51 protein-coding genes and 2 pseudogenes (1 of these 53 running past the window's edge) are annotated in these 57671 nt (G+C 45.4%); 29 read left to right on the plus strand and 24 right to left on the minus strand.

The features are described from left to right. The 7 genes and pseudogenes from F453_RS0106205 to F453_RS0106235 form a co-directional block, all read right to left on the minus strand. Positions 1-197, minus strand: a pseudogene (locus F453_RS0106205) (transposase); the annotation flags it as partial. Positions 198-471: 274 nt separating this feature from the next. Further along, the gene (locus tag F453_RS0106210; protein ID WP_159105095.1) at positions 472-1680 is read right to left on the minus strand and encodes a glycoside hydrolase family 88 protein; all 1209 of its coding nucleotides are present in this window, start codon (positions 1678-1680) and stop codon (positions 472-474) included. 38 nt (positions 1681-1718) lie between these two features. Beyond that, positions 1719-3563 (minus strand): heparinase II/III domain-containing protein, encoded by a 1845-nt coding sequence (locus F453_RS0106215; RefSeq protein WP_026292485.1) that lies wholly within the window; start codon positions 3561-3563, stop codon positions 1719-1721. Between the two features lie 42 nt (positions 3564-3605). Continuing rightward, positions 3606-4943: a hypothetical protein gene (locus F453_RS0106220; RefSeq protein WP_018967250.1), complete on the minus strand. Its 1338-nt coding sequence runs from the start codon at positions 4941-4943 to the stop codon at positions 3606-3608. Between the two features lie 48 nt (positions 4944-4991). After that, positions 4992-7928 carry a TonB-dependent receptor gene (locus F453_RS0106225; RefSeq protein WP_025790050.1) on the minus strand — a complete coding sequence of 979 codons (2937 nt, stop codon included), beginning with the start codon at positions 7926-7928 and terminating at the stop codon, positions 4992-4994. Between the two features lie 40 nt (positions 7929-7968). After that, complete coding sequence (locus F453_RS0106230) at positions 7969-8745, minus strand: acid phosphatase (protein WP_025790049.1); 777 nt, start codon at positions 8743-8745, stop codon at positions 7969-7971. Between the two features lie 253 nt (positions 8746-8998). Continuing rightward, a complete protein-coding gene (locus F453_RS0106235) occupies positions 8999-12064 on the minus strand; it encodes a coiled-coil domain-containing protein (protein ID WP_244869411.1) in 3066 nt (1021 codons plus the stop codon). Between the two features lie 960 nt (positions 12065-13024). On the opposite strand from F453_RS0106235, the gene metA reads away from it, so the two are divergent. Genes metA through F453_RS0106255 form a run of 3 tightly spaced genes read left to right on the plus strand, consistent with a single transcriptional unit; the run spans position 13025 to position 16817 of the window. After that, on the plus strand, positions 13025-13942 hold the full coding sequence (metA, locus tag F453_RS0106245; RefSeq protein WP_018967255.1) for a homoserine O-acetyltransferase MetA: 918 nt from the start codon (positions 13025-13027) through the stop codon (positions 13940-13942). A 12-nt stretch (positions 13943-13954) separates the two neighbouring features. Continuing rightward, positions 13955-15817 (plus strand): peptidase U32 family protein, encoded by a 1863-nt coding sequence (locus tag F453_RS0106250; protein ID WP_026292486.1) that lies wholly within the window; start codon positions 13955-13957, stop codon positions 15815-15817. Next, a complete protein-coding gene (locus F453_RS0106255) occupies positions 15807-16817 on the plus strand; it encodes a hypothetical protein (protein ID WP_018967257.1) in 1011 nt (336 codons plus the stop codon). The genes F453_RS0106250 and F453_RS0106255 overlap by 11 nt, the downstream gene beginning before the upstream one ends. Before the next feature lie 98 nt (positions 16818-16915). Here the strand turns inward: F453_RS0106255 and F453_RS0106260 are convergent, their stop codons facing one another. Continuing rightward, on the minus strand, positions 16916-18235 hold the full coding sequence (locus F453_RS0106260) for an MATE family efflux transporter (RefSeq protein ID WP_026292487.1): 1320 nt from the start codon (positions 18233-18235) through the stop codon (positions 16916-16918). Between the two features lie 446 nt (positions 18236-18681). On the opposite strand from F453_RS0106260, the gene F453_RS0106265 reads away from it, so the two are divergent. Together F453_RS0106265 and F453_RS0106270 are read left to right on the plus strand one after the other, a co-directional pair. Next, positions 18682-19284 (plus strand): hypothetical protein, encoded by a 603-nt coding sequence (locus tag F453_RS0106265; RefSeq protein ID WP_018967259.1) that lies wholly within the window; start codon positions 18682-18684, stop codon positions 19282-19284. After that, a complete protein-coding gene (locus tag F453_RS0106270) occupies positions 19284-19568 on the plus strand; it encodes a winged helix-turn-helix domain-containing protein (protein ID WP_025790047.1) in 285 nt (94 codons plus the stop codon). The genes F453_RS0106265 and F453_RS0106270 overlap by 1 nt, the downstream gene beginning before the upstream one ends. Before the next feature lie 158 nt (positions 19569-19726). Here F453_RS0106270 and F453_RS0106275 read toward each other — a convergent pair whose 3' ends face one another. Beyond that, the gene (locus F453_RS0106275) at positions 19727-20551 is read right to left on the minus strand and encodes an ADP-ribosylglycohydrolase family protein (protein WP_018967260.1); all 825 of its coding nucleotides are present in this window, start codon (positions 20549-20551) and stop codon (positions 19727-19729) included. A 257-nt stretch (positions 20552-20808) separates the two neighbouring features. Further along, positions 20809-21501, minus strand: coding sequence for an NUDIX hydrolase (locus F453_RS0106280; RefSeq protein ID WP_018967261.1), 693 nt, complete (start codon positions 21499-21501; stop codon positions 20809-20811). Between the two features lie 885 nt (positions 21502-22386). On the opposite strand from F453_RS0106280, the gene F453_RS0106285 reads away from it, so the two are divergent. Genes F453_RS0106285 through F453_RS0106310 form a run of 6 tightly spaced genes read left to right on the plus strand, consistent with a single transcriptional unit; the run spans position 22387 to position 26157 of the window. Beyond that, a complete protein-coding gene (locus tag F453_RS0106285) occupies positions 22387-23001 on the plus strand; it encodes a UpxY family transcription antiterminator (RefSeq protein WP_009235917.1) in 615 nt (204 codons plus the stop codon). Between the two features lie 13 nt (positions 23002-23014). Continuing rightward, positions 23015-23683, plus strand: a complete 669-nt coding sequence (locus F453_RS0106290; protein ID WP_009235916.1) for an MgtC/SapB family protein — start codon at positions 23015-23017, stop codon at positions 23681-23683. A gap of 12 nt (positions 23684-23695) precedes the next feature. After that, positions 23696-24223, plus strand: coding sequence for a nitroreductase family protein (locus F453_RS0106295; protein WP_009235915.1), 528 nt, complete (start codon positions 23696-23698; stop codon positions 24221-24223). Between the two features lie 6 nt (positions 24224-24229). Next, positions 24230-25018: a Rossmann-like and DUF2520 domain-containing protein gene (locus F453_RS0106300; protein WP_009235914.1), complete on the plus strand. Its 789-nt coding sequence runs from the start codon at positions 24230-24232 to the stop codon at positions 25016-25018. Positions 25019-25022: 4 nt separating this feature from the next. Beyond that, positions 25023-25541: a KdsC family phosphatase gene (locus F453_RS0106305; RefSeq protein ID WP_018967264.1), complete on the plus strand. Its 519-nt coding sequence runs from the start codon at positions 25023-25025 to the stop codon at positions 25539-25541. A 22-nt stretch (positions 25542-25563) separates the two neighbouring features. After that, positions 25564-26157 carry a Maf-like protein gene (locus F453_RS0106310; RefSeq protein WP_018967265.1) on the plus strand — a complete coding sequence of 198 codons (594 nt, stop codon included), beginning with the start codon at positions 25564-25566 and terminating at the stop codon, positions 26155-26157. A 126-nt stretch (positions 26158-26283) separates the two neighbouring features. Here the strand turns inward: F453_RS0106310 and F453_RS0106315 are convergent, their stop codons facing one another. Then, complete coding sequence (locus F453_RS0106315; RefSeq protein ID WP_018967266.1) at positions 26284-27036, minus strand: TIGR02757 family protein; 753 nt, start codon at positions 27034-27036, stop codon at positions 26284-26286. A gap of 267 nt (positions 27037-27303) precedes the next feature. On the opposite strand from F453_RS0106315, the gene F453_RS16155 reads away from it, so the two are divergent. Beyond that, a complete protein-coding gene (locus F453_RS16155) occupies positions 27304-27531 on the plus strand; it encodes a hypothetical protein (protein WP_081619131.1) in 228 nt (75 codons plus the stop codon). 335 nt (positions 27532-27866) lie between these two features. Here F453_RS16155 and galK read toward each other — a convergent pair whose 3' ends face one another. The 7 genes and pseudogenes from galK to F453_RS0106350 all read right to left on the minus strand — a co-directional run bounded on the left by galK (position 27867) and on the right by F453_RS0106350 (position 36749). Then, complete coding sequence (gene galK, locus F453_RS0106320) at positions 27867-29027, minus strand: galactokinase (RefSeq protein WP_018967267.1); 1161 nt, start codon at positions 29025-29027, stop codon at positions 27867-27869. A gap of 73 nt (positions 29028-29100) precedes the next feature. Beyond that, a pseudogene (locus F453_RS14565) lies at positions 29101-30413 on the minus strand (MFS transporter). A 231-nt stretch (positions 30414-30644) separates the two neighbouring features. Next, on the minus strand, positions 30645-31736 hold the full coding sequence (locus tag F453_RS0106330; RefSeq protein WP_018967269.1) for an aldose epimerase family protein: 1092 nt from the start codon (positions 31734-31736) through the stop codon (positions 30645-30647). 212 nt (positions 31737-31948) lie between these two features. Beyond that, positions 31949-33256, minus strand: a complete 1308-nt coding sequence (locus F453_RS0106335) for a bifunctional folylpolyglutamate synthase/dihydrofolate synthase (RefSeq protein ID WP_018967270.1) — start codon at positions 33254-33256, stop codon at positions 31949-31951. Continuing rightward, positions 33256-34428, minus strand: a complete 1173-nt coding sequence (gene dnaJ, locus F453_RS0106340; RefSeq protein ID WP_018967271.1) for a molecular chaperone DnaJ — start codon at positions 34426-34428, stop codon at positions 33256-33258. The genes F453_RS0106335 and dnaJ overlap by 1 nt, the downstream gene beginning before the upstream one ends. A 25-nt stretch (positions 34429-34453) precedes the next feature. Then, positions 34454-35056, minus strand: coding sequence for a nucleotide exchange factor GrpE (locus tag F453_RS0106345; protein ID WP_018967272.1), 603 nt, complete (start codon positions 35054-35056; stop codon positions 34454-34456). Between the two features lie 76 nt (positions 35057-35132). Beyond that, entirely contained in the window at positions 35133-36749 is a 1617-nt protein-coding gene (locus F453_RS0106350) for an ABC-F family ATP-binding cassette domain-containing protein (RefSeq protein WP_018967273.1), read from the minus strand. Positions 36750-37209: 460 nt separating this feature from the next. Here F453_RS0106350 and F453_RS0106355 point away from each other — a divergent pair, with 460 nt between their 5' ends. Then, positions 37210-38058, plus strand: coding sequence for a M48 family metallopeptidase (locus tag F453_RS0106355; RefSeq protein ID WP_018967274.1), 849 nt, complete (start codon positions 37210-37212; stop codon positions 38056-38058). A gap of 325 nt (positions 38059-38383) precedes the next feature. Here F453_RS0106355 and F453_RS0106360 read toward each other — a convergent pair whose 3' ends face one another. Both F453_RS0106360 and pheS read right to left on the minus strand, forming a co-directional pair. After that, the gene (locus tag F453_RS0106360) at positions 38384-38638 is read right to left on the minus strand and encodes a GlsB/YeaQ/YmgE family stress response membrane protein (RefSeq protein ID WP_018967275.1); all 255 of its coding nucleotides are present in this window, start codon (positions 38636-38638) and stop codon (positions 38384-38386) included. A gap of 1448 nt (positions 38639-40086) precedes the next feature. After that, entirely contained in the window at positions 40087-41124 is a 1038-nt protein-coding gene (gene pheS / locus F453_RS0106365) for a phenylalanine--tRNA ligase subunit alpha (RefSeq protein WP_018967276.1), read from the minus strand. A 200-nt stretch (positions 41125-41324) separates the two neighbouring features. On the opposite strand from pheS, the gene F453_RS0106370 reads away from it, so the two are divergent. Genes F453_RS0106370 through F453_RS0106380 form a run of 3 tightly spaced genes read left to right on the plus strand, consistent with a single transcriptional unit; the run spans position 41325 to position 43969 of the window. After that, positions 41325-42179, plus strand: coding sequence for a DUF4348 domain-containing protein (locus F453_RS0106370; RefSeq protein WP_018967277.1), 855 nt, complete (start codon positions 41325-41327; stop codon positions 42177-42179). 15 nt (positions 42180-42194) lie between these two features. Continuing rightward, on the plus strand, positions 42195-43211 hold the full coding sequence (murB, locus tag F453_RS0106375) for a UDP-N-acetylmuramate dehydrogenase (protein WP_018967278.1): 1017 nt from the start codon (positions 42195-42197) through the stop codon (positions 43209-43211). Then, positions 43208-43969 (plus strand): MBL fold metallo-hydrolase, encoded by a 762-nt coding sequence (locus tag F453_RS0106380; RefSeq protein WP_018967279.1) that lies wholly within the window; start codon positions 43208-43210, stop codon positions 43967-43969. The genes murB and F453_RS0106380 overlap by 4 nt, the downstream gene beginning before the upstream one ends. Positions 43970-44176: 207 nt before the next feature. Here the strand turns inward: F453_RS0106380 and F453_RS0106385 are convergent, their stop codons facing one another. The 3 genes from F453_RS0106385 to F453_RS0106395 are packed head-to-tail and all read right to left on the minus strand — an operon-like array spanning position 44177 to position 45039. Then, the gene (locus F453_RS0106385) at positions 44177-44458 is read right to left on the minus strand and encodes a hypothetical protein (RefSeq protein WP_018967280.1); all 282 of its coding nucleotides are present in this window, start codon (positions 44456-44458) and stop codon (positions 44177-44179) included. 3 nt (positions 44459-44461) lie between these two features. Next, positions 44462-44809: a hypothetical protein gene (locus F453_RS0106390; RefSeq protein WP_025790045.1), complete on the minus strand. Its 348-nt coding sequence runs from the start codon at positions 44807-44809 to the stop codon at positions 44462-44464. Positions 44810-44817: 8 nt separating this feature from the next. Then, on the minus strand, positions 44818-45039 hold the full coding sequence (locus tag F453_RS0106395) for a YtxH domain-containing protein (protein ID WP_009235892.1): 222 nt from the start codon (positions 45037-45039) through the stop codon (positions 44818-44820). 272 nt (positions 45040-45311) lie between these two features. Between F453_RS0106395 and F453_RS0106400 the strand changes: the two genes are divergently transcribed. From F453_RS0106400 to rny, 13 genes are all read left to right on the plus strand, one after another. Further along, complete coding sequence (locus F453_RS0106400; protein ID WP_009235891.1) at positions 45312-45803, plus strand: SPOR domain-containing protein; 492 nt, start codon at positions 45312-45314, stop codon at positions 45801-45803. Positions 45804-45810: 7 nt separating this feature from the next. Beyond that, on the plus strand, positions 45811-46227 hold the full coding sequence (ruvX, locus tag F453_RS0106405; protein WP_026292490.1) for a Holliday junction resolvase RuvX: 417 nt from the start codon (positions 45811-45813) through the stop codon (positions 46225-46227). Beyond that, a complete protein-coding gene (def, locus tag F453_RS0106410) occupies positions 46224-46787 on the plus strand; it encodes a peptide deformylase (protein WP_009235889.1) in 564 nt (187 codons plus the stop codon). The genes ruvX and def overlap by 4 nt, the downstream gene beginning before the upstream one ends. A 67-nt stretch (positions 46788-46854) precedes the next feature. After that, positions 46855-48837, plus strand: a complete 1983-nt coding sequence (locus tag F453_RS0106415) for a tetratricopeptide repeat protein (RefSeq protein WP_018967282.1) — start codon at positions 46855-46857, stop codon at positions 48835-48837. A gap of 342 nt (positions 48838-49179) precedes the next feature. Further along, on the plus strand, positions 49180-49569 hold the full coding sequence (locus F453_RS0106420; RefSeq protein ID WP_018967283.1) for a DUF1573 domain-containing protein: 390 nt from the start codon (positions 49180-49182) through the stop codon (positions 49567-49569). 148 nt (positions 49570-49717) lie between these two features. Further along, a complete protein-coding gene (locus tag F453_RS0106425) occupies positions 49718-50755 on the plus strand; it encodes a DHH family phosphoesterase (protein ID WP_018967284.1) in 1038 nt (345 codons plus the stop codon). Positions 50756-51005: 250 nt separating this feature from the next. Further along, positions 51006-51653, plus strand: a complete 648-nt coding sequence (gene bamK, locus F453_RS0106430) for a BamK family beta-barrel-assembly machinery protein (protein WP_018967285.1) — start codon at positions 51006-51008, stop codon at positions 51651-51653. 15 nt (positions 51654-51668) lie between these two features. Next, positions 51669-53054 (plus strand): phosphoglucosamine mutase, encoded by a 1386-nt coding sequence (glmM, locus tag F453_RS0106435; protein WP_018967286.1) that lies wholly within the window; start codon positions 51669-51671, stop codon positions 53052-53054. 546 nt (positions 53055-53600) lie between these two features. Next, positions 53601-53807, plus strand: a complete 207-nt coding sequence (locus F453_RS16160) for a hypothetical protein (RefSeq protein ID WP_081619133.1) — start codon at positions 53601-53603, stop codon at positions 53805-53807. Between the two features lie 464 nt (positions 53808-54271). Next, entirely contained in the window at positions 54272-54895 is a 624-nt protein-coding gene (locus F453_RS0106440) for a DUF8491 family protein (protein WP_018967287.1), read from the plus strand. A 192-nt stretch (positions 54896-55087) separates the two neighbouring features. Then, complete coding sequence (locus F453_RS0106445; protein ID WP_009235881.1) at positions 55088-55396, plus strand: coiled-coil domain-containing protein; 309 nt, start codon at positions 55088-55090, stop codon at positions 55394-55396. Next, on the plus strand, positions 55389-55706 hold the full coding sequence (locus tag F453_RS0106450; protein WP_009235880.1) for a cell division protein ZapA: 318 nt from the start codon (positions 55389-55391) through the stop codon (positions 55704-55706). The genes F453_RS0106445 and F453_RS0106450 overlap by 8 nt, the downstream gene beginning before the upstream one ends. Before the next feature lie 115 nt (positions 55707-55821). Continuing rightward, positions 55822-57357 (plus strand): ribonuclease Y, encoded by a 1536-nt coding sequence (rny, locus tag F453_RS0106455; RefSeq protein ID WP_018967288.1) that lies wholly within the window; start codon positions 55822-55824, stop codon positions 57355-57357. A 224-nt stretch (positions 57358-57581) separates the two neighbouring features. Here rny and F453_RS0106460 read toward each other — a convergent pair whose 3' ends face one another. Beyond that, positions 57582-57671 carry the final stretch of an aldo/keto reductase gene (locus F453_RS0106460; protein WP_018967289.1) on the minus strand. It continues 750 nt past the right edge of the window, so 90 of the gene's 840 nt are visible here — the last part of the coding sequence; its start codon lies beyond the right edge, outside the window — the gene reads right to left on this strand; the stop codon is at positions 57582-57584.

A 57671-nucleotide genomic window follows, 5' to 3' on the forward strand; every position in this document is an offset into this window, starting at 1 on the left:
TCCACTGTGGTGGGAATATTCTCTTTCTTCATCAGCTCCTGTATTGAGGACAAGTCGGGATTGCCATACTCCCGACAAAAATTGAGGAATGTGGTATAGGGCACACCGCAACTTAACGCAAAGCTGCGGGCATCCATACCGCTCGTGATGTACTTACTTAATAACAGAATTTTCTCCGTTTCATTGTACTTTACCATGTTTTTTTACTTTTTTTTGTTTGAGGTAAAGTGTCAACTTATTTAGTACACTACAACAAGCGACTTGTAGGGTCCGTACAAAAGCCTTTGTACTGCTCCGTAATTTATCTATGTTGTGGAATTATATCGCTTATGGGTAGACGATGGTTGCATATACTCATCCCTTAGAACTAGTATGAAGGCTCTTTTGAGGGAAATGATGTACCTATTTTATAAAGCAATCGAGATGCTATCTTTCGACAGCATCTCGATAAAATGTGCTTTTAATGGTTAGCTATTTATTTGTAGGTGTGGTTAAGACCAATTTTTTGTATCGAACTAAAGCCTCTACATAATAGTAATCGGCATAGGTGAGTGGAACGTCGATCTCTGTTCCTTTGGGATAATTGCCAACAGAATGTTTGAGAATAAATCCTCCATTCGTTCCTTTTTCTGCGAGATATTCAGGAGATGTAAGTGTCCGCAGTTGCGCTTCTGCTATATCCTGGCACTGCTTGGAGAACTCAGGTGTGTCCTTGGTGATACTGCTCAGTTCAAGGAAAGCTGATGCCATGATGGCTGCGGCAGAAGCATCGCGCTTGGCATTGGGTATGTCGGGCGCATTGAAATCCCAATAAGGAACTTTGTCGTTAGGCATATTGGGGTGCGACATGATGAAGCGGGCAATGCCTTTGGCATGGTTCAGGTAGGCGGAATCTCCCGTTTCTCGGAACATCATTGTGTAACCATAAAGTCCCCAAGCCTGTCCTCGTGCCCAAGCAGACTCATGCGCATAGCCTTGATGAGTGTTCTTCTTCTCCACAGCACCCGTTTCGGGGTTATAGCCTATCACGTGATAAGAGCTAAAATCAGGTCGGAAATGGTTCTTCATTGTGAGCTTGGCATGACTGGAAGCTATCTTAGCGAATTTGGTACTATCGGAATGGCGAGCCGCCCACTCTAAAAGTTCCAAGTTCATCATGTTGTCAATGATAACAGGATACTGCCACTTGTCTGTTTTAGTGTCCCATGAACGAATAAGTCCGACTACTGGTTTAAAGCGAGTGGAGAGAGATTGCGCCCCATTAAGCAAGATTGGGACATAACTTGAAGATTGGGTCAAGCGATAGCCATTGCCAAAACTGCACATCAAAATGAAGCCCACGTCGTGGTTATCGGTTGTGTATTGTTGGTCGGCAACACGCTGAGTATAACTCTCCGCATAGCTTTTCAGTTTAGGGCTACCTGTAGCCTCATAAGCATACCATAAAGTTCCGGGGAAGAATCCACTACACCACCAGTGTGAATTGGATTTGATAAGGCCCGTTTTTTCAGTATAGCTTCTTGGCAGACTATCTTTTTCGGATTCCATAGCTTTGGCAAGAAATTCTGCTTGTTCGGCAGAGCGCTTGACGCCCCTATCGATGACAGCATTCATAGATTCGTATTGCTTGCAGCTGGAAAGGAATACTGCCAAGCCTGCCATAAATAATATTCTCTTCATAGTTATATCTTGTGGATTATTACTCATTATAGTGGATACTACTCGGGTATTAACTTAACTCGGAACTTGTAGTGGCTGTTGGCCGGTAACGTAGATTCGAAACCAACAAGCACAGTACCAGGGTTAGGAGCATCGTAAGAAGTAGTGGGTGATGTGCTCCAAGTTTTCAGGCGAACCTTAACAGGCGCACTTACTTCCATAACCAAGCGCTTGCCGTTACGGCTTAGTACAATTTTATTTTTCCCTTTCAATTTGGCATCTGAGGGAGTTAACATCGTCCAACGCATTGTGGTGGACTTTTTACCTGTGTGTATCTCGTCGCTCACCAGCACATATTTCCCATCTACAATTTCAACTTGGCGTTTGGCCGACTTAACCTGGCCTGGATAGACAGGAGTTAGATCGGCTGATACAGAAGGCTGTTTGGCCAAGGATGATGAGCCGTTTAAGCATACATAACCCTTCACATCCTGCATAGAGTTGTTAAATGTAAGCGTGTTGTGGGCCAGATTAGTGTAACGAAAAACCTTCCAACGATCAGAGTTTTGTGTCTTATTCCATATATCAAGCCCCAATGATTCCAATGAATGGTAATCTTGTCGGCCGAAGTCCATTGCCCATCGTTCTCCGTTGGCAACCATTACAAACGAACCCGCATCTAAATGGGCGTGGCTAGAAGATGCAGACCCACCTTTAAAGGCAAGGTAAATGGCCTTCGTGTCATCCCAAGAAGTGCGCATAAGGGCAACGGGTGTGATGGCAGTAGGGGAAACCCACGTTTTCTGCTGTGGTTCAGGTAAGTGGCGCATGTCTACACCAGCCCCCCATAGCATGGCGAGTGTGAAGAAACGATAATCCATCAGCTTCTTCTTATTGCCTCTCTTAAAGAGGCTACGCTCATTCCACAGCAGCGAGAGGTCGTTATTCCGCTTAGCAAGCCAAAACATGGCGGGACTCATTCTGCCTGTATCCTTGTTGTCACCATAGTTAAACGACTCGTGATCGGGCGCTACCATGTGAAGGATGAAACCTGCTGACTCTAAGAATCCCTTCTGCTTGGATAAGTTGAAATCAGTGCCGAAGCATTTCTCCAGAGCATCAATGAGCATGACATTATAGGTAGTTCCAAACCCCCAATATGAATATCCCTCGGGATAGGCTCCATCAGGGCCATAGTTCTTCATCGGCTTGCGTATAGAAGTAATGGAACGTTGAATGACGCTATCTGCTAAGGTTGAAGCATCTTCGTAAATGGCAAGTGCCCCATAAGCCATAGCAGAGTTGCAGACTTGATTCCAGTTGTTTTCTTTCTGAAGCCATCCGTTGTACTGGGCATCAAAAGAAGGGTTTAGGCCTTTGTTGATAATGGCCTTCCGAATGGTGTCCTTAGTGTCGTTGCTCATTACGTCGAACAGCCAATCATAGCCAACGGCAACCGCCGTTGTCATCTCCGCCACATCCAAGAAGTGGCTTGGGTTCCAATCGGAAAAGGCTGAGACAGAAAGTAACTCTTGCTCTGCCCGCTGGGCATAGCGACTATCACCCGTCATACGATAGGCATAGCCCAGCAGCAGAACACGTCGCAATGTCTCTCTAGAGACATCCAACAAACGCCGCCCCGTTACGATACGCTGAGGCGCAGGCAGTGACAAGGTACTGTTGGCGGCTTTCATAAGCAAGCTGTCAACTTGTCGCCAAAAGCCGTTCCCCTTTACTGAAGCCTTGATGGAAGCTTCATCCGCCTTAGTCAGCAGCAAGCGGGGATGTGGGGCTGTCATGTGGACATTCTTTAAGTCTTGTGCTTGTATTTCAGACAGTGAACTGAAAAACAAGACAAGCAAAAGAGCCAGCGGGCGAAAATACATATATAACAAGTTTGTCATAAACTTATTGACCAATTAGTGAGTACTTATCATACTATTCTTCTATTGATTCCACATGGGTGCTCCCAAAGGGCCATTTGTGGTAGAAGCGGTAGCTGAGGTGGAAGAGACGGGATATCTAAATGTGAATGTCTCGTCGTTGGTAAAGCCATCCTTGCCGTTTTCATCTACATAGAAAGGTAAGTCGGCCCAAGGAGACATTCCTTTGTTCAGTACTTCAAAGAATTTCTCTATATAAGCCATTGGAAGTGTAGGAGCACCATCAAATTTCAATACCTCTGAGATGTTATTCTCGTAAACCAGGCGTCCATCAGCAATCATCGCCTGAGCAACTGAGTTGAGTGGAACACGCTCGATATTGCCTGGATACTTGACATAGAGTGTCTTTATTTCCTGATCGGTATAGATATTGTTGTTACGAATATAGATTCGAATATCCTTTGGGTCATAGCTATCACTTTTTTCCAACTCTTTCAAATCCCAAAAGGCAGATGGGGAACTTGCATCGTAGCCAGCCTTCCAACCCACATTGGCAAAAATGTTGTTTTCTATGTAAGCTGTCATAGCATAGTCGATACGGAAATGATAACCTACATTATAAAACGTATTATTTTTAACTTCAACATATTTGGCCACGGCTTGATCGAAGCGAATGATTTGACCTGTAAGGTTGTATACGGTGCTGTTGGTGATGGAGATGGTGTCTGGCGCATTCCCTCGAGAGTCGAACAAACGGCCGTTGGCAGGGTCGGATGTTAGAGCTAAGTTGCGGAAAGTGGAGTTGTCTATGTATACTTTGCTACCGCTATTATCTGTACGTATGCAGAAGTTACGACAGTTTTCGACAAAACATCCTTCGAAACGTAGTCTCAGGTTTTTCTTGTCCAAACGAAAGAGACGTTGCATGATGCTATTTGAAGCAGCATCCTTTCCATTAAAATAGATGTTTTCAAAAGTAGCATTACCTTCGAAACGCAACATGTCGGAATTGAGAGCCCCTTGTTCATCAGAAATAGGCTGGATCGTTGGGAGTGATTCCGATCCGTATGTGGCTCTAATGGTAACATTACTTGAGATGACATTCTTACCCTCCAAATAATAGATACCACCACGTTCCAGCTCATAGATGCCGTCTCCGTTTTCCTTTATGGCTTTGGTAAGAGAATTCACTTTCGTTACTCCATCGTCTGGTTCAACCCGAACAACTTTCTGTCCTGTTGGAGGAATGATCGTGTTTTCCTCCTCAAAGACATCTTTGGGTTCACATCCGGAAAATAGCGATGCAGCTATTATTCCTAAAAACAACTTGACGAAAGTCTTGTTGTTTTTCCTATATCTGACTTTTGCTGTCTTATAAGACAATATTGATTTCGTCTTCATCTTAGAATTCCTTTCTCTTATTTAATCTTCTGTCAATGTTTGATCCCACTATTTAAATATATCATACTTCACACCGATATAGAATGAAGAACCATATACTTCAACACTAGAAGGATAGCGCGTGACATTCCTTTCCTTACTGTCTGACCAGTTAAAGATGTTTGATGCACTTGCATAGACATAGAGTTGCTTGTTGATGCGTTGTTTCAGTTGGAGATCCCATTTGGAGAACGCCCTTGTCGATTCTACGTCAGCTCCGTCAGCTCGATGTTGCTCGGCCACGAGGATATTACCTTGATGCGTATAAGACAGGCGACCAGAGAAACCTTTATAATCATATCCCAACGAGAAGTTAGCCAAGAATGAAGGTTGCTTGAGCAAACGGTCATAATAGACGGTATCTCTATTTACGGGTAAGAAAGGTTTGTCTCCGCTACCTACTACATAATTGGGATTTTTTACGCGAGACTTTGTTGTTTCAAAATAGCCCATCTTAGAGTCCATCAGTGTAATGTTGGCACCTAAAACAATGCCCTTAAGGAGACCTGGAAGCCGACGTAGCTGTGTTTGAACGTCTATCTCTATACCTTTAATTGTTGCATCATACGGACTATTGAGTGAATAAGTGATGCCCGAACCAACTAAACTAGAAGCCAATCCAAAGTTAGCAGGATCGGTAACAGTTCCTTCAAGCAAATATGCTGAACGCGTATAGATGAAGTTTTTGATCTTCTTATAGAATCCGCCCACAGTGAAGAAACCTATTTTAGGATTGTAGTACGAAATGATAGCGTCAATATTCTTGGACAAAGCTGGTTTCAAATTTGTTCGGTTGTACACCACTTCGCCAATGGTAGACTTGATGAGCGTGCGTGGAGCCAACAAGTCATAATCAGGACGCGATAGGGTTTCGGTGTAAGCTAACCTAATATCAAGGTTTGCTAACGGCTTTATTTTCAAATGAATTTGTGGCAACCAATATCCAAATGAATTTTTGTCAGAGGTCTTGGTGTAGTCAAACGACAATTCCTGAGTTTCATCGTCGGGCACATTGACACCGCTATATGCACCATAAGTCATAGAGGTGTGGTCGTAACGAACTCCAGGAATAAAAGTGATATACTTGCCGAAGTTGAACTCGCCCATGATATACGCTGCTGTGAGTCGTTCATGTCCATCGTAATCTTTCTGAATCTTAGTGGTGAGAATTGGTCGATAGATGTCAGAATTGGTTTGATAGAAATTCTTCATTACGCCGCGATCGAGTCCGAAGTTAAAGTCAAGATTGTCATAACGGTTATTTAGGAAGTCATGATACTTGAAGTTTGCATCCAAAAAGTCTGAAATACCAACATATCGATTGTCAAAGCTTGAGCGCTTAATATCGGGCATATTGGCGTAAATGAGGCTTGCATTTTGATCTAGTCGACGATAGTTTCGACTGGTAAGTCGCTCACGTTCTTTATCACGATATTTGCCTCCAATCTTGATATAGCCGTTAAAGTATTTGCCAAAATCAAATGATTTCTTCCAGTCCAGCCATGCGCTATACTCTCTCTCCCTAGTACGTTCGGTGCTGAATGTACCATCATGGAGATAATATTGTGTGATATCAGATTCGTTCACGTTGCTTGGTGCCGACACCATGTGGGGCGGAAGAGTGCCTAAAGCGTCGATGTCTACCGTAAACGGGTTGTTTAATCTATATTCTAAACGATGCTCATAAGGGGTCTTTTGTCTAGATTCACTGCGGCCTATACCCCAGCTTAGTGTTGAGTTCCAAAAATCATGGTCGCCTTGAAGCATATTTGTTAACACGCTACCACGTGCATCGGCATCCGTCTGTATATAACGCAGACGATCTCCTTCAAGATCATAGCGTTTCTCACGGATGTTTCTGTCACGACTGAGTGCACTGAATAAATTGTACATCTTTATCTTGGAACCATGTCCGAGGTTAAAGTCAAAATTCAGGTTGATATTGTAGCGGTTTCTTTTTTCAAGGTTAGATTGCAAGCGTGTGCTTGAAATCCATGGCTTGGTATAAGCAAGACCTTTAGTTGGCGTATTTCCGTTAACCTTGTAAGCTGCGATAAAATGATCGTTACTACGGTCGGTTTGTTCAGCACTAGCCGTAAAGATAAGGCCCAAACGGTGGTCAAAGAAGCGATTGCTTACCAATATGTTTCCCTTAATATTGCCAATGTTATTGATTTGAGAGTGATAACCAGTCTGTCCAGTTACACTTAATTTAAAGTCTTTAGGGGCATCTTTCATGATGAGATTTACGGTACCACCCAATCCGTCAGCGTCTTTGTCGGCAGTATTAGCCTTTAATACCTCGGCTCCACCAACGATTTCAGGAGAAATCATATTCAAGTCTGAACTGCGGTCGCTAGAACTGGTAGAAGGAGAGTTCATTCCATTGATAGCTACAGAATTGTGTTTAGGATCCAAACCACGAATAATGATCTTCTGTCCTTCACCTCCATCACGCTCAACCATAAGTCCAGGTAGACGACCAATAGCATCAGCCATGTTTACATCGGGTAATTCGCTAAGCTTCTCGGCAGATACCGAACTGATGATTCCCGAAGCATTGAGTTGCCTATTGATAGCTGCTGTTTGTCCTTTAGCTTGGGCACTAACAACAACTTCAGCTCCCAAAATGCTCGCGGGCTGCATGTTGACATTCAAGGTGCGGGTCTCATTGTCCTTCACGGTAACTTCCATGGTTTTAGTTTCATAGCCCACGAAAGTAAATTGCACTTCATTCTTTCCCTTTGGAACAGACAATAGCGTATATTTTCCGTTAATGTCTGTAATGGTTTTGGTGTTTGTTCCTTTCAGCCAAACGGTAGCACCAGGTAGAAAGGCTTTCTCTTCGTCTACCACAACACCTGTAATGATACCATTTTGTGCCATCGCATGCAAGCAAATAGCCAACATGGACAACATAATTAATAGTCGCTTTTTGGTTTTCATATTAAGTCTTTATTTATGTTTTTAGAGATTATATTTGATGTTAATACTGCTTGTTATGACGAGTGGATAATACAACTTTTCCATCTTTCATTAAACGGTTAAATTCTTTTTTCGCTTTCGCCAACTGTTTCATAAAGCCTTTGTCGGCATGTAAACGTGCTACGACAGCACTTGCAACCAAACGGGCTGCATCAACATCACTTTGAAAATGGTAGCCACAAATAACCCTGCTTTCTCCCATTTCGTACCCTCGCTTTAATATCTCGTTCTGTCTATCGATATTAATCTCAGCCAAAACTAGTGCGGTGGCCCATCCTATGGCAGTATGTCCAGATGGATAAGAGCCATTAGAAGACAACTCTTGTTGCTGGGTAGGATTACAGGTTTGTTCTTTGTAATATGTAAACGGTCGTACGCGCATATAATGCCTTTTTGCTAATCTGCAGGCTAAGTCTCCTGCATCTTCACGCATCTTAAGAACCAAGCGGTAGATTTCTGGTGTCTGCTCTTTCGATATCTGAATACCGAATGATTCGGAAAAGGCCAAAGGAACTCCTTCGCCTTCAAGGTTGGCGTCTGCTGCGGCTTGATCGCCACGAGGAGTTTCACGTTGCTTCTTTCCCCATAGATAACGCTCTTCATCATATTTGAAGCGCGTACTGCTCTGCTCAGGAGGAGTAGGAAGCAATTCAAGACTGTTGGCTACATCCCCTAATTTTAAGAAATAACTTTCAGGACACGTCGTAACATCTTTACTTTCTTGTGCATTGGCACCAATAACACAGCAGACGAATAAAAGGACGATGATCCTTCTCAATCGTAGACAGTTACCTATTGTACCTGTTACTGATTCTTGTTTTTCCTTTAATATTGACTCTTTCATTTCTGTTCAAGATAAATCAAACGGTTATGATAATTAACAATTCGTAATAATTGCTTTAGGCTTGTCACAAAGGTAGGCAAAAAGAGACATTCAAAAAGGTTGCATTTTATTATTTCGTATAAAATAAAAAATGCAACCTTTCGCAACGTTCTGCCTTGAAGTGCTTGGAAAAGAAGTGTCTGCCTGTCTATTCGGTCAGTCTTAGAATATAAGCAACTATACTGGTTGGATGTTTCTCTATATAAGAACGCAACCAGTCTTCGTTAGGCTTAACCTTATTATTAACCAAGCGACTGATAACAGGATTCAAGTTTCCATACATGCCAAGCATACCTGGTAGCAAGATTCTTTTTACTTTTGGATTGGCAATTAGTAGTGCCAACACGCGAGCTTGCTGATTGGTGAAGTTGGTGAAATTCAATATCTGCTCAACAACTTCTTTGTCCGTAAAGATAAAGTGGTCGTATAGCTGTATGATTAATTTATCTATCTTGCTGGTTACCGCCTGTGTATGATCAGAAATGTTCACCTCCAGCTTTACGTCCATTCGTTTATATCCACGTGCTTCGTATTCTTGAACAATCTCATTTCTCATCCGATGGTAGCGTTCCATCTCTTCGAAAAGCTGTTGACGTATTTCCAATTGTAGCAGTTCTGCCTCTACGCGTTTCATTAACTGCAATATTTCGAGACGAGGAACAGTTGCAGCTACAGCTTCTAGCTTCGTTATCTCTTCTAAAAGGGCAGAACTCACCTCGTCAATAACCAATTTGGAAACCCGTTTCGCAAAACGATGGAGTTCATCGGTAAGTTCCAATAGGGCGTCATCAGTGAAAATGTGGTTATAATCTGCCTCCGCTTTTTCCATATCTGCTTTTATTTCCGCCAGATGGCGATGACGAAGAGCGTTGCCCAACATTTCAATGTGATGTTCCATCATACTGTTGACGTGTTGTATCACCAAGCAGCCGTCCACGGTAGTTTTATATTTTCTCACATTATCAGTAAAATTCCGATATTGTTGAAACCACAAACTATTCTGTAGAACTCTTTCGCCAATCTCAGAAACCTTGTCTTGAGCCAAAGCAGCCTCAGAATCTTCCAACATCTTCATGCAGTCGTATGCCTTAACATGCTGTAACTCTCCAATCTGTTTCCTTAGCATTTTAGATAATAAGAGCGCCATGTCACGATTTTTATACATGATGCGTTCGGAGAGTGTACTGATTTGCTGACTTGTCTGTTCAGGCCCTACCTCCAAAGTATGTATATCTTCCATGAGCTGCTTAATCTGCTCTTGTTCGTCTTCACTCAGCAGTGCAGCAATCTTTTTCATTCCCAAGGTACGCCCTTTCAAGTCGCTTATACGTAGTCTAATTTGTCGTTTGCGCTCTTGCTTTCTGCGCAAATGCATCCAAAGGAAAATAGCCAGTAATGCCAATATGATCAAGAATACAATCAGCACGGAACGTATAGAACTCACATCAGTATCGAAAACCACATATTCAGGCATACTTTCTTCTCCAGGCTTCATCTTTAGCACGCCAATTTCGGATACCAAATATAATGTACGACCTATGCGGAAGGACGATTTTGAGTTGAACTGAATGTCTTTGAAGTAATACCCGGTTTCTTTCGTCTTTCCATCCATGATGGCATATTTCTGTACGCCAAACTCTGGGAAAGCGTAAAAAAGCGAATCGTCAATAGATAATAGATGATTGTATCCGTTCAGGTTGAGTGTATCTTGGCGGTTTGGGGTCACCAATGTGTGGTTGGTGAGTACTGTTAGGGTTGGCTGATACCCCCCTGATACAAACAAATCTCGGATAAAGGTCAGGTTTTTCGACCCAGGAATGGTAAGATACTGTCCTTTGTCGGCATATAATATACCATCGTCCATCGTTCCTATATAAAGGCCACCCGTTCCTGTGGATGCGAAGAAAGACGTGATATATTTGTCTTCCATACCCTTAACCGATTTGGCTGTACCATTTCCGTCAACGATCATCAACCCGTCTTGTACGCCCAGATATATTCTTTCTTCCTGACCTACATTTTCAAGATGAAGGGCTGTTACTTTCTTTTCAGATTTGTACAGGGTCCTAATATTAGAGAATACCTCGTTTTGCAGATTGCTGCCATCAACATCCACAGCTCGCAATTCTGAGCGATCGTTCACATAGAATAGTCGCCTGTTGTTGGTAATGGCCATTTCCGTCACCTGTTCTTCCTTGGGAAGTGAATACACTTTCACCGCCACGCTGTCGCCCACAGGTTGCCTGAACACTTCATTTTGACTGTTCAGATAGTAGGCCTCGCTGTCATTAGCGCAAGCAGAGACAACTATTCCTTTGTTATTAAAATAGCCAGAATGGAAAGGTATCCTCCAAAATGCATTGTCGGTAATGAAGATAGATGTTTCCGAACGATGGTCTGGTAGCAGTATGTTGTGACATCCTTTCGGGAAATCTCTTCTAAGTGGGATGGTAATAAAGTGCTTCAAGTCTTCGCTGATGACCATAGAGTGGCTGCGTAGGATATAATGCACCTTGCCCACTCGGTAATAGAAACGAGGAATAAATGGTAGGTCGATCGTTTTGATGGACTTTCCCCATGCGTCTTCAATATAGATTCTCTTTCCCGAAAGAGAGCATACCTCATCGCCATACACTGTTACATACTGTACCTTTTCACCTTTATGCAACCGTGAGATTTTGCCACTTTTCAAATCTATCCGTAGCAGTCCATCGATGGAAGCTGCAAAAAGGTAGTTCTGACCGTAAGGACAGAGGTTGTAGATGATATGTGGCATGCCCGCCTTTGCTGTCGGACTATCAAGTGCTGGATACAACAATGAGAAACTATTGTCGCTTCGCAGTAAATAAAGTCCTTGACTGGTTGCCACAAAGATGCCACTCGGGGTGATGGCAAAGTCGTAGGCAGAGTATTCTTTATCTTTAAAAAGTATGCCATAGGTTTGCTCATGTCGCATCTTACCTTTGTGCAGCCGCCACTTCTGAAAGCCCGAGTTTCGCCCTCCCAGCCAACAGGTTGTGTCGCCGCTGGCATGAGGATGTGTTGCAATCTTATAGATTCTGTCAGTACCAGTGATATAAGCCGACACCTTATTTCCGTCTACATGCCATATCTTTCCCGACTCTCCACCTATCCAAAAGGTAGAATCAGCGTCAGCAGATACTGAAGCCAACCTTTCACCTATATAATATTCGTTCTCTCCGAGTGTCTTCATCTGGTTAGAATCAGAACATCCGTAGAGCACGATAGAGGTGATTATGATTATGTAGACTTTCTTTAGCATGGGTTTAGTGGGTAGATCCTAGTGCAAAGATATATAAAAATTATTATATAAACTATATTGGGCAGAGGGAATTCAATTAAATAGATATGGTAGCTCGGGATAAAACACAATCGTTATGTGGAGTATCGGGTGGCGCTAGTTGGTGAGATATCCATTCGTTAATTTTCTAAACTTGCTCACCAAATCATCGCATCTCATCCCGAATTCACGTAACGTTTGATACCAGCTTGGCACTATCTAGGCGGTTCTTCCCACAGCCTATCACCACCAGCAACTCACCCTTCCAACCTCCAAACGCCATCATTCACGCCTCACCCGATAAGCTCTTGTAATGAACTTTTTAAGCTCCCGCCTTGTTATAGCTAAGATGGAACCCTGTTCCAGATAAGTTGGAACAGCATTCCAATTCAACTGGAACAGCATTCCAGATGATATGGAACTGCCGTCCAAAACAGATATAACACGGCGGTTAATCTAATAATACATCATCAAGGCTTAGAAAGCACATTTTCGGAACGATGAAAATGTGCACGACGGAATGGTTAATTGCCGAGTGCGGGATAAAATACCATGCCTTTTAAACAAGAACCGACTGGTAAGAAAATGGCTATCTCGCCAGCTGACGCCACGCGGTAGTTGTCAAAATGATTGTGTTTTATCCCGAACTCGCATAAATAGATAGAAGTTTACGAATTATTCTTGCCAATTGCATTAATCTTTATTTCGTTCACCATATTCCTATCCTCTAACCACTGTTTACGCTTTCTCGTTTCACCAAAAATTGCTACCTTTGCATAAGGCCAGCGCGAAAACGAGGTGCAAAAGCAAGCCCTTTTGCCGATTGTTCGTGTTCCCCTGTCCGAGTTTTAGCTTTGTTTAAAGTAAGCCGTAATGCCACTACGTATCCCCGATAAGTTACCCGCCATAGACATACTCATGCGTGAGAATATCTTCGTGATGGACAATTCTCGAGCCACCACGCAAGACATTCGGCCGCTTCGAATTGTTGTGCTCAACCTTATGCCGTTGAAAATAACAACCGAAACCGATCTTATACGCCTGCTTTCCAATACGCCCCTGCAATTGGAGGTGAGCTTTATGAAGCTTCAAAGTCATACGCCCAAGAACACGCCCATAGCACACATGATGAGCTTTTATGAAGATTTCGCCACGATGCGTAACCAGAAGTTCGACGGCATGATTGTTACGGGGGCGCCAGTAGAGCATCTGCCGTTCGAGGAAGTGAGCTATTGGGACGAGGTTACGGAGATTTTCGAGTGGGCTAAAACCCATGTAACCAGTACGCTTTATATCTGCTGGGCAGCACAAGCAGGACTGTATTACCATTATGGCATAGCCAAGCATCCGTTAAAAGAGAAGATGTTTGGTGTGTTTGAACAGACTCCACTGTTGCCTTTGCTGCCAATCTTCCGCGGTTTCGACAACCATTTCAACATGCCACATAGTCGTCACACGGAAGTTAGGCGAGAAGACATCTCGCAAAACGAGGCCTTAACGCTTGTAGTAGAGTCTGAATATAGCGGTGTAGGCATGGTGATGGCGCGTGGCGGACGCGAGTTTTTCATCATGGGACACCTTGAATACGCGCCCAATACCCTTGATACGGAGTTCAAACGCGACTGGGGAAAGCGCACAGATGTATCTCTTCCGCAGCATTATTACCCCAATAACGATCCCACGCAGCCACCACTCGTAACGTGGAGAGCGCATGCCAACCTGCTGTTTAGCAATTGGATAAACTATTATGTATATCAGGAGACCCCATACAATATCAACGACATTAAATAAAACCATAGGCGAATGAGACACCTTGAGTTACTAGCTCCAGCCAAAAACCTAGAATGCGGTATGGCAGCCGTTGACCACGGAGCCGATGCCGTGTACACTGGCGCGAGCCGATTTGGCGCAAGGGCTGCAGCAGGAAACAGCGTTGCCGACATCGCCGAGCTGTGCACATACGCTCATCGCTTTGGGGTGAAGGTGTATGTTACGGTAAACACCATTGTGTACGAAGATGAACTGGACGATACGCAACGCCTTATATGGGACCTGTATCGAGCAGGTGCTGACGCCATATTGGTGCAAGACATGGGCTTACTTAAAATGCAGCTACCTAAAATTGCCTTGCACGCCAGCACGCAAACAGATAATCGCTCGGCCGAGAAAGTAAATTGGCTGCTAGAGCATGGCTTTGAGCGTGTGGTTTTGGCTCGAGAACTCGCGATTGACGAGATAAGGGCCATCCACGAACGACTTCCGCAGGCCGAACTTGAAGTTTTTGTGCACGGCGCGCTATGTGTTAGCTATTCGGGCGTGTGCTATGTGTCGCAGCATTGCTTCTCGCGTAGTGCCAATCGTGGTGCTTGCGCGCAGTTCTGTCGTATGAAGTTCGACCTGATAGATGCTTCAGGAAATGTCATCGAACGACAACGCTACTTGCTTTCGATGAAAGACCTCAGCCAGATAGAGCATTTGGAGGAGCTGGCAGAGGCTGGCGCCACTTCGTTTAAAATAGAAGGGCGACTTAAAGACATAGCATACGTTAAGAATGTAGTATCTGCTTATAGTCAAAAGCTGAACCAATTGGTGCGAAAATATCCGCAACGCTACTGCCGTGCATCACTTGGCAAGGTGGAATATGCCTTCGAACCCAGCTTGAAAAAGACCTTTAATCGTGGTTATACCGACTATTTTGCCAGGGGAAGGCAACAGGGTATTGCCTCTTTTGATACACCTAAGGCCATGGGCGAACATGTTGGACATGTGAAGGAGTTGCGTGGCAATTCGTTTAATGTGGCTTCTACGGCTAGCTTTGCTAATGGCGACGGACTTTGTTTCATCAATTCCGATCGCGAATTGGTGGGCTTTCGGGTGAACCGAGCTGAGGGCAACCGCCTCTTTCCACTGAAAATGCCCGAAGGGTTGAAACCTGGTATGTCGCTCTATCGTAACAATGATGAGGCTTTCGGCAAGGTGTTGGCTCGCCAAACAGCCGTGCGAAAGGTGCCTTTGCACATGAAGTTGCGGCTGACAAGCGATGGGGTGGAGCTTGAAACGGCCATTGTGCATGGTGGCGAATATGTGCAACGACGTGTAGACCATTTGCAATGCGAGCACCAGCAGGCACAAAAGCCACAACGCGAGAATATCGTTAGGCAGCTAACTAAGCTTGGCAGTACGCCTTATACATGTTCCGAGGTTGAATTGGACCCTGCGGTTGAAGGGCTTTTTATTCCTTCGAGCCTCTTGGCCGACCTGCGTAGACGAGCCACTGACGCGCTGATGAACCCGCCATTGAACCTTACCGACGAACCACGAACGTTGCCCACGCCTCCCGAACGCAAACAAACGTTGGCATGGACACCACAATACAAACGGCATTCGTACCTTTACAATGCCTCCAATCACTTATCTAAGGCCTTTTACGAAGAGGAGGGATTGAAGGGACTTGACGATGCTTTTGAGGTGAAAAAGCCCCAACCCGCAGAGGCTCTGTTGATGCAATGCCGCCATTGCATACGCTTCTCGCTGGGTCATTGTGTGAAATATGGTGGCACAAAACCCACATGGAAAGAACCGCTTTACCTGCAATTGGGTGACAATAGGCGGTTCAGGCTTGACTTTAATTGTGCCGAATGTCAAATGGACTTATATGCTGAATGATATGAAAAAGGGATTGTCGCTTTACATCATGGCTTTGTGTGTAATGGTGTTGCTGTTTTCGGGCTGTTACCATCAGCAGCCAAAGCACAACGAAGGCACGGCCGACTTGACCGAAGAGCAACTCGACTCGCTTTCGTTTTCGGCCTCGCATCATTATTCTAACAACTATAACTTCGTGGTGAAGGCCGACTCACTCCCCCTTATCAGGCAGCAACCCGAAGAACTTGTCACCGATGTTGCCCTCGATACGCTTTACGTTAAGCGCCACGATCATGTGGCGGTGGCCGATATCCGTATTGTTCCTGCAAGTGGCGAAGACTCTGTTTGGGTGCAGTTGGCGCGCGACCAGTCTACCTTTGGGTGGATAAACGAGTCGCAGCTGTTGCCTTCTGTCGTCCCCGACGATCCCATTTCGCAGTTTATCTCCACCTTCTCGGATGTGCATTTGCTCATCTTCTTGGTGGTGATATGCGTTATCGGCATGTTGTATTTGGCGCTTAAAATTGTTCGTGCAAAGGCCTTTTTGGTGCATGTTCGCGACATCGACTCGTTCTATCCCACACTCTTGGCCTTGCTTGTAGCTGCTTCGGCAACGTTTTATGCCAGCATTCAGCTGTTCGCGGCCGACACTTGGCGACATTTCTACTATCATCCCACACTCAATCCGTTCTCCGTTCCGCTGTTGCTTTCCGTTTTTCTCACCTCTGTTTGGGCTATTCTTATCATCGGTTTAGCCACGATAGACGATGTTCGGCATAAGCTTCCGTTTAGCGATGCCATGCTCTATCTGTGCGGTTTGGCAGGCGTTTGTGCGGTAAACTACATCGTTTTCAGCATTAGCACGCTTTATTATGTGGGCTACCCCTTGCTCCTTAGTTACTGCTATTGGGCTATTCGACGTTATTTAGCTTACAATCGTAGTCGTTTTACTTGTGGAAACTGCGGTGCAGCTTTGCATGCCAAAGGGCGTTGTCCACATTGTGGGTCGTTCAATCAATGATGGTTTGTAGCAACATCCTTATTAAGAAACATCCCCCTTGTTGACTTTCGGTCAACAAGGGGGATGTCTTTTTCTTCGCACTTTCTTCTGTTATTTTATTACGTTTGCTGCAAAGCCCTTACGCCCTCAATACGTTTGAAGAGGTAGGTTTGTATCAATCCGCGGCTGGCAAGATAGAGAATAAAGGCCAACCAAAGAGCATGGTTTCCCAGATAAGGCGTTAACAAGTAGAACGTAGCAAAGAAAAGCAGGGCGGCCAAGGCCGACGAGGTGAGCATTCCGCGAGTGGCTGTTATGCCAATAAATACACCGTCCCACACGAAAGCGGCCATACCGGCTAATGGAAGTACGATGGTCCAACCGAAATAGGGTAGGGCAGAGCTGATTACTTGTTGTTCGTTAGTGAGCAATCCCAAAAATCCTCTCCCACCTAATATATATAATAAGGTGAAGGCAAGCACCATCGCGCCACCCCAAAAGAACAAACGGTGAATGGTATCGTTGAATGCCAGCTTGTTTTTTGCACCATAATATTTGCCACCCACAGCCTCACCAGCATACGCAAAGCCGTCCATGAAGTACGAAAAGATGGTGTGAAGCTGGAGTAGAAGCGTGTTTACGGCTAGTATCATTGTGCCTTGCGCTGCCCCTGCCGACGTGAAAAAGAAGTTAACCGCCACTAGGAAGAGCGTGCGAAGAAAAATATCACGGTTCACTTTGAAAAAGGAGGCCATGGCAGAATGAGTGATTACGCCCTTCATATTAAAGTGAAGGCGCAACTTGGGACGGTATTGTGTGAGGAAAAACACCACGGCCGCGAACATTCCCGACCACTGTGCAACCAACGTTCCGATAGCAACGCCCTCGATATTCATGCCTGCAAAGAGCACCAAAGCTAAGCTAACGGCGATGTTTACCACGTTTTGCATGATGGAGATAAGCATGGGTATGCGTGTGTTTTGCATGCCAATGAACCATCCCATGAAACCATATAGCCCCAACATAGCAGGTGCGCCCCAAATGCAGACATTGAAATAGCGCTGCGCCATTTGGCTGATTTCGGGTGTGGGATGCATTAAGAACAATGCGCCTTGTGCGATGGGGTATTGCAAAATGATGATGACGAGGGCGATAAGCAGACCGATGAGCTGCGAACGAAGCAACAGTTTGGTCACCTCTTCAAGATTTCGTGCCCCGTAGGCTTGTGAGGTCATGCCGCTTGTTCCCATGCGTAAGAAACCGAATAACCAATAGATAACGTTGAAAATCATGCTACCCACGGCGATTGCACCGATGTATGCGGCATTACCTAGGTGTCCCATGATGGCCACATCCACCATTCCGAGCAGCGGAACGGTGATGTTCGATACGATAGAGGGGATGGCTATGTTGAGTATTTCTTTGTCGCGCGGTTTCATTTGCATTCTTCTATTTTGGCTGGTTCTGTCTGTTATCTGCTTCCACACAGGGTAATTGAAGCAGGTTTAGGTAGCTAGCCCTTAATTGGTTGCGAAGTTAGCGATAATCGGATGAGTGAGCAAGTTTTGTTGGAAGAAAGTGTTTCTGTCGATGGTTGTTATTGTTGTGCGATTGTTTTCTTCTTCCTTTCGATTCTCCTTAATAGCGCGTGAAATGTTAAAACTTTACATTCACCCATTATTTTCTTTGATAAAGACTTGGTTTATATTATAAACTTATTTATCTTTGCAGTGGAAATAGTTCCTAAAAGGTTCGTTCCAATATTTTTTTTTGCCATATAGTTTATAATATAAACTTATTTATTCGTTAATATATAGCTGCTCGGCCGAAGCTTGTTAGACGAAGATGGCGTTCAATAAATGTGTAACTTTAAAAATCATGAGTAATGGAAGAGAAGAAAATTACTGAGCAAGAGAGTTTAGAACTCATAGCTCGGATGATTGAGTCGACGAAAGAAAACCTCGAAGTAGGCCGCGGAAACCGATTTCTCTATTTTGGTTATTTCGCATTCGTTCTAAGTATAGTGGTGTTCGCCTGTGTTAAGTTAACCCATAACAATCAGTTTTCAGGACTGTGGTGGCTCATGTTTGTGTGTTGGGGCATTGTGTCGTGGAAGTCTAAAAAGCCAAGGGTGGTTACCTATACAGACCGTGCACTTAATAGCGTTTGGATGGTTGTGGGGTTGATGTTCTGCTTTTCTACTGTGTATTTGATGGCTTCAGCCTTCATTACCCGTAATACCGACATGTCGCTTATGATGCCCTTCTCACTCTTGTTTGTGAGTGTTGGTACCTCGATGACTGGCGTAATTGTTCGTAATCATGTCATAACCTATCTGCCATTGGTTTCTGCAATCGTCTCGTTCTACATGCTAAACAGCTTTCTATTTGGCCACCCTTGCGTGTGGTGGCATTTGCTTTTTGGTTTCGCTTCGGTGTTCAATATGATTATACCAGGCCATTTGCTTAACGTGAAAACGTGTAAATGATGTTCAGAGAGTTAGACCCGTTGTTGCATTCGCAACTTCGACTGGCCGTAGTCTCTTTGCTCGTGGGACTTGATGAGGCCGACTTCGTTTACTTGAAAGAGAAAACCGAAGCCACGGCGGGTAATCTGAGTGTGCAGATAGACAAGTTAAGCCAAGCAGGATATATTGAAGTGGAGAAGGGCTTTGAAGGCAAACGCCCACGAACGGTTTGCCGAATAACCGCCCAAGGACGAACGGCTTTTGCCGAATATGTTGACGCATTGAAAGATTATATACGTAAGTAACAGTCACATAAGATAAAAAATGCAAGTTGCATGGCATTGTCTAGGCCATCAACTTGCACTTTTTTTATAGGCGATAATTGTTCTTCTCGCCATAGATTAACATCACCTTAGTGTCAATTTCACATTTTGTTCAATACGCTTTTCAGCGGCATTGATGCTTATTCAGTGGTTCTGTCGCAGTTTTCAAGCGTCTTTTCCACGTATTTATCGAACGCTTTACTAACGTCGAGCATCCATCTTGGAAGCTTGTTTTTGGCGTCTTCCACCAGTTCTTCGGGCATATACTTATAATGTGCGTATGCAATTGGACCAGCGATGGCCGCAAGCGTGTCGGCATCTCCACCCAAAGCGATGGCCAGTTTGATGCAGTCTGCATAGTCGTTGCTTTCTAAAAAGCAAATCAACGCTGCTGGAACGGTTTCTTGGCATGTTTCGTCGAAGCGATAATTGCGCTGAATTTCCTTGTACGAACGTCCTGTCCATTGTGGATAGTAGACATCTAACACATTTTCGCGGATAAAGGTTTTGTCCTTATTTTCCTTGCCATAGAATATGGCTAAGGCTGTGGCCACGGCTCCTTTTATACCCTCGGGATGGTTGTGGGTTGGCATGGCGGTGCGTGTGGCTAGGTCTATGCACTCGCTAGGTGTCATTGCCATAAATCCCGCAGCCGATACGCGCATGGCGCTACCATTGCCAAACGAATTGTAGGCTGGTGTAACTTGGGGTAGATGTATCCATTGATTGAAACGCCCGCCATAGCCTCGCCCCTTCTCCATGCGGCATCTTGACCAAAGCGTAGTGGCCATGTCGGTGCTGTTTAGCAACGCTTCGGCGCACGCGAAGGTGCAAACCGTGTCGTCGGTATATGTGCTATGGGATGTCAGAAGTTGCACATCATCGTAATTCTTTGTGCGATTGTCAAATTCGTAAGGCATGCCGGCGATGTCGCCAACAGCTGCACTGATAAGTAGGTCTTTCATTTCGTTTGGTTTATTATTGATTTGAGTATGTGAGTTTTTAGTTTAAGCGTTTATGAGTTTTAGCGAGGGCACGATTGAATGATGAGCATTCTAAGTTATGGCTTTTGAAGGATGAAGAGGCAGAAGAAGTCATATACTCACAAATTTATGAATTTATCGACCCCTATAATCCTAAACTTATGAATTCATAAACTTGTGATCACACGAACCCACAAGCTTGCCAACCCACGAACTGATAAACTCACAAACTTAAATGATTAAAATTCTAGTCTAAATCCCTTCTGTTTTAAATCATCGTAACTTTCTTTATTAAACCGGTAGAGACGTGCTTCGCGTTTTGGGGTAGGTCTTACGGTCTCGTCGAGTGGCGTTAGGATGTTGAAATGGAGCATTTTTTTCGAGAAGTTGCCACGGTCGAAATGCACATCAAGAATGGCTTCGTAGAGATTTTGTAGCTGTCGCATGGTGAACTTCTCGGGTAGTAACTCGAATCCAATGGGTTGAAAATGGATGCGTTCGCGCAGACGTTTCAGCGCATCGCGAAGTATCACATCGTGGTCGAAAGCCAGCTGCGGCACTTCGTCTATGGCAAACCATTGCGCCTTATTGGCATCATCACCAGCTTCCACCTCTTGTATGCGCACCAGCGCGAAGAAAGCTACTGTGATAACCCTTTCGCGTGGATCGCGGTTAGGGTCGCTGTATGTATGAAACTGTTGCACATAAGTTCCCTTCAATGCGGTTTCTTCTTCCAGTTCGCGAAGCGCACCTTCCTCGCACGATTCGTCCATCTTAACGAACCCGCCAGGGAATGCCCATCTGCCTTTGTATGGCTCAAGACCGCGCTCAACGAGCAAAACTTTGAGTTTTCCACCATCAAAACCGAAGATAACACAATCGGTTGTAACCGATGGGTGTGGGTATTTGTACGAATACTTTTTCTCTTCCATAAACGTATCTTGTGTAAAAATTACACCGTAAAGTTACGCTTTTGTTTTCGTCTAACCAAATAAATGATGTATAATTTACACGAGATAAGAAAAAAGACATAAAATAATTACGCAAGTTTGGGATAAGAGATGTTCTCTATGTCAACTGACATGTAGCGCTAGTTGGCGAGACTGCTACTCGTTTTTTATCTAATCTTGCTCAAGAAGGCATCGTATCTTATCCCCAATTCACGTAGCGTTTGACACTTGCTTGGCATTAACTAGGCGGTTCATTCCACAGCCTACCATCGCCACCAATTCACTCTTCCTACCTCCAAACGCCATTTTTCACACCTCACTTGATAAACCCTAGTAGTGAGCTTTTTCAGTTCTCGCCTTGTTACAGCTAAGTTGGACTCCTGTTCCAGATAAGTTGGAACAGCGTTCCAATTCAACTGGAACAGCAGTCCAATTCAACTGGAACAGCGGTCCAAAACATGTTTAATACGGCGATTAATGTAATCAAGCATCATCAGGGCTTAGAAGGCGCATTTGCGGAGCTATGAAAATGCGAACAACAGAATGGCTAATTGGTGAGTTTGGGATAAGAAATCATGCTCTCTGAACAAGATTGGAAGGTAAATAAATGGCTTTCTTGCCAACTGGCACTACGCGACAGAAGGCATTCCCAAAAAGTGGTAACACAGCAGGTGTTTTTTTATTGAGTTTTAATAATATGGCTGTTGTTGGAGAAAAGAAATGTGGTTTGTTTGTAAGGAACATTTGTCTTAGTGGAAGAGGATGTGCTTGTTCCCAGTGTTATAGTACTTAGAAAAGTGCTTTTTCTCGTGAAAAGGTGCGAAATGAGCAGGTTTTTACTTATATTTGCAACTTAAAAGCACTGATATGCACTGCACGCAAACGATAGGAAAAGAGAGTAATGGATTGTTTGATCCAGACGAATTGCCGTCGCCACAAGAAATGGCAGAAGACGGTAAGCCGTGGTGTGCCGTGCGTTTGTTTTCGCTACGGCTGAACGAAGCGCTTTCTTACTTTGCCAATGCAGGTCTAACGTGCTTCGTACCGATGGAGTGGAGTGAGAAGAAAACGAATGAAAATGATGGTAAACCTGTTTTTAAGCCTGTTGTTTTCAACCTTGTGTTCGTTAAGAAAGACCAGGACGAGGCGGCTTTGCGACACATCTTCACCAACGCCCGCTTTAAACTTTCGGTGATAAAGAAAGATAAGGTGACAGGCACTTACTACGAAATACCATCTAAGCAGATGCTCGACTTCATGTTGATGTGCAGTCCTGAAATTGAGATGCGTAAGTTTTTGTCGGCTACAGAGGCCAAACTGAAGAGTGGTACGCCCGTGATGGTGAAGCACGGACCGCTAAAAGGACTTACAGGAAGATTGGTGCGCAGCAGCAAGAAGTATTTTTTGCTGAAAGAAGTGCCCGAAATGGGCGTGATGATTAAGGTTAGCCGATGGTGTTGTGTGCCCATCGAGCAAGAATAAAAGGAAAACGATTATGGACTTTGATTTTGCACTTAGGATTTTCATCGCTGGTATGTTGGGCGGTGCTATTGGGCTAGAACGCGAATATCGTGCGAAAGAGGCCGGGTTTAGAACCCACTTTTTGGTGTCGCTGGGCAGTGCTCTCTTCATGATATTGTCGCACTCGGGCTTTGATTTCATTTTGCAAGATGGCAACAATGTGTCGCTCGACCCATCGCGTATCGCCTCGCAGGTGGTGACTGGAATAGGCTTTATAGGTGCGGGCATCATTATTTTTCAGAAGCAAGTGGTGCACGGACTAACCACCGCAGCAGGTCTTTGGGTTACATCGGCCATCGGTTTGACGTGTGGTTCGGGTATGTATGTCTTGGCCACTTCGGCCACGGTGATGGTGCTTATCTGCCTAGAAGCCCTGCATTTGATATTGCGCAAGATAGGAACACGCCACATTGTGCTAACCATTTCGGCACCAACGCGCAACGATATCAAAGCTGTGCTGCACGACATGAAGGCTAAGAACATCAATATCGTTAGCTACGAGATGCAAGAAAAGGCTGTGGGCGAGGGTAAACACTTGCTAGTGGCAACCATCGCCTTGAAACTTAAAAAGAAAGTTTATGATAACTATCTGCTCCAATTCATGGAGGAATACGAGGGAGTGGACATCAACAAGATAGAATAAGGAGAAGAAACGATGAATAGTTTTGCCGACTTGATGCACAGCAGACGCAGTTGCCGCAAGTTTACCGATGAGAAAATAGATGCCGATGCCTTGAGCATGGTACTGAATGCCGCCCTCCTTTCGCCTTCGGCCAAAAATAGAAGGTCGTGGCATTTTGTGGTTGTGGAAGACAAGGCCACACTTGAAAAACTGTCGGAATGTAAGGAATCGGGTGCGGCTTTGCTGAGAGATGCAGCCGTGGCTGTGGTTGTTGTGGGTAATGTTACCGAGAACGACTGCTGGATTGAAGACTGTTCGATAGCGACTTTATCCATGCAGTTACAGGCTGAAGACTTGGGATTGGGCAGCTGTTGGGTGCAGGTGCGTAATCGCGGTCTGAATAGTGGCGAGCGCGGAACAGACATTGTACGCGGTATTTTGAACATACCCGAGGGGCTTGATACGCTTTGCATCCTTGCGTTGGGGCATAAGGCGAACGAATTGCCAATGAAAAACGACGATGATGCGCGCTGGGAACAGGTGCATGTGGGCAGTTTCTAACAGGGTATGGGCAAGATTCAAGACATAAAAATCGTACTGCTTGGGGCGGGGAACCTTGCCACTAGTCTTGGCATAGCTTTGCAACAGGCTGGATTTAACGTGTTGCAGGTGTATAGCCGAACACAGATGGCTGCCGAAACGTTGGCTGCGCGATTGGGCGCAACGGCCACGCACGGTCTAGAAAGTCTTTCTGCCGATGCCGATGTGTACTTATTGGCCTTGAAAGACGATGCTTTGGCAAGTGTGCTTCCGCAAGTTTGTCGGCTGAATCCTCATGCCGTGTATGCTCATACGGCAGGAAGTGTGCCCATGAACGTGTTTGAAGGTTTGGCCAAAAACTATGGTGTATTTTATCCCTTGCAAACATTTTCGAAACAAAAGCCGATGGATTTCGCTTCCATACCTTGCTTGATAGAGGGGGCAAACGAGTTTTCGGAAGACGTTTTGCTGCAAATTGCGCGGGCTTTGAGCCACGATGTGCGCTTAACTACTAGTGCCGACCGTCGCGTAGTTCATTTGGCGGCAGTGTTTGGTTGCAATTTCGTGAACCTATGCTATTCGCTTGCCAACGAAACGCTGAAGCGTAGAGGACTGGACTTTGAATTGCTGTTGCCGCTGATAGACGAAACGGCAGCCAAGGTGCATCGCTTATCGCCGAAGGAAGCACAAACTGGGCCTGCGGTTAGAATGGATAAGGCGGTAATGGAACGGCAAATGAGCCTTATCGACGATGCCGAAGAACGTCGACTTTACGAGCTAATGAGTGAAATGATACATAAGCTGGCAAATACATAACACAATGATAAACTATGACTTACAACGTATACGCGCCATTGTCTTCGATGTAGACGGCGTGCTTTCGGCATCTACCATCACGCTTTCTGCCGATGGCGAACCACTGCGTACAGTGAATATCAAGGATGGTTATGCCATTCAGTTTGCCCAAAAGGTGGGTTTGCGCATCTGCATCATCACTGGCGGCGACACCAAAGCCGTGCGTAAGCGGTTTGAAGGACTTGGTGTTGAAGACATTTACATGAAGGCTGGCGTGAAGTTGCTGGCTTATGAGGACTTTAAAACGCGTTATGGCTATGCAGACGATGAGCTGATGTTTGTTGGTGACGATATTCCCGACTACGAGGTGATGTCTCGTTGTGGTTGCGCATGCTGTCCGGCCGACGCTTGCGACGACATTAAGTCTATCAGTCGTTATGTGGCCACATGCGCAGGCGGTATGGGTTGCGGCCGAGAAGTTATCGAGCAAACCCTGCGCGCAAAGGGATTGTGGATGAAAGACGCAAAGGCCTTTGGCTGGTAAACAGTGAATAAGTACGAAAAAGATGAAACACAGATTGGTTTTGGCGAGCAATTCGCCGAGAAGAAAAGAATTATTGCGTGGCTTAGGCATCGATTTTGAGGTGCGACTGATAGGTGACATTGACGAGAGTTATCCCAACGACTTGCCCGCAAACGAAGTTCCTGTGCACATTTCGAAAGCGAAGGCTGCAGCATACATGGACACTATGACCGAGAATGAGGTGATATTGACTGCCGATACTGTTGTGGTGTGCGATGGTGAGATACTGGGTAAGCCGCATGATGCCGAAGATGCACGCCGTATGTTGGGCTTGTTGAGTGGCAAAAGCCATGAGGTGATAACGGGTGTTACATTGTCTACGCTTCAATGGCAACGTAGTTTCGCCGTAACAACGGTGGTTTGGTTTAAGGAATTAAGTGCCGACGAAATTAGCTTTTATGTAGACAACTATCGCCCCTTTGACAAGGCTGGAGCGTATGGTATTCAAGAGTGGATTGGATATGTAGGCGTTCAGCGCATCGAAGGTAGCTACTTCAACGTGATGGGCTTACCCGTGCAGCGCATTTACGAAGAATTGAAGGGGTATTTCGACTTTCTACATCCCTTCGAAGTGTAAGTTCGTGGGGTTGGTAAGTTGATGAGTGCATGAGTTGGTGAGTTGGAAGGCTCATGAGTTGGTGTTTTGACTAACTTATAGCCGATTGAGTTAACGGGTTAAAGAGTATTGTTTTTTTTGTCCGTTTTAAATCTTCTGCCCATCGTTTACACCATACCCAAACAGCGCGAAGTCGGCTTTAAGTGGGTCGTTAGGAAACACCTTGGCCATCTCGGCTGTTAGTTTCTTGGCGATAGACATGGAGGTAGACTTGCTTTTGAGCAGTTTGAGACGATGCGCTTGTGTCAGAACATGTGTGTCTAGCGGCATAATGAGGGTTCGTTTGTCGATGGTGTCTTTCCAAATGCCTAGGTCTACGGGCGAGTTATCACGCACCATCCACCGCAGAAACATGCAAATGCGCTTGCAAGCGGAGCGTGCATTGATGGGAACGATACCTTCTTGACCATGTTTGGCAAAGTATTTGCAAATTGCTATTACAGCCGTTTCGGCATCGTTAGTGGCTGTTGCCTGTATGTATTGGTGCAGGGTGTGATGCTCGGAGAATAGTTTTTGCAGCGTTTTAAGGAAACTATTCATCATTTTTTTTGTGTATAGGCGGTAGTAGCAGTCGTCGGTTGACGGTATGTCTTGTTCAAACAGTCCGCTTTTCACCCAGTTATAAGGTTCGCCTTGCGAGCGTTCCAACATGAAACTTACCTTAGGAAAGAATTGTTTTCGGCTTCCATAGCTTAGGTTTGCTGCAATGAAGGCCATCGTTTCTTGGTTGTTCGCGCCCTGAACAAGGTGCATAAAGCGTGCAGGGTCATTCTTTAAGAATGCTTCCGTTTCATAACGCGTGGCGTATTCTTTTAGTAATGCCTTTGTCTTTGTATTCATATTTGTTGCTGCTTTCTATATTTATTTTTGCCTTGTTCTGACTTAAAGTCGCTAATCTGTTATGCCAAAACGATACACCGTTACGCGAGTTCGGGATAATGCACAATCGTTATACCTTCTGTCGTGTAGCACTAGTTGGTGAGATAGCCATTTCTTTACCAGTCCAATCTTGTTCGGAGGGCGCATGGTTTCTTTTCCCAAACTCGCCAGTTAGCCATTCCATCGTTCGCATTTTCATCGTTCAGGGAATGCGCCTCCTAAGCCCCGATGATGCATTATTACATTAACCGCCGTGTTAAACATGTTTTGGACGCCTGTTCCATGTTATCTGGAATGCTGTTCCAGTTAAGCTGGAACACTGTTCCAACTTATCTGGAACAGGAGTCCAACTTAGCTGTACCAAAGCGAGAGCTTAAAAAGCTCACTGCAAAGGCTTATCGGGTGAGGTGTGGAAGATGGCGTTTGGAGGTCGGCAGAGTGAGTTGTTGGTGGTGATAGGCTCTGGATTGAACAGCCAAGATAGTGCCAAGCTAGTACAAAACGTTACGTGAATTCGGGATAAGATGCGATACCTTGTTGAGTAAGATTAGATAAAAAACGAATAACTACCTCGCCAACTAGCGCTACGCGACAGTTGACATAGCGAACATCTATTATCTCGAACTCGTATACTGTTACATATAGGGATGTGTATTTGGAGTGTGCATCGTGTTGGCGCGAATAAGTAAGTTGCGTAAAAAAGAGGATGTGACAGCCTGTGCACATCCTCTTTCATTTTGTTGCTTAACGGCCAATGACCAAGCGATGAAGCCTGAATGGGCCACGCCTAATTAGCAAACCTTGCGCGAACCGTTGCCAATAACCACGTTGTAAACGGCGGGTTCGTGTTTGTATTTGGCAGCATATTTCTGCTTAGCGTCTGCTATAAACTTGTCGTAAAGTTCGTCTTTAACGAGGTTAATGGTGCAACCGCCGAAGCCACCACCCATGATACGGCTACCAGTAACACCGTTTTCCTTGGCCAGTTCGTTCAGATAGTCTAGTTCTTCGCACGAAACCTCGTACTCTTTGCTTAGTCCCTCGTGCGTTTCGTACATCTTCTTGCCTACGGTTTCGTAGTCGCCAGCGTTCAAAGCATCGCAAACGGCCAGCACGCGGTCTTTCTCTCCAAGTACGAAATGTGCGCGTTTGAAGTCTTCTTCCGAAACATTGGCCTTCACTGCATCCAGTTCTTGCCAGTCGGCATCACGCAAAGTATCGAACTTCTTTTCGGGGAACTTAGCGTTGAGGGCTGCTACTACGTTCTCACAGCTCTTTCTGCGGTGGTTGTAAGCAGAGGAAGCAAGTTCGTGTTTCACTTTTGAGTCGAGCAAAACGAGCTTGTAACCTTGGGGATTGAAAGGGAAATACTCGAACTCTCTCGACCTGCAATCGAGTCGCATGAGCTTTCCTTCTTGTCCGAATACGCTTGCAAACTGGTCCATAATGCCACACATCACACCGCAATAGTTGTGTTCGGTGGCCTGTCCTGCAAGCACCATATCCCATTTAGACACCTTGTTGTCGCCAAAGAGATCGTTTAGGGCGAAGGCAAAGCAGCTTTCGAGCGCAGCCGATGATGACATTCCTGCTCCGAGAGGCACATCGCCCGAGAAGGCGGTGTTAAAGCCTTTGACGTTTACACCCAGCTTTTTCATCTCTTGGATGATGCCGTAGATGTAGCGTGCCCAGCTTGCGCGTGGACCATTGGGGTCGTCTACCTTAAACTCTACGCGGTCTTTTAGGTCGATAGAGTAGCACATCACCGTGTCGGTTCCATTGGGGCGTACTTCGGCCATAATGCCTTTGTCTACCGCTCCAGGGAAAACGAACCCGCCATTATAGTCGGTATGTTCGCCAATAAGGTTGATACGTCCGGGTGATGCGTATATGTTGCCAGTCTTTCCGTCGAAGTGCTTGATGAAGCGACTTCTTACATGTTCTATATCCATCATGTTGTTGTGTTTTAGGTTAATGATGTATGGAATTTGTTTAATACTTAATTGTTTCGCGTTTAGCGTGTGATTAATCCACGCGAATATCCTTGTTCACGTTCTTGCTGCCGATAACGGCATAGAAAAGGATATAGACCAAGCCGATGAGCGGAATGGAGTAGGAGATGAGGTAGCCTGCGTTGTCGGCAATGAAGTTTGTACTAGAGGTAGCACACCACCACCAACGACCATCATCATGAAGATGCCCGAGGCTGCGGCAGAATATTTGCCAAGTCCTTCGGTGGCCAAGTTGAAGATGCTAGACCACATAACCGAGGTACATAGACCACAAAGTACCAGCAAGAGAGCTGCTACGGGTACCGTAACAAGCTGGAACGACGAGCCAGTAAATACGGGCATAGACATCGTTGTGCTCTTACCCAGAATCATGGCCAATAGTATAAGGAAGATGCCAAAGCTTGCCGTGGCGATCATCATGGCCTTACTAGAAATCTTATCGGCGATAAATCCAGCCGAGAAGCGGCCTACAAGCATGAGAAACCAATAAGTACCAGCCACAAATCCACCAATCTTAACGGCCGTTGCAGGGTCAAGTCCACCGCCATTAGCACTTGTATCAGAGAGGTAGAAGTTCAAAGTGCCGGGTATTCCCACTTCAACACCCACGTAAATAAAGATGGAGATGGCGCCAAGAACAAAGTGGCGGAATGCCCACGGACTTCTTTCATACACCGTTTCGGCCGTAGTCTTACCCATTTCGGGGTCGGCGATGGGGATAAAGAGTAGTGCAACGAAGGCTGCAGCAAACACACCCATGGCGATATAGAGCACAAGGTTGATGTCTACCAATGTGGTTTTGGCTGTCACCGAACCAATAAGCGCACCCACGAGCATAGGGGTGAGGGTTCCGGCAAGTGAGTTAAGCGTTCCACCTACAAGGTTTAGCTGGTTGCCACGGTTGCCACCGCCACCCAAAAGGTTAAGCATGGGGTTTACAACGGTGTTGAGCGTACAAACAGAGAAACCCGAGATGAAGGCGCCGAGCAGGTAAACCGAAAAGCCTGCAACCTTTTCTCCAACACCGCCAGCAAGGAATTGCACCATCACACCCACGAAACCCAGAGCGATACCAACAAGGGCCGTGCGCTTGTAGCCAATTTTCGAAAGCAGCTTACCTGCTGGGATACCCATAAAGAGGTAGGCCAAGAAGTTCATTGCGTTGCCAAGCATACCCACGGTATTGGCGCTATCGCCTTGGAAAGCACTTTTCCAGATGATGCCAATGGGTGCGGCGAGGTTTGTCACGAATGAAATCATTGCATAGAGGAACATCATTGTGACAATGGCTACTATGCTTCCACTTTTTGCTTGTTTATTTTCCATTTTAGCTTTAGTAATTAATGCTTTTAGTTATGGCTTGTCTTCAAAAGACGCTCTGCCTGTATTAGTACCGCGCCTGTTAGGGCGTTGTCGGCATGTGGCAAGCTTTTTGCGTGCTGTTTTCTCTGCTTCTCGTTGGCTTATATAATATGGAGAGATGGCAGAAAGGCAAACGGTTGCTTGTCAAAGGCATTGCAGGTGCATTTCAAGAGTGGGCCTAATGATATGAATGTTTTATGCTATTGTTCCGAATTTATAAATCGTCTTCTGCTTATATTGTTCGCCAGGGTTGAGTACCACCGAAGGGAAGTAGGGGTGATTGGGCGAATCGGGGAAGTGTTGAGCCTCAAAACAGATACCGCTTCTTCGTGGGAAGGTAGCCCCATGTTGTCCCTTGTAGCCGTCTGCCCAGTTGTCGGTGTAGAGTTGTACACCAGGTTCGGTGGTATAAACTTCCATTGTGCGACCCGTTGTTGGTTCCATTATTCGTGCTGCGAAACTTAATTCGCCCTCTTCACGCTTGTTAAGCACAAAGCAGTGGTCGTAACCTGCACCATTTTTAATTTGTTCGTGGTCGGCATCGATGTCTTGTCCGATGGTCTTAGGCGTTCTAAAGTCGAACGGTGTGTCTTTTACGAAGCGTATTTCACCAGTGGGGATGCTCACTTCGTCTATGGGAAGGTAATAGTCGGCATTGATTTCACACTCCAAATTCTCAATGCTTGGTGTGGGATTGGCGATGCCCGCCAATGAGAAAAATCCGTGACTAGTAAGGTTGATGACTGTTTTCTTGTTTGTTTTGGCCATGTATTCGATTACCAATTCGTTGTCGTTGCTGAACGTATAGATAACCGTTGTTTTTAGTTCACCCGAAAAACCCTCTTCGCCGTATGCGCTGGTGTAGTTCAGTACAAGGGTGTTGTCGTTCATTTGCAGTGCGTCCCACACCTTGGCGTTAAATCCTTTCTTACCGCCGTGTAGCGAATTGGGGCCGTTATTGATGGGTAGGCTATATTCTTTGCCGTGTAATTGAAACTTGCCTTTGGCAATTCTGTTGCCATATCTGCCCACGAGGGTCGAGAGATAGGGTTCAGGCGAATTCACAACGTCTTGTATGTTGTCGTGTCCTTGTATCACATTGGCCAGATTTCCGTGTTTGTCGGGAACCATAATGGCCACAAGCGCCCCGCCATAGTTGGTTATGGCCACTTCGTTACCAACCTCGTTGCGGAGAATATACAAATCGGTTTCTTTGCCGTCGATGCGAGTCTGAAAGTCTTCGCGTTTCAGCCCGCATACGTTTTGTACCTTATCTGTGTTCGTCATAAAAGAAAGTTTTTAGTTATACTTTGTTGCAAAGTAAACGAAAAAAAATGAATACAACAAATATTAATATATTAAAAGCGGTGGTTTCCTGTTAAAAATGTTCAACAGAAGACTCCACCGCTTTCTTTTTGATAATATATGGTTTGTTATTGATAAGTTTGTGCGTGCTTTTAAGGGTTTGAAGTAGATTTTGCTTTCTTCTCTGGCATGCTTCATTTAGTTTTTTCTGAGCACATTTTAAGATTTGAAAGCAAATCAGCCACCACATAACTACTGCCTCCAACGAAGATGAAATCGTCTTTCTCAGCATCGCTTAGTGCGGCCTTGTAGGCTGCATACACGTTATTATATATAGTGCCTTGCAGTGCATTATTTGCAGCCTTTTGCGCCACCACCTCACTAGGTACGGCCCGATGTGTGCTTGCTTGTGTGAAATAAAAGGTGGCATCTTTGGGTAGAAGTGTAAGGACGGTGTCTAAGTCCTTGTCGTCTACCATACCGAAAACCATTCTGAGTGTGCGGTAGCTTTGTGCACGAATTTGCGAGCTAAGATATTGCCAGCCTGCAACGTTGTGACCAGTGTCGCAAACTACTGTGGGTGCGTGACTCAAGGTCTGCCATCTGCCTTGCAAACCTGTTGATCGACATACTGTGCCCATTCCCTTTGCCACCTCTTTGGCGGTTATGCCAAAGCCCATGGCCTGTAACTGCCGAGCTGCAGTTAAGATGGTGTTGGCATTGTGGTACTGGTAGTCGCCACCTAGTTCAAAAACGATGTCGCCAAAGCTGTGTGTTTGCAGACTCATGCCACCCTCGTTGCGGTGTTGCCACTGCAAAACTTCGGGATTTTGCTCTGCCCAAACAACAGGTGCATGCTGTTCTTTCGCTGTGTTTTCAAACACTTGGCGTGTCTCCACAGTGGTTTCGCCCACCACTACGGGAGTATTTGGCTTGATTATACCTGCTTTTTCGACGGCAATTTGAGCCAACGTGTCACCCAGGAAGCCAGTATGGTCTAAGCTGATGTTGGTGATGACCGAGAGAATGGGGCTAATGATGTTGGTGCAATCGAGCCTACCGCCCAAGCCCACTTCGATAACTGCAACGTCAACATGGCTTTCGGCAAAATAACTGAAAGCCATGGCGGTGGTTAATTCGAAGAACGAGGGATGCAGAGGCTCAAAAAACGCGCGGTGTTTGGCCACGAAATCGACAACGTAGGATTCTGAAAGCGGCTCTCCGTTTATGCGAATGCGCTCTCGGAAGTCGACTAGATGTGGCGAAGTGTATAGACCTACGCGATAGCCGCATGCTTGCAAGATGGTGGCAAGTGTATGTGAGGTGGACCCCTTGCCGTTTGTACCAGCCACGTGGATGCTCTTGAAGGTGCGATGGGGCATCCCTAAGTAGGCATCTAGCGCAAGTGAGTTATCCAAACCCTCCTTATATGCAGAAGCACCCACATGTTCGAAAACAGGGGTGCTATTGTAAAGGTACTGAATTGTTTCCTGATAGTTCATCAGTTAAAGTAATTCTTGAATTTCTGAAATATCGTTTGCTTGGTGGCTCTGTCGCCTTTGAAGTTGTCGCTTTGGGCTAATTTCTCCAAGCTGGCTTTCTCCTCGTTAGATAGCGTTTTGGGAACATACACGCTGAGGTTAACGATGAGGTCGCCAACGCCTGGTCCGTAGCCTTGAACAGAAGGCAAACCTTTACCCCGAAGGCGTAATGCTGTGCCAGGTTGTGTGCCTGGTGCAACCTTCATGCGCACCTTACCACCATCTACCAATGGTATTTCGAGGTTTCCGCCCAATGCTGCAGTGGGGAAATCCAACAGCTCATTATATATAAGGTCGTTGCCGTCGCGAACGAATGTGTCGTTAGGCTCTTCCTCGATATACACTTGTATGTCGCCTGTTATTCCGTTTCGTTTTCCTGCATTGCCTTTACCTGGTACGTTCACCACCATTCCCTCGGCCACGCCAGCAGGAATTTTAATCTCCACTACCTCTTCGCCCTTGGTTATACCAGTGCCGTTACACGTATGGCAAGGGTTCTTAATGACTGTTCCTTCACCGTGGCATGTGGGGCATTCGCTTTGCGTTTGCATCATGCCGAGCATGGTTCTAACGGTCTTGGTTACAATTCCCTGTCCGTGACATGTAGGACAAGTCTCCGTTCCGCTACCCGATTCTGCACCTGTTCCGTGGCAGTGGGTACACGTCACGTCTTTCTTTAACTTAAACTTCTTAGTGATACCCGTAGCAATTTCTTGTAGGGTGAGGCGTACTTTCAGGCGCAAGTCGCTACCCCTAAATTGTGCATGCTGCCTTGTTCTTGATCCCCCGCCGAAGCCTGAGAAACCAGAAAAGCCGCCATGTCCACCAAAGATGTCGCCGAACATGGAGAAAATATCGTCCATATCCATGCTAGCGCCCCCACCAAAGCCACCGAAACCACCCATGCCAGCAGGTCCATCGAAGCCAAATTGGTCGTATTGCTTGCGCTTATTTGGGTCGTGCAGCACGTCGTAAGCCTCGGCAGCCTCCTTAAACTTCTCTTCGGCAGCCTTGTCATCGGGGTTCTTGTCGGGGTGGTACTTGATGGCGAGTTTGCGATATGCCTTTTTTATCTCGTCTTCCGAAGCGTTTTTATCAACGCCCAGCACTTCATAATAGTCTCTTTTTGCCATTTTCTTTCCTTTCCAGCCCCGTCAGTTATTGTCCAACCGCCACTTTGGCATGCCTTATCACCTTATCGTTAAGGGTATATCCCGTTTGTACGCAGTCGATGATCTTGCCTTTCTTGTCGTCGCCCATGCCAGGAACCATGGCCACAGCCTCGTGGTAATCGACGTCGAAGTCTTTGTCTTCAACCTCTATCTTCTTCACGCCCATACCTTCGAGCGTGCTGAGCAACTTCTTGTAAATCAGTTCCCAACCTTCTTCCACGGCGTCTACGCACTCTTGCTTGTGAGCGTTTTCTATGGCTCTTTCCATGTCGTCGATGATGGGGAGTATGGCCGTGATAGCCTTTTCGCCACCATTGAGAATGAGTTCGGTTTTTTCTTTCAGCGTGCGACGCTTGAAATTCTCGAATTCAGCCACAGTACGCAGATACTTGTCTTTCAGCTCTTCGAGTTGTTGAGCAAGGTTTTCTTCCACCGTTTGGGTTTCCTCTTCGGTCTGTTCCTGCTGTTCTTGTGGTTCGTTGGTCTCTTCTTGAGTCGTATCTTGGTTTAGGTCAACAGCCTCCTCGTTATTGTCGAGGTTGCTGTTGGCCTTCTTTTCCATGTTTTCTTCTGTCATTTTGTTGTTCATTCCAAATGCGTATTTGTTTGTTTACTGCTTTTATTGTATTCTGTAAGTAACCTAGCAAATACCTTGCCAACCTGTTTTAGACGTTATACATTTTAGCCCTTTGCTCCTTAATGGCAGGATCGTAGATGTAATCGTCGTAGCTCATCAACTTGTCGATGGTGCCGTTGGGCGTTAGTTCGATGATGCGGTCGGCAACCGATTGTATGAATTGGTGGTCGTGGCTGGCAAAAAGAATGTTGCCCTTAAAGCCAACGAGGTTGTTGTTAAAGGCCTGGATGCTTTCCAAGTCGAGGTGGTTGGTGGGGGTGTCGAGTATCAGGCAGTTGGCATTTTTCATTTGCATGCGTGCAATCATACAGCGCATTTTCTCGCCTCCCGATAGCACGTTCACCTCTTTCAGTACGTCTTCGCCCGAGAAAAGCATTCGTCCAAGGTAGCTTTTCATCACAACCTCGTTACCCGGACCATATTGGCTAAGCCAGTCTACGAGGTTAAGTTTGCTGTCGAAGAATGCCGTATTGTCTAGCGGAAGATAGGCTGTGGTGATGGTTACACCCCACTTGTAGGTGCCTGCTTCGGCTTCGCGGTTGCCGTTGATAATCTCGAAGAGTGCCGTCATAGCTTTGGGATTGTGGCTAAGGAATACCACCTTTTGCCCTTTCTCCACATTGAACGACACGTTATCAAACAAAACGTTACCTTCGTTATCGGTTGCTTTGAGGCCTTCTACCTCTAATATCTGGTTGCCAGGTTCGCGTTCCATCTGGAAAATTATGCCAGGATACTTGCGACTCGAAGGTCTGATCTCTTCAACGTTAAGCTTTTCGAGCATCTTTTTACGCGAAGTGGTTTGCCTACTCTTTGCCACATTGGCAGAGAAGCGACGAATAAACTCCTCCAATTCCTTTCGTTTCTCTTCGGCCTTTTGCTTCTGGTTCTGCGCTTGACGCAAAGCCAGCTGCGAACTTTCGTACCAGAACGAATAGTTACCCGAGAAAATGGTTACCTTACCAAAGTCAATGTCCACCGTTTGCGTACTAACCGCGTCGAGGAAGTGGCGGTCGTGACTAACAACAAGTACCGTTTGCTCCACGTTTCCTAAGTATTCTTCGAGCCAGTTCACCGTGTCGAGGTCCAAGTCGTTAGTAGGCTCGTCCAGCAATAGGTTGTCGGGGTTACCAAAGAGTGCCTTAGCCAGCATCACGCGCACCTTTTCGTTATTCGATAGGTCGCTCATTTGCTTATAGTGCAAGGCATCTGGCACACCTAGATTGCTCAACATCTGAGCCGCATCGCTTTCGGCTTCCCAGCCATTCATCTCTGCAAACTTCTCTTCCAACACGGCAGCGCGGTTGCCGTCTTCTTCAGTCATTTCCTCTTTAGCATATAGTGCCTCGCGTTCCTTCATGTTCTTCCACAGCTTTTCATGGCCCATCAGAACGGTGTCGATAACGCGATATTCGTCAAATTTAAAGTGATCTTGATCCAAAACCGAAAGACGCTCGCCCGGTCCCAGCTCTACTGTACCCTTATTGGGTTCCAGTTCGCCGCTGATAGCTTTGAGAAGGGTAGACTTACCCGCCCCATTGGCACCGATAATGCCATAGATATTGCCCGAGGTGAACTTCATATTCACATCTTTGTAGAGCACTCGCTTACCGAATTGAATAGCAAGATTTGTAACAGTTATCATTCTCTTTTATCTTGATTTGTAATTATGTACAACCTGAATGTGTGTTGTTTGCCGACCAAATTTTCGGATACAACCCTGCAAAGGTAGTGGTTTTCATTGGATTATGCAAATTAACGTGCTGTTGTAAGCTTATCTGTCGTATTTTTCTTGGCTGTTGATGCTAAGGTGTTATGATGTATTGTGTCACTTTAAAGCCTAGTATGCATCGTGTTGTAGAATTGGGGGGATGTTAGTGTTGTTTGGTAACACCTCTTGTTAATATTTGGGAAGAGTAAGATGTTTTTGACCATTTCCCAGAGCGATAATTGTGCTTATCTAGCCGTTAAGTTCATGTTAGAAGCAAATAGGAGCATAAATTTTAGTGGCCAAGTTGAGTTAAAAAATCGGAAAAGACGTAGGGCCTAGCGCTTTTTTGTATACCTTTGCGAAATAATTCACACTTAAATAAAACAAATCTTATATGAAAAAAGCATTATCGCGCATTTTTATTGCAGCTATCTGCATGTTGAGCACAATGCCTGCAATGGCTCAGTTTAATCTTAAAAAGGCTGTCGGCGGTGCAGCAAAAGCTGTGAAAGCAGTTACTTTGAGTGATGCCGACGTGATAAATTACGTCAAGGAATACATCGATTGGATGGACAAACACAATCAGGTTTGCTCCGACGATAACCCCTACGCCATTCGTTTGAAGAAGCTTACGGCAGGACTGACCAACGTTGAAGGCATTCCTTTGAACTTCAAAGTTTATTATGTTGTCGACGTAAACGCCTTTGCTTGTGCTGATGGTAGTGTTCGTGTATTCTCTTCTTTGATGGATATCATGACCGACGAAGAGTTGCTCGGTGTTATCGGACACGAAATTGGCCACGTTGCTCATAAGGATTCAAAGAACGGATTCCGTACTGCCTTGCTTACTTCGGCGTTAAAAGATGGCGTATCTTCAACCAATGGTAAGGCTGCAGCACTCACCGACTCGCAGTTAGGCGACCTTGGCGAAGCTTTGTTGAATGCTACATATTCGCAAAAACAAGAAAGTAATGCAGACGCTTACGGCTATGAATTCTTGAAGAAAAACAACAAGAATCCTTGGGCAATTGCCTTGTCGTTCGAGAAACTGAAGAAACTTGAAGAGGATGCAGGCTACAAGAAGGACAGCAAATGGAAGCGCATGTTCTCTTCTCATCCTGATCTCGACAAGCGTATTAAGACTATGAGCGAGCGCGCACAAAAAGACGGGTTTACACGTCCAGAAAACAAAATGCCTGAGAAACCAGCCGAGCAGAAGGTTGTAAAAGGAAAGAAGAAATAACACTCGTTTAATAGCAGTGTGTTAATAGCCCTTTGCAGACTATTGCCTGATTTCTAAGAAACTTTGCATCAATCTCGATAGGACCTTAGACACACAGCTTAAGTTGTTTTGGATTCATCGAACTCACGTTAATTAGAATTAATGCTTCTTCATTGAACATTTTGTACGCTAAACAAGGAAAAATATGGACTGCTACACGGAAATAGTTAGTCCTCTAAAGTTGTAATAAAAATCCCCGAAACATGCATTTCGGGGATTTTTGTTTGTCAGATGGGAAATCTTAGAAAATAAGATAGCAGACATTAGAATATCTACTCTTCCTTCCTTATTTCTTCTTTTTAAATATCAAATTTATCAAGAATAAAACAACAATAGCTCCAATAGCTCCTGTCAAGATAGAACCAATCCAGCCGTCTCCAAGTGAGATCTTAAGCACACTTCCTAAAAGCCAAGAGCCCACGCCACTTCCAAGAATACCAACAATGATGTTTCCGATAAGTCCTAATCCACTACCTTTGTAGATAATTCCTCCTAACCATCCAGCGATGGCTCCAATAATAAGTGTTGCAATAATACCCATAATATTAATAAATTAAATTTAGAACACAAATATAAGAATTATTATCTAAGGAAACAAATAAAAATTATTATCGTTGTCCGATAAAACTTAAATAGCGACATAAATTTCCTTGTGGGATAGCCTTAAAAAAGGAGTTCCGGATTATTTGTTGAAAAGCCATGCCCCCTGATTAAAGAAGTCAAGTCCTTTTGGTGGTTCATTTGCTCTTTCTGCCATTATTATGAGTTCATTATTCTGTGGATTTTCATAAATGAGATGATATCGGTATAATACACTGGTGTAAGCCTTAACATTGTTACTGGCTGAGAGAAAGACGCGTGTCTTTTTATCATTCTGGGGATGAAAGTGCAGAGTAGATTAGCAATGAGCACACCCATGTTTGTATTTGTATGACATTTACACTGTCACTATATAAGAAATCTGGATAACAAACATTGATGTTATTTGATACAAATAAGCAGCTCGTAAGTACTGACTTGTTTCCAGTAAATGCGTTTCCAACTGTTGTCGCATAAGCCATTTATGTTAATTTGTAATATATTTTGACCGTTCTTTAACACGATGAGTGCCTGTCTGGCTCATCACACAAACATCTCCCTCCAAATAATCTATTCTCGTGAAGGTTAAGCGGGCAGAAAGGTTGTCTATCTAGTACAGAGATCTGGCTACGCTATTTTCGCTTAATTCTGAGAAAGGTAAACTGCTTTGACAACACGGCAACTTGTTAACTAACCATCTTATTGCGGTCAGCCACTTACTCAGAACAGATCATTAAGGCTCTGTTTTAAGGACTTACGGCCTGTGTTTTACGTGTTGGACGGATGTTACATGTAAGTTGGAACACTGTTCCATATCATCTGGACTGTTGTTCCACATCATCTGGAACATGGTTACATCTTAGCGAGAACAACTCGTTTAGCGTAAAACATGCGTGCAAAAGAAAATGAAAGATGGACAAAACTATCAGTAAATGGGAGGGAGTTTGAATGATAAAAACGATGAATAGACAAGGTGATGACTACGAGATAAAGGGATAAAGGTTGTGGAAAATTGAGGAAAAAGTGCAAAGAAAGTGATGCCAAATGCGGTGGCTAATTAATGATTACAATAGAATAATACAGACAATCAAGTCTGTTTTCTAACCCACCAATGCATCTTTTTTCATCGTTAAAGCATTGAAAACGAAGATAAAGGTTTCTAGAAGAGGTGGAAACGGAAAGCGTGTTTTGTAAATATAATTTACTTGACTTAACAGGGCGGAAGGTGCGAATACTTTATTTATCCCGAACTATGATAAACGGGAGTGGTTTAGAAGGCTGATTCAAGCAAGCACGAGTGCTCCAAACGGCTTTCGTCTAGGCAAAAAAGAAACCGCCGACGATATTGCCAGCGGTTCAATTTGTTATTGTTTGCTTGTGCCTTAGTAAGGCTAGCACATTGCATGCGGTTTAATTAGCCGATTGGAACTCTTGCAAGAAACGCACATCGTTCTCAGAGAACATGCGCAGGTCGGCCACGTGATATTTCAAGTTGGTGATGCGTTCGATGCCCAAACCGAAGGCGTAGCCCGAATAAACGGTGCTGTCTATGCCGCAGGCTTCAAGCACATTGGGGTCTACCATACCACAACCAAGGATTTCAACCCAACCCGTGTGCTTGCAGAAACCACAACCCTCACCGCCACAGATGTGGCACGAGATGTCCATTTCGGCACTTGGTTCGGTAAAGGGGAAATAGCTGGGACGCAGGCGGATATCGGTGTCGGGACCGAAAAGCTCGCGTGCAAAAGTTAGCAACACCTGCTTGAGGTCGGTAAACGATACGTTCTTGTCGATGTACAAGCCTTCAAGCTGATGGAAGAAGCAGTGTGCACGTGCCGAGATCGCCTCGTTGCGGAACACGCGACCAGGACAAATCACGCGGATAGGAGGCTGTTGGCGTTCCATCACTCGGCTTTGGTCGTTAGACGTATGCGAACGCAAGATTACGTTTTTAGTAACCTCGTTGGGGTTTGTCTCGATAAAAAAGGTGTCCTGCATGTCGCGTGCGGGATGGTCAGGTGCGAAGTTCAGCTTCGTAAACACGTGCAGGTCGTCGTCGATTTCTGGTCCTTCGGCGAGCGTGAAGCCCATTCGTTGGAAGATGTCGATGATTTGGTTGCGCACGATGGTTAGCGGATGGCGCGTGCCAAGTCTGATGGGGTAGGGCGTGCGTGTAAGGTCGGGTGTGTCTTCGGCCTTCTTTTGGGTGCCCACGCATTCTTTCAGTTCGTTCAGCTTATCTTGTGCAAGCTGCTTCAACTCGTTGATTTTCATGCCCACCACCTTCTTTTGGTCGGCAGCCACATTACGGAAGTCGGCCATCAAGGCGGTAATCTCACCCTTTTTGCTGAGATATTTCAGGCGCAATTGCTCAATTTCGTCGGCATTTTGTGCCGAGAGATTGCTCACTTCGTTCAACAGTTGGTCTATCTTATCGAGTATCATCTTTTTATTGTGTTATTACAATTTGGATGCAAAGTTAATATTTTTATATTGAAATAAACATGGTGTGGAAATAAAGTTGTACTTTTGCATAAACAAGGAAAGTATCCTAGCGGGGTAGAAAAAACGAACGCAGGGTGGTCCGCCTTACGTATAAAAGATTTGAGAGACTAACAAAACATATTGAAACGAATAGAAAGAAGATGAAGAAACTTGTTTTCTTTGCCATAATGGCTGTGATACTGATGGCGATAGGACGCACGGCCACGGGCTGTACGGATAAGAAACCAGCAGCCGACAGCACGCGCACAGATACGCTAGTGGGCGATACCGCGGCGCGCGACACGCTTGAAAGTATGATCGAAGAGCAGCCCATGCCTAAGGCAGCCGATGAACTGTTCGACGATTTCGTGTTTAACTTTGCAGCAAACCGTAAATTGCAGTTTGCGCGAATTAAGTTCCCGCTGGACGTTTACCAAAACGACAAGGTGGTGAAACGCATCGAGAAGAAAGATTGGCGCATGGAACACTTCTTTATGAAGCAAGGATATTACACGCTAATCTTTGATAACATTAAGCAAATGGACTTGGTGAAAGACACAACGATTGGTCATGTGGTTATCGAGAAAATTGCCTTTAAGAACAAATCGGTGAAACAATACCTCTTCAACCGTATCAACGGACAGTGGATGCTCACGTCGTTGAACCTTAAAGCCATGTACGAAACCACCAATGCATCTTTCTTGCAGTTCTATCAACGTTTTGCTTCCGATAGTGCATTTCAGGTTCAGAGCCTGAACGATTTGGTGGAATTTACCGCTCCTGATCCTGATGACGATTTCGGTTACATTACCGGTTCCATCTCGCCCGAGCAATGGCCGTCGTTCAAACCGGGACTAATACCGGGTGGTGAGATTTACAATATCATCTACGGACAGAAGTACACGGAGAGCAACCGCAAGCTGTTTGTTATCCGTGGCGTGGCTAATGGTATGGAAACAGAGATGGATTTCAAGAAGGTGAAGGGTAAATGGAAACTCATCAAGTTTAACAGCTAGGTTTTACTTAGACGTATGACAGACCTGTATGATTGCGACCTTACACCGCATAACACCTTCGGTATTGAGGCGCGGTGTAAACGATACGTGGCCTTCGACAACGTGGCCGAGGCGCAAGCCATGCTGCCTCAGTTGGTGGAAAGCCGCGAACGGCTGTTGTTATTGGGTGGCGGAAGCAACCTGTTGTTAACGGGCGACTTCGACGGGACGGTCGTTCATTCGCAAATCAAGGGGATGGAACGACACGATGACGGTGCTGAATACGTGCTGTTGCGTTGCGGTTCGGGTCTGGTTTGGGATGAAGTGGTGGCCCAATGCGTGGCCGAAGGCTTGTATGGTGCCGAAAACCTGTCGCTTATTCCTGGCGAAGTGGGAGCAAGTGCTGTGCAAAACATCGGTGCATACGGTGCAGAGGTGAAAGATTTGATAACCACTGTCGAAGCCATAGAGATGGAAACGGGTCGCATCGTTCAATTTACCAATGCCCAATGCGCGTATGCCTATCGCCAAAGTCGTTTTAAACGCGATTGGAAAGATCGTTTTTTTATCACGCACGTTACCTATCGGCTCTGCCGAACATTTGTTCCGCATCTTGATTATGGCAACATCAAGGCCGCTTTGGCCGAGAAAGGCATCGATACGCCCACGCCCATTGAATTGCGACAGGTCATCATCGACATTAGAAATGCAAAACTGCCCGATCCCAAAGTTGAGGGTAACGCTGGCAGCTTTTTTATGAACCCCATTGTGGAGCGAAGCAAATTCGAAGCGCTGAAAGACCTTTATCCAGACATGCCACATTATATAATAGACAACGAACGGGTGAAAATACCCGCTGGTTGGATGATAGAGCAATGTGGATGGAAAGGAAAGGCTTTGGGCCGAGCAGGTGTTCACCACAAGCAAGCATTGGTTTTGGTGAATAAAGGTGGCGCAAAGAGTAGCGACGTGCTCACGCTTTGCCATCGAATACAAGGCGACGTGAAAGCGAAATTTGGCATAGACATCTATCCGGAGGTTAACATACAATGAAATTCACGTTATTAGGTACAGGCACATCCAATGGCGTTCCTGTGTTAGGATGCGGTTGTGAGGTTTGCCGAAGCGACAATCCCAAAGACAAGCGCATGCGTTGCGCACTGCTCGTAGAAAGCGATGAGCACCGTGTGCTGGTTGATTGCGGTCCCGATATTCGTATGCAGCTGATGCCCCAAGCCTTTCGGCCCATCGATGCCGTGTTGCTTACCCACATACATTACGATCATGTGGGTGGTGTTGACGATCTGCGACCTTATTGCAGTTTTGGAGATATCCACCTTTATGGCAACATCGACACCGTAAGGGGATTGAAACACAACATGCCCTATTGTTTTTCTGACGATCTATATCCTGGTGTGCCGTTACTGAAACTGCACGCCATAGAACCGCATCATCCCTTAACGTTCGGCGATATACATGTGATGCCGCTTGAGGTGCTACATGGGCAAATGCCCATCATGGCCTACCGATTTGGCAAATTGGCCTATATCACCGATATGAAAGCCATTCGCGATGAAGAATTGCAGTATCTGCAAGAGGTGGAAGTGTTGGTAATAAATGCCTTGAGATTTGAAAAAGAGCACCATTCTCACCAATTGGTGAGCGAGGCAATTGCTTTTTCACAGCGGTTGGGAGTAAGGCGCACGATACTAACTCATCTTACCCATCAAATTGGTTTGCACGAAGTGGCGAATAAAAAGCTACCTCGCGGTGTGGAATTTGGTTATGATGGAATGCAGGTCGAGCTTTGAGCACTCGACCTGCAGTTACAATATTAAGGCTGGCTTTAAAAATCACTCGCTACGTTTCAACGTTACTTTACTGGGTAGCGCTTTGAAGGCCTTTTGCTTTTACTGGCATTTTTCGCTAGGTTTATAGTTGCATAGTGCCACTATGCAACTTCAATACATAAGCTAAGTTTGCTCAGGTAAAGCCCCAAAAGCCACCAAACGTAATTTTTAGAGCCAGCCTTTAAGCCTAAAAAGCGGTTTGCCACTGAACTTACGATAGAGTTTCCACCCTAGAATAAGTACGTCTACAACGCCCGCTCCAGTTTGTACCATGTCGGTAAAGCGTTTCGATGGCGAAGCGTTAGCCGAATCGTTAGGATGAAACAGCTTATCCCATAGCACCTTAACCTTGTCTTCCTCTTCGTCTATTTGCTGCTTCAACGTTTCTTTTCTCGCCCTAATCTGTGTGAGCGACGTATACGAAGGTGTTTGTATCGTTTCGTTTTCCATATCCTAATCCATTAAGATGCTCGCTAGAATTTTAACCACAGGTTTCTCTATCCATTGCTTGCGGAAAGCGAAGATAAGCAAGAAAAGAGCCAAGTAGAAAGCGGCCACCACGCAAAAGCTTCCTGCCATGCCCAGTTTTGGCGCCATGGCGTAGGCCGCGGCAAACGAACCGAAGATGAAAAACATCAGTATCGAGGCCGAAAGGATGCCCAACAAGGTGGCAACGGTGATGAGGCGCACCACCTTTTCGATTACATCGAGCTTCACATATTCTTTTTGAAGCCCGATGTAATCTTTGAGCACCTCGACGAGTTGCCCGATGGTTTCCACGTTGTTGTCTGTAGAGAACATGGCCATGTTTATTCTACAACCGACTCGGGAACGGCGTCCTTAATGTCGTCAATAAGGTCGTCTACCTGTCTGCGGCTCAACTTAAGATTGTGTTTCTTGCAGAAGTCGTCAACGGCATCCGATATTTTGGAACGGATGTCTTCTCCTTTTTCAGGAGCAACAAGCAGCCCTAGAGCTGCACCAGCAACGGCGCCACCTAAAAAAGCGCCAATGTAACCTAATGCTTTCATACCTTTTACTTTTAAAATGGGTTATTGTTTCTATATTATAATATATAGACGCCACTTGTTGAGGCAGTATAGCCTCGTGACATTTAATATTAAAGCAAATGTAGTAAAAGTATGATAATGTTCAAAATCTTTGTGCCATTATTTATGTTAAAAAGCGTGTATAGTCTTCAATTAACAAACTTTATGCGAGCTTATCTCGTGTTTTACTTATATATTTTGTAATTTCGCCCATCATAAAGTGATTGTAAGTTTAATTCTAAATAGGATAGAAGATGAAGAAAAGTATGATTTTATGCGCCGGTTTGTGCGCTGTATTTGCATTCTCTAGTTGTCGATCGAGTAAGGAAAGTGCCTATAAGAAGGCCTACGAAAAGGCAAAAGCTCAAGAGCAAACCATGTCTCCTGAAGATATGCAAGGTGCTGCGCCCATCGTGTCGCCAGTAGAAGAATCGCCTGCAACACAAACCACAGAGGCAGAGAGTGTTGAAAACGCCACCGTAAGGCAAGAAAGCGTCACTGTAGTGAGTGGTGCTGGACTGAGCGATTACAGCGTAGTAGTTGGATCTTTCTCGTTGCGCAGCAACGCCGAAGGACTGTATAACAAGTTGAAGAGCGAAGGACAAGACGCACAATTGGCATTCAATGCCGAGCGTGGTATGTATCGCGTAGTGGCCGCTACGTTTGCTTCGAAGGCAGACGCCGTAGCCTCTAGAAACCAATTCCGTTCAACTTATCCCGACGCCTGGTTGCTCTACAAAAAGTAAAACCAGCGTGGCTAGGATTTTATCCGTAGACTACGGGAAGAAAAGAACAGGTATAGCTGTTACCGACCCTCTGCAAATCATTTGCAACGGGTTGGTAACAGTTTCTTCGTCTACGCTGGTTGACTTCCTTCTTGACTATATTCAAAAGGAAGAAGTGGAGCTTATCGTTGTGGGCGAACCAAAACAAACTAATGGGCAACCTAGCGAAAACTTCGAACGCGTGAAGCAGTTCGTGGCGCGATGGAAGAAAGTATGCCCCACAATACCCATCGTCTACTACGACGAAAGGTTTACGTCGGTGTTGGCTCATCGGGCTATGATCGACGGGGGATTAAAGAAAAAAGCCCGACAAGACAAAGCGTTGGTTGACGAGATTAGCGCTACAATCATTCTACAAAGTTATCTAGAATCAAAAAGAAAATGACATTACCTGTATATATATATGGACAACAAGTGCTGCGGAAGGTAGCACAAGACATTCCGTTGGACTATCCCAACTTGAAAGAACTAATCCAAAATATGTTCGAAACAATGGAAGCCAGCGATGGTATTGGGCTTGCTGCACCGCAAATAGGTCTTGACATCCGACTGTTGGTGGTAGATCTTGACGTGCTTGCTGAAACCTATCCCGAATATAAGGGTTATAGAAAGGCCTTTATCAATCCCCATATCGTTGAGATTGACAAACAATCGCCAACCGAGAGCTTGGAAGAAGGATGTCTCTCGCTGCCTGGCATACACGAAAAGGTTACGCGACACACCCGCATCCGCGTGCAATATGTTGACGAAGACCTTCAACCGCACGACGAATGGTTTGAGGGTTATCTAACTCGCGTGCTGCAACATGAGGTGGATCACTTAGATGGTATACTTTTCACCGACCATCTTTCACCATTCCGTAAGCAGCTTATCAAGAACAAGTTGAAGGCTCTGTTACAAGGGAAGTTCCGCTGTGGCTATCGCACAAAGCTGGCTACTCGTTGATAAAAACACTTTCCTTACGCCAAGAAAACGCTAACAGAATTACATCAGAATTTATCACCATTGTTGCATGAAAAGAAAGATTGCACTAGTTTTGTTCGCCCTTATCTCGTTGATTGCTCGCGCTCAGTTCAATGTTGATAGGTTGATGACAAGCGGACAGATAGCCCTCCACTACGAGGACTACGTGCTTTCCATGCAATATTTCAACCAAATCATCTCTCTTCGGCCCTACCTTTACCAGCCATGGCAATACCGTGCCATCGCCAAATATTATTTGGACGATTACGTAGGGGCCGAAGAAGATGCAGGTGAGGCTATCTCGCTGAATCCCTATATCGAAGATATCTACGATCTTCGGGCCATTTCGCGTATCAGGCAAAGCAAGTTTCAGGAGGCCATAGCCGATTATAACCGGGCAATTAAGCTCAATCCGCGCAATCGAAACTATTGGTACAACCGTGCAGCTTGTCGTATGAACAGCAAGGATTATGCAGGTGCGCACCGCGACATCGACACGATTGTTACGCGTTGGGCCAACTATGCCAACGCTTACACCCTTAATGCCGAGATCTATCTGCACGAGAAAGATACTCTTAAAGCTGCCGATTGGTTAGACAAGGGTTTGAAACTAGACCCCTACGACGCGAATGTGTGGACCATGAGGGCGTATATCAGCCTTTCACGGAAGAAATGGCGCGAGGCCGATGAATTCTTAGGAAAAGCCATTCACTTAAAGCCTAAGAACGTAGATAATTATCTTAACCGTGCGATAGCTCGTGTTAACCTCAACAATCTGCGTGGAGCGATGGCCGATTACGATCTTGCCTTGGAGTTAGATCCCAACAATTTCTTGGGTCATTACAATCGCGGACTGCTTCGTTTGCAGTTAGGCGATGACAATAGGGCCATCGCCGACTTCGACTTCATTATCAAAATGGAGCCTGCCAACTTCATGGCTGTGTTCAATCGTGGTATTTTGCACGAGAAAACGGGTAACATACGCGCTGCCATAGACGACTATTCGGCTGTTATTAAGCAGTTCCCCAACTTCTGGGTAGGCCTTTCTTATCGTGCCCGTTGTTATCGTAGACTGGGTATGACGGCTAAGGCCGAGCTCGATGAGTTTAAGATTTTCAAGTCGCAGATGGACAAACGCTTGGGTGTTCAGGCCCGTTGGAGTCGCGCCAAACTGAAAGAGGTGCGCAAGCGAAGCGAAATAAGCATGGACAAATACAACCAAATGGTGGTGAGCGACGAAAATGAAGTGGCTCACGAATACCAAAGTCGTTATCGCGGACGTGTGCAAGACAACTCTTCTAGCACATCACTCATGCCCATGTTCCACCTTTCACTCGTGCCATACGCCAATGGAATACGTTCGTATCAAGCTTTCGACCGCGACGTAGAGCAGTTTAATCGCGTGGCTAAACCCATCAATCCCTTATACGTGGCTTGTGGAAACGCGCAATTAGACGAAACGCGCTCGAAAAGATACTTTGGTCTGGCCGAGTCGTTATCCTTGAAAATAGGAACAAATAAGAACAATGCCGAACTGCGTGCTCTGTTATTGCAGCGTGCCGTGGCATATAGCACACTGCAAAACTTTGATGCGGCGATAGCCGATCTCACAACGCTGCTCTCAATCGACAGCGTTTCTGCTTTGGCCTATTGGCATCGGGCGGTTTGTCAGATGGCTATGAGCGGTTTCAAGGCATCAAATGGGGCCGACGTGAAATTGCAGGAAGCAGGGGCACTGTCTGATCTCAATCGTGCCATAGCGTTGCAACCTCAAAACGCTTACTTATATTATTGTAGGGCGAACTTGTATCATAACCAAGGCAATAACGATAAGGCCATTGCCGATTATACCTCAGCCATCAAGCTCGATACCCGTTTTGCTGAAGCCTATTTTAATCGCGGACTGTCTTACGTTGCTCGTGGCGATCGCTCGCAAGGTGTCAAAGACCTTAGCAAAGCAGGCGAATTAGGTCTCTATTCGGCATACAACATCATCAAGAAAAACAGCGCTTCGCCAGCGAAGAAGCAATGACGAGGGAAAACGCCCAATGCATTCGTTTAATTTAACGTTTAAGATTGACGCTTGACATCACATCCTTTTGGCAGCATAAACCCATCTCTTGTTGTGTTTATATGTTCAAAATGCTGAGTTTTAAAATACAAAGAATTTGATGTTAAGAGCCTGTTTTAAAAACAAGTTTGTTATAATTCTTTGCTTAAAATTCGTTTTTCTCCTTATATAGCGTTAACTTTGCAATGTCGTTAGGAAGAAATTGCTAGCAGGTTTTGCCTGTTCTGCCGAAGCTGAAAAATGCTCGAAGCGCGGTAGAGACGGTACTTTCGCACGATATTCACTTTATTAAAAGATAAGGATATGAAGAAATTGGTATTGCTTACAATGATGCTTTTCGCATTCGTTGGATTTGCTGTAGCACAGCAAAAAGCAGAAATTAAATTTGATAAGCTTACCCACAACTTTGGTAGTTTCAGTGAGAAGAACCCCGTTCAGGAGTGCACGTTCACCTTTACCAATGTTGGTCAGGCTCCCCTTGTCATCAACCAGGCCGTGGCAAGCTGCGGCTGTACCGTCCCCTCGTACCCCAAGGCTCCCATTAAGCCAGGTGAGAAGGGCGAAATAAAAATTACATACAACGGCAAGGGTAAGTTTCCTGGGCATTTCAAGAAAACCATTACCATCCGTACTAATGCTACAACCGAGATGACTCGCCTTTATGTTGAGGGCGTGATGGAAGAAGCGAAGTAACTAAACGGCGAATGAACGAAGTTGGCGAACCGTAAAAACGCTGCACATACAAAGATTGCTGTGCAAGCGAATTTTATAAGGATGCGCCCTAAATAATAAGGTGTTTAAAGCGCGGCTTTAAACACCTTTTTTGTAACTTTGCACCATTATGCAACTCGAAATACTCTCACAGTCCGATTCTAATACCTTGAACGGATTGATACAGGCAGCCCGCAACATCGTCGTTTGCTGTCATAAGTCACCCGATGGAGACGCTATCGGCTCTTCATTGGCATGGGCAGAGTACCTGCGACAAGTGGGTAAAGAGCCCCTTATCATTGTTCCCGATGCCTTCCCCGATTTTCTTAGATGGCTGCCAGGCGTAGAACGGGTGATGCGCTACGACAAACACACCGCCGTTTGCAATGCTCGCATAGCCGAAGCCGACCTTATTTTCTGCCTTGATTTCAATGCAACGAACCGTGTAGACGACATGCAGCAAGCTTTGGAGGCTGCTACCGCCCAACGAGTTGTGTTCGACCATCATCTCAATCCACAGATTGATGCACGCCTTTTGGTGTCGTTGCCCCAGATGAGCAGCACTTGCGAAATCGTGTTTTGCATCGTTTGGCAGCTCGGAGGTTTTGAAATGTTCAGTCGGCAGGCTGCTATTGCAGTGTATTGTGGCATGATGACCGACACGGGAGGCTTCACCTACAACTCCACTCGTCCAGAAATATACGTCATTATTGGGCATTTGCTCACTAAGGGGTTCGATAAAGACAAGATATATCGCAATGTCTACAATAATTATAGCTCATGGGCCATCCGCTTCCGAGGCTATCTGATGAGCCAAAAGCTCAATGTGCTCAACGAGCTTAACGCCTCGTACTTCTGCATAACACGGCAAGATATGAAGAACTTCCATTTTGTAAAGGGCGATGCAGAAGGTCTTGTTAACGAGCCTTTGCGTATAAAGGGGCAAAAGCTGGTTATATCGTTGCGCGAAGATACCGACAAGGATAACCTCATTTTGGTAAGTTTGCGTTCGGTGGACGATTTCCCTTGCAACGAGGTGGCAGAGCGTTTCTTCAACGGAGGCGGACATCTCAATGCCAGTGGAGGTAAACTATTCTGTTCGATGGACGAGGCTGAGCGCATTGTGCGCGATGCCATTATGGCATACGCAGACCGCTTACGGGCCTGATAGCTAGTTCTTTCGTGGCTCTTCCATTATGTAAAAGTAATTGTACTTCGTATTGTTTACATCGCAAAAGAGGTGTTTTGCGGTACTGGCAGATGTGTAAAAAACCAAAAATACGAGGCTGCACATCCGCAAAACGTAATATTTTTATTATCTTTGCAGCATTGTGAACGAAGTTCGGCCCAATGTTCTTGAGGGAGCGAGTGGCTGTAACGGCAGTTTGCAATCTCACTATATAAAACTTAAACGACGAATGAAAAAATTGCTCTTTTCCCTTTTCCTCTTGGCTGGGGCTCTCTTGTGGCAATCGTGCAGCAAGTACGAAACTTATGCAGACCAAGTGGAAACAGAACGAAATGCCATTAACAATTACATCACGAAGCAAAAAATCAAGGTTATTAGCGAAAGCGATTTTAAAGCAAACGACTTTAAAACCGACACAGCTAGTAATGAATATGTGCTCTTCGAGAGTTCGGGCGTGTACATGCAAATTGTACGTAAAGGTTCAGGAAGCAAGATTGAGCAAGGAAAGACCATGGATATTTTATGTCGTTTCAGTGAAAGAAACTTGTTGACAGATAGCATTGAGCTTTCCAGCTTTCATCCCCGCTTTGTAGCTTGGGTTGATAAGATGGGCGTAACAAATACTTCTGGCACATTCACTGCAAGCTTTAATGGCAATAACGGACTGATGTATAGGGCGCGTCAACGCACTAACGGAACATCAGTTCCCTCGGGATGGCTCACGCCTTTTACCTATATCTTGCTCGATAGACTTTCTTCTTCAAAAGATGCAGGTGCTCGTGTTCGTCTGATTGTACCCCACGACCGAGGTCATGGGGCGGCAATTAAAAGTGTGACACCTTATTTTTATGAGCTTGAATTGAGCAAGGCAAAATAAAATTCATATTCGGTTATGACACTTATAAAATCAATTTCCGGCATCCGCGGTACTATCGGCGGAGCAGTTGGAGACACACTTAACCCGCTAGACATCGTTAAGTTTACCTCGGCTTACGCCACTTTCATTCGCCAAAGTATGCCTGCTGGCAGCAACAAGCTTGTTGTGGGTCGTGATGCACGCATTTCAGGCGAGATGGTTAAGAACGTGGTGTGTGGTACGCTCATGGGTATGGGCTTCGATGTCCTAAACATCGGACTTGCTACTACGCCTACCACCGAGTTGGCTGTTACCATGGCAGGGGCCGATGGAGGAATTATCATCACGGCCAGTCATAATCCGCGCCAGTGGAATGCCTTGAAATTGCTTAACAATAGAGGTGAGTTCCTAACGGCTGCCGATGGTGAAGAACTTTTGAAAATAGCCGAAAAGGCCGACTTTACTTACGCAGATGTAGACCACCTGGGCCATTACACCGAGGACGACAGCTTCGATCAACGCCACATCGACAGTGTGTTGGCGCTTAAATTGGTTGATGCCGATGCCATTCGTAAAGCAGGATTTAAGGTTGTTGTAGATGCGGTGAACAGTGTAGGAGGCGTTATCCTGCCTAAGCTGCTTAACCAATTGGGTGTGCAGTACACCATGCTCAACGGTCAACCGACGGGCGATTTTGCTCACAATCCTGAACCTTTGGAGAAAAATCTCACGGAGATTATGACCGAGGTGAAGAACGGACGCTACGACATGGGTATCGTTGTAGACCCCGATGTAGACCGTTTGGTGTTTATTTGTGAGGATGGAAAGATGTTTGGTGAAGAGTACACGCTTGTTAGTGTGGCCGACTATGTATTGTCGAAAACGCCAGGCAACACGGTGTCTAACCTCAGCTCAACTCGCGCCCTACGCGACGTTACGCTCAAACATGGTGGTCAATACACGGCAGCTGCTGTTGGCGAGGTGAATGTAACCACGCAAATGAAAGCCGTTAATGCCGTTATCGGTGGCGAAGGAAATGGTGGAGTAATCTATCCCGAAAGCCATTACGGTCGCGATGCGTTGGTGGGTATCGCTCTCTTCCTTAGCAATTTAGCCCACAAGGGTTGCAAGGTGAGTGAGTTGCGTGCCACCTATCCCAACTATTTTATCGCTAAAAATCGTATCGACCTTACGGCTTCTACCGATGTAGACGCTATTTTGGAACGCGTAAAAGAATTGTATAAAGACGAGCAGGTGAACGATATCGATGGCGTAAAGATAGACTTTGCCGACAAATGGGTGCACTTGCGCAAAAGCAATACCGAACCAATCATCCGCGTTTATAGCGAAGCTGCGACGATGGAAGAGGCTGATGCCATCGGTAAGGAGCTGATGCAGGTGGTGTACGATATGAGTAAGTAACGGCTAGCTACGCTACTTTGGCATGCCGTATTCCTCGTTGTTACGAAGCACGGTATCAGTTAATGGCAGCGAAACCCGTTATGATCAATTCGCCTACACCCAAACATTGCACGCTTGTCGTTTCTCGTTTGCAATGCGGATAATAACACTTAAAACGCCGTTTTCACATCTCCGGTTCAGCACCACTTATGTGGTATTGCTGTTACATGTTATCTGTAACATGGTTATACCATAACTGTAACAATACGGGAGGAGTGAAAACGGCGTTTTATTGCTCCTAATGGGCTAGCATTTTGTTGTATCGAGGGCCTCGTAATACATGCAGAATGGCGGTTTATCTCATTAGTTGGTTACTCATCTTATACGCGAGTTCGGGATAAGGCCAACTCATTATGCCAACTGCCACGTAGCACAAGTTGCTGAGATAGCCATCCCTTTACCTGTCCATTCTTGTTCAGAGGGTATGGTTTCTTATCCCAACCTCACCAATTCACCATTCCATCTTTTGCATTTTCATAGCTCTGAAAATGCGCTTTCTAAGCCCTGATGATGCATGATTACATTAATCGCCGTGCTAAATATGTTTTGGACGGCTGTTCCATGTCATCCGGAACGCTGTTCCAGTTTAGCTGGAATCACGTTCCAACTAATCTGGAACAGGAGTCCATCTTAGCTATAACAAGGCGGGAACTTAAAAAGCTCACTACAAGAGCTTATCGGGTGGGGAATGAGAAATGGCGTTCAGAGATATAAATGGTGAATTGGCGATGGTGATTGGTTGTGGAACGAACCGCCTAGATAGTGCCAGGCTAGTATCAAACGTTACGTGAATTCGGGATAAGATATGATGCATTCTTGAGCAAAACTAGATAAAAAACGAATATAGAATTCACCAACTAGCGCTACGCGAGGGTTGACATAGAGAACATCTTTTATCCCGAACTCGCGTATCTTTTGTAAATGGGTCACTGTTTATTCCTCCTTAAATTCGTGTAAACAATGGCTTTTTTGTACGTTTTGTTACCAATGGCTTGTTTTTAATGTCCAAAAACTGTCATCTAATCGCTTGAAATTAAGGTCATAAATTGCGTTTTCCCCTTTTTTTTCGTACTTTTGCAGCTAGTATTCGCTCTGCTCGTGGCATTCGCCTTGTGGCTAAGGCATGGGATGGGGGTAGGGCGCGACACTTCTATTTACATTATTCGAAATAAAAAATTATGGGATTATTTTCCTCAATATTCAAAAAACAAGCCGACAACTCGAAAACGGGCGGCATGGAAGACTACATGACACTCGTGCGGGTTTACTTCCAAGCAACCCTCGCAGCCAATTTGGGTATAACCAATTTGGCCATGCTTCCCGACTTACGGACGTACAAAACAACGCTGCGCATACCAACACAAAACAATAAGTTGGGCCTTGGAGAGAAGTCGCATTGCCGCAAAATGCTGAAAGAGCTGTATAAAACAGACGACGATTTCTTTAAGGAAATAGATGCCAGCATCAGGAAAAATTGCCATAAGTTGCAAGATGTTCAGGTGTATCTGATACAATTCCAAAACTTCACACAAGACCTCATGATGCTCATGGGCAATCTTATGAAGTTTAAATTGCGCCTTCCCTCGTTCTTCAAGAAGGCCATTTACACGATGACACAACGCACCATCAACGACATTTTCAACAAGAACGACTTCTCTGATGCGGGCGTGTTGAAGACAGTCGCTTCCATCAGGCAATACAATAAAAGGTTGGGATTTAGCCAAAAATGGGTAACCGACTTTGTATTCCAAGTGGTGATGCTGGCCAAGAAAGAGCCACGGCCCGACGAAAAGGCCAAGTAGGAACGAGGAAAGAACATTTTTTTGCTGCCGTTCTTTTGTTTGTCGCACCCGCATGGCGGGAAATTTGGGCGTTGTTTTCGCTCATAATGCCCTGCCGATACAGTCTAATTACATTTTTTACAAGATGTAACGGGTTGAAAATTTGCGGTATCCAAATAAATAAGTTAAATTTGTAGTCAAATTGGTGTTTTTATGGATGCAAACGAATTCACATTGTCGCTGTTTAGCACACGCCTGCGCCAGCTGCTTCTCCAATACAAAGAATTGGAGAAAAAGAATGCTGAGCTCCAGACGATGGTTGACGAGCGCGATGCCCGAATAAAGGAATTGGACGACAGTTTGCAATCTGTTTGCAAAAGCTACGATAGCTTGAAGATGGCAAAAATGGTCGAAATCACCGACGGCGACATGGAGTCGGCTCAGAAAAGGCTCTCTAAACTCATTAGGGACGTAAACAAGTGTATAACGCTCCTAAGCGAAAATAGCATTGATAATGGCTGAAAATAACAAAGATATCTTTAAGATAACGCTCAATGTCTATAACAGGACGCTGCCTGTTAACTGCACACGCGAAGACGAAGAAAAATATCGTAAAAGCGCGAAGCTTATTACCGACCTCGTGAACTTCTATTCTTCGAAGTATGCGGGGCAAAAAAGCGATATCGATATTCTCTATATGGTGCTCATAGACATTGCCATGCGTTACTTCAACGCTGATGCACGCAACGACGTGGAACCGTTGATGGGCACGCTGAAAGAGCTTGCCACCGAGATAGAAGATGCTTTGGGCATTGAGCCAACATCTGTTTAAGCTGTTTCCCTTTTCCGAGTTTTCTTGCCTTTTGGCTCTTTTAGCCAAGGTGTTCGCCCCCAGAATCACCAAAAGGAAACAGAACAAAAACATTACATAATCAATATAACTCTGTATGATAGAAACGATAATCGCTGCCGCCGTGGCACTTGTTGTAGGGTGCTTTGTTGGCTATCTCCTTTTTAGATATGTCATTAAAGGACAGTATAACGAGATGCTAGAAAACGCTAACAAGGAGGCGGAAGTGCTGAAAGAGAAAAAATTGCTTGAAGTAAAAGAGAAATTTCTCAATAAGAAGAGCGAGTTGGAGAAAGAAGTACAAATTCGCAACCAACGTATTCAGCAAAACGAGAATAAGCTTAAACAACGCGAGATTTCGCTTAACCAACGTCAAGACGAGTTGGCACGCCGTAAACAGGAGGTGGAACAAAGCCAACAGCGCGTAGATAACGAGAAAAAACTGCTGAACATTAAGCAGGAGGAACTCGAAAAGATGCAAAGTCAGGAGCGTATGAAGCTCGAAGAGCTGTCGGGACTAAGTGCTGAAGAGGCTAAAGAACGACTCATCGAGAGTTTGAAAGACGAAGCCAAGACTGATGCAGCTAGCTACATCAATGAGATAATTGACGAGGCGAAGCTCAACGCAAACCAACAGGCCAAGAAGATTGTAATACAAACCATCCAACGTGTGGCTACCGAGACCGCAATAGAAAACTCGGTGAGTGTTTTCCACATCGACAACGACGAGGTAAAAGGTCGTATCATTGGTCGTGAAGGCCGTAATATCCGCGCCTTGGAGGCTGCTACGGGGGTTGAAATCGTTGTAGATGACACGCCCGAGGCCATCGTTATCTCGGCTTTCGATCCCGTTCGTCGCGAGGTTTGCCGTCTTGCCCTTCACCAACTTGTTGCCGATGGCCGTATTCACCCTGCCCGAATAGAAGAAGTAGTGGCAAAGGTGAAGAAGCAGTTGGAGAACGAAATCATCGAGACGGGTAAGCGCACGGCTATCGACTTGGGTATTCATGGCTTGCATCCAGAGCTCATTCGTATTGTCGGTAAAATGAAATACCGCTCTTCTTACGGACAAAACTTGTTGCAGCATGCACGCGAAACGGCTAACCTTTGTGCCGTTATGGCGTCTGAATTGGGACTAAATCCCAAGAAAGCGAAACGTGCCGGTCTGTTGCACGACATTGGTAAGGTGCCCGATGAAGAAAGTGAATTGCCCCATGCTCTATATGGCGCGAAGATTGCAGAGAAGTATAAGGAGAAGCCCGACATCTGTAATGCCATCGGTGCACACCACGATGAAATTGAAATGAACACCTTGTTGGCACCCATTGTGCAAGTGTGCGATGCTATTTCGGGTGCTCGTCCGGGTGCACGTCGTGAGATTGTAGAAGCTTACATCAAGCGTTTGAACGATTTGGAAGCCATCGCCATGAGCTATCCTGGTGTAACCAAGACCTATGCCATACAGGCAGGTAGAGAGTTGCGCGTTATCGTTGGTGCCGATAAGATGGACGATGCCGAGAGCGAGAAGCTAAGTGGCGAGATCGCAACGAAGATTCAAAACGAGATGACTTACCCCGGACAGGTGAAGATTACCGTTATTCGCGAAACGCGTTCAGTGGCATTTGCCAAGTAATTTTTGCCCAACACGGGTGGCTTGTTAAGCCCATATATATAATAAGGTGTGCCTTGTGGCACACCTTATTTTATTTTCCGCGCTTCAGTTATCATGCTGGCGATATGTTGGGCATTGGTAAAATGCACTTTAGCTGACTGACATTGGTTCTGATGTCTTTACCCAAATGTCCTTGGTTAAGCAGCGAAATGTCGACATTAAAAGCAGTTCTCGTCTTTAAAACCTTATCTCCATCCCATGAACATCTTCACCGTTTCGGGGTCGTTATGGTCGAAGAATAGACTCTTGCCAAGGTCTAATGCCTCGATGCGAAC

This window comes from Hoylesella loescheii DSM 19665 = JCM 12249 = ATCC 15930 (genome assembly GCF_000378085.1).
Classification (GTDB): Bacteria; Bacteroidota; Bacteroidia; order Bacteroidales; family Bacteroidaceae; genus Prevotella; species Prevotella loescheii.

What these genes read in the sequence shown, in the direction of transcription:
- F453_RS0106420 (WP_018967283.1), top strand. Translation starts at nt 49,180, where the DNA reads ATGAAGAAATTGGTATTGCTTACAATGATGCTTTTCGCATTCGTTGGA.
- metA (WP_018967255.1), top strand. Translation starts at nt 13,025, where the DNA reads ATGCCACTACGTATCCCCGATAAGTTACCCGCCATAGACATACTCATG.
- F453_RS0106330 (WP_018967269.1), bottom strand. Translation starts at nt 31,736, where the DNA reads ATGACGAACACAGATAAGGTACAAAACGTATGCGGGCTGAAACGCGAA.
- F453_RS0106390 (WP_025790045.1), bottom strand. Translation starts at nt 44,809, where the DNA reads ATGTTCTCTACAGACAACAACGTGGAAACCATCGGGCAACTCGTCGAG.
- murB (WP_018967278.1), top strand. Translation starts at nt 42,195, where the DNA reads ATGACAGACCTGTATGATTGCGACCTTACACCGCATAACACCTTCGGT.
- F453_RS0106385 (WP_018967280.1), bottom strand. Translation starts at nt 44,458, where the DNA reads ATGGAAAACGAAACGATACAAACACCTTCGTATACGTCGCTCACACAG.
- galK (WP_018967267.1), bottom strand. Translation starts at nt 29,027, where the DNA reads ATGGATATAGAACATGTAAGAAGTCGCTTCATCAAGCACTTCGACGGA.
- F453_RS0106265 (WP_018967259.1), top strand. Translation starts at nt 18,682, where the DNA reads ATGGAAGAGAAGAAAATTACTGAGCAAGAGAGTTTAGAACTCATAGCT.
- F453_RS0106280 (WP_018967261.1), bottom strand. Translation starts at nt 21,501, where the DNA reads ATGGAAGAGAAAAAGTATTCGTACAAATACCCACACCCATCGGTTACA.
- F453_RS0106315 (WP_018967266.1), bottom strand. Translation starts at nt 27,036, where the DNA reads ATGAATACAAAGACAAAGGCATTACTAAAAGAATACGCCACGCGTTAT.
- F453_RS0106425 (WP_018967284.1), top strand. Translation starts at nt 49,718, where the DNA reads ATGCAACTCGAAATACTCTCACAGTCCGATTCTAATACCTTGAACGGA.
- F453_RS0106300 (WP_009235914.1), top strand. Translation starts at nt 24,230, where the DNA reads ATGGGCAAGATTCAAGACATAAAAATCGTACTGCTTGGGGCGGGGAAC.
- F453_RS0106220 (WP_018967250.1), bottom strand. Translation starts at nt 4,943, where the DNA reads ATGAAGACGAAATCAATATTGTCTTATAAGACAGCAAAAGTCAGATAT.
- F453_RS0106305 (WP_018967264.1), top strand. Translation starts at nt 25,023, where the DNA reads ATGATAAACTATGACTTACAACGTATACGCGCCATTGTCTTCGATGTA.
- F453_RS0106255 (WP_018967257.1), top strand. Translation starts at nt 15,807, where the DNA reads ATGCTGAATGATATGAAAAAGGGATTGTCGCTTTACATCATGGCTTTG.
- rny (WP_018967288.1), top strand. Translation starts at nt 55,822, where the DNA reads ATGATAGAAACGATAATCGCTGCCGCCGTGGCACTTGTTGTAGGGTGC.
- F453_RS0106210 (WP_159105095.1), bottom strand. Translation starts at nt 1,680, where the DNA reads ATGAAGAGAATATTATTTATGGCAGGCTTGGCAGTATTCCTTTCCAGC.
- F453_RS0106285 (WP_009235917.1), top strand. Translation starts at nt 22,387, where the DNA reads ATGCACTGCACGCAAACGATAGGAAAAGAGAGTAATGGATTGTTTGAT.
- F453_RS0106400 (WP_009235891.1), top strand. Translation starts at nt 45,312, where the DNA reads ATGAAGAAAAGTATGATTTTATGCGCCGGTTTGTGCGCTGTATTTGCA.
- dnaJ (WP_018967271.1), bottom strand. Translation starts at nt 34,428, where the DNA reads ATGGCAAAAAGAGACTATTATGAAGTGCTGGGCGTTGATAAAAACGCT.
- F453_RS0106450 (WP_009235880.1), top strand. Translation starts at nt 55,389, where the DNA reads ATGGCTGAAAATAACAAAGATATCTTTAAGATAACGCTCAATGTCTAT.
- F453_RS0106370 (WP_018967277.1), top strand. Translation starts at nt 41,325, where the DNA reads ATGAAGAAACTTGTTTTCTTTGCCATAATGGCTGTGATACTGATGGCG.
- F453_RS0106345 (WP_018967272.1), bottom strand. Translation starts at nt 35,056, where the DNA reads ATGAACAACAAAATGACAGAAGAAAACATGGAAAAGAAGGCCAACAGC.
- F453_RS0106225 (WP_025790050.1), bottom strand. Translation starts at nt 7,928, where the DNA reads ATGAAAACCAAAAAGCGACTATTAATTATGTTGTCCATGTTGGCTATT.
- F453_RS0106270 (WP_025790047.1), top strand. Translation starts at nt 19,284, where the DNA reads ATGTTCAGAGAGTTAGACCCGTTGTTGCATTCGCAACTTCGACTGGCC.
- F453_RS0106445 (WP_009235881.1), top strand. Translation starts at nt 55,088, where the DNA reads ATGGATGCAAACGAATTCACATTGTCGCTGTTTAGCACACGCCTGCGC.
- F453_RS0106215 (WP_026292485.1), bottom strand. Translation starts at nt 3,563, where the DNA reads ATGACAAACTTGTTATATATGTATTTTCGCCCGCTGGCTCTTTTGCTT.
- F453_RS0106335 (WP_018967270.1), bottom strand. Translation starts at nt 33,256, where the DNA reads ATGAACTATCAGGAAACAATTCAGTACCTTTACAATAGCACCCCTGTT.
- F453_RS16160 (WP_081619133.1), top strand. Translation starts at nt 53,601, where the DNA reads ATGATGCATGATTACATTAATCGCCGTGCTAAATATGTTTTGGACGGC.
- F453_RS0106310 (WP_018967265.1), top strand. Translation starts at nt 25,564, where the DNA reads ATGAAACACAGATTGGTTTTGGCGAGCAATTCGCCGAGAAGAAAAGAA.
- def (WP_009235889.1), top strand. Translation starts at nt 46,224, where the DNA reads ATGACATTACCTGTATATATATATGGACAACAAGTGCTGCGGAAGGTA.
- F453_RS0106235 (WP_244869411.1), bottom strand. Translation starts at nt 12,064, where the DNA reads ATGAAGACACTCGGAGAGAACGAATATTATATAGGTGAAAGGTTGGCT.
- F453_RS16155 (WP_081619131.1), top strand. Translation starts at nt 27,304, where the DNA reads ATGATGCATTATTACATTAACCGCCGTGTTAAACATGTTTTGGACGCC.
- glmM (WP_018967286.1), top strand. Translation starts at nt 51,669, where the DNA reads ATGACACTTATAAAATCAATTTCCGGCATCCGCGGTACTATCGGCGGA.
- F453_RS0106395 (WP_009235892.1), bottom strand. Translation starts at nt 45,039, where the DNA reads ATGAAAGCATTAGGTTACATTGGCGCTTTTTTAGGTGGCGCCGTTGCT.
- F453_RS0106295 (WP_009235915.1), top strand. Translation starts at nt 23,696, where the DNA reads ATGAATAGTTTTGCCGACTTGATGCACAGCAGACGCAGTTGCCGCAAG.
- F453_RS0106355 (WP_018967274.1), top strand. Translation starts at nt 37,210, where the DNA reads ATGAAAAAAGCATTATCGCGCATTTTTATTGCAGCTATCTGCATGTTG.
- F453_RS0106380 (WP_018967279.1), top strand. Translation starts at nt 43,208, where the DNA reads ATGAAATTCACGTTATTAGGTACAGGCACATCCAATGGCGTTCCTGTG.
- F453_RS0106250 (WP_026292486.1), top strand. Translation starts at nt 13,955, where the DNA reads ATGAGACACCTTGAGTTACTAGCTCCAGCCAAAAACCTAGAATGCGGT.
- pheS (WP_018967276.1), bottom strand. Translation starts at nt 41,124, where the DNA reads ATGATACTCGATAAGATAGACCAACTGTTGAACGAAGTGAGCAATCTC.
- F453_RS0106440 (WP_018967287.1), top strand. Translation starts at nt 54,272, where the DNA reads ATGGGATTATTTTCCTCAATATTCAAAAAACAAGCCGACAACTCGAAA.
- F453_RS0106275 (WP_018967260.1), bottom strand. Translation starts at nt 20,551, where the DNA reads ATGAAAGACCTACTTATCAGTGCAGCTGTTGGCGACATCGCCGGCATG.
- F453_RS0106260 (WP_026292487.1), bottom strand. Translation starts at nt 18,235, where the DNA reads ATGAAACCGCGCGACAAAGAAATACTCAACATAGCCATCCCCTCTATC.
- F453_RS0106360 (WP_018967275.1), bottom strand. Translation starts at nt 38,638, where the DNA reads ATGGGTATTATTGCAACACTTATTATTGGAGCCATCGCTGGATGGTTA.
- F453_RS0106290 (WP_009235916.1), top strand. Translation starts at nt 23,015, where the DNA reads ATGGACTTTGATTTTGCACTTAGGATTTTCATCGCTGGTATGTTGGGC.
- bamK (WP_018967285.1), top strand. Translation starts at nt 51,006, where the DNA reads ATGAAAAAATTGCTCTTTTCCCTTTTCCTCTTGGCTGGGGCTCTCTTG.
- F453_RS0106350 (WP_018967273.1), bottom strand. Translation starts at nt 36,749, where the DNA reads ATGATAACTGTTACAAATCTTGCTATTCAATTCGGTAAGCGAGTGCTC.
- F453_RS0106415 (WP_018967282.1), top strand. Translation starts at nt 46,855, where the DNA reads ATGAAAAGAAAGATTGCACTAGTTTTGTTCGCCCTTATCTCGTTGATT.